This is a genomic window from Stenotrophomonas beteli, assembly GCF_001431665.1.
GTDB classification, from domain to species: domain Bacteria; phylum Pseudomonadota; class Gammaproteobacteria; order Xanthomonadales; family Xanthomonadaceae; genus Stenotrophomonas; species Stenotrophomonas beteli.
Window position 1 is genome coordinate 1 of the sequence record NZ_LLXV01000021.1, and the last position, 57,671, is coordinate 57,671.

A 57,671-nucleotide genomic window follows, 5' to 3' on the forward strand; every position below is an offset into this window, starting at 1 on the left:
GCTCGGCCCATCGATTCCGTGCCCCACCCGCCACTGGCCCCCGCGCAGGAGTCGAACCGAGGGCCGGCCGAGGCTGTTTCACCCTCCCGTCCTGGGAACTTGGAAGAGGCCAAGGCTGCGGTGAGCATGCGCCTCGCCATCGAGTCCGCCGCGCGGGTGCTGACGGCCGTGGGCTCCCCAAACCCTTCGACCCCTTACCCCCACCAACCCGACGTGGAAGACATTGAGCGCGCGCGCCCGGGCAACCTCGCTGCGGCGAAGCGTGCCGTGACCCAGCGCTTGGCCGTGAGTTCGCAAGGTGAGCTGGCCGAGCCCCTGGCCCAGCCCGCCACGAACGCAGGAGTTACCCCGGGTGCCCCTTTGACGGGCACCGGTGATGGGCGAGCACACCCGCCACCGAACATGAGGGCGCCAGAGCGCTCTGCGCCTCCCTTGACGATCAATGGACTCAACGACGCAAGTGCAATGACGACGCCGCCCCCACTTCCATCGCGTGCTTCGCCTGCCTCCCTGCCCGACGAGCTCCGGCAGGTGGCCATGGACTCCGAAGCGCCGGCCAAGCAATACGCGGTGCCCCGCCCTCCCGAGGGCTGGGACAAAACCCGCTGGCTTGGCCCCCACGATGAGATCGAGATCGCGGGCATCGTCATCCGGGGTGGTCTGTTCTACACAGGCCCGCGGCTGGCCACACCTGGCACGCGCGAGCAAGAGCCCAGCTTGGTCAACGGCGTTCTTGGTGTCGGTCGATACGGGGACTACCGATCCACGACGCGCTACTGGGGTGGTTACGCAGACTTTGAACCGGCGGAACGGCACGCCTACTTGAAGTGGCTTGCTTCGGACCGCACCGATCCCGGCTGCGCGATCCAATACGTCCGATTGTTCATGTTTGGGCTGGAGCGTCGCGTCTTGCTGGACTCGGTGAGCGATCCGGCTTCCAAACAAGACTGGCCCGCTATTGAGGCAATGCTTCGCCGCTTGTCCTCTGCCTATGCTGCCGTGCATCCGCACATCCACGGGCATGTCAACAGCCTGCTCGACTGGATGGCTTTGTCGGAGGCAGGCGACCAGATCTACAACGCCCCGCTCCCCACGTTCGAGCGAAGTTACGAACTGCCCTTCTACATCCGCTTGGCCTTGGGTCAGTGCTCATTGGATCGCGCTCCCGTGCCGGCCACCCTGGCCACGGCTTGGGTGCGCCTCAATCCCGAGATTCCGATGCGAACCGCCGCGAAGCGTTGCGCAGAAGAGTTTGATCGGCTTTTCGCGCTGCGATATCAGGAGACGTTCGGCCCAGGCCTTGTACTGCCAAAGAACCGCACCAAGCTTAAGTTCACGCACCGCCCCTTCAACCCGGTGCTCGATCGAACCGAGGCCGGGACCCGAACGTTTGGTGACATCCCCGATGTCACCGCGTTGCGGCGACCGTTGAAGGCGCTTCAAGAGCTTGTCGTGCAGTGCACCGAAGACCTTGCGTCGTTTAGCCGTCTGGTTGGCAAGACGCCGGAGGCCAGGGAATCTCTGGAAGGCCTCTTGCTTCTTCCACCGGAGATCTGGCCAATCTCCATGCAACAGGTGCTTGCCCAAATCGCTTCAGATGCCCAAGCAGGAAACCTGTCGCTTCGGCAGTCCGACCTCTTGGGCAAGTTTGGCCTCGTCGGCGGTCCATTGGCCAAAGACAGAATTCGGGATCTCGCCCGGGCATTGGAGCAATCCGGGGTTGGGATCGAACCCAACGTGCTGGAGGGAGCGCGCGTGCCTGGTGAAAACGATCCGATCGTTCTGTTCGCCATGCTCCCAGACCAAAGCCACAAGACCGACGCCCAGGCCTATCAGACCGCCCAGTTGACCCTGCAGCTGGGCTCAACGGTTGCCCAATCTGATGGCGCGTTCAGCACCCACGAGCTCGAGCACCTTTCACGCGAAATCGAGAACTGGACGCACCTCAGCGAGGGTGACCGGCGGCGGCTGCGCGCGCACCTTGATCTCTTGGCGATGGCACCGCTTTCCTTGCCTACGTTGCGCAAGAAGCTGGATCCGCTCAGCGAGGACATCAAGGACGCCATCGCCGGGTCCATGGCCACCCTCGCCCAGGTCGACGGAATGGTCTCTCCAGAGGAGGTCCGGTTCTTGGAGCGCGTCTACAAAGCGCTGGGCGTGGATCCCACTCGTGTGTTCAGCGACGTCCATGCCCCACGCCCGTCCAAAGCCCCAAGCGCATTGCCCAAGGCTGCGTCTGGCGCCTTCCAACTCGATCCCGACCGGATCGCTGCTCTTCAGCGGGACACAGCCCAAGTCTCCGCGTTGCTCGCCAACATTTTCACCGACGAGGAAGCGACTCCCCCTGATCACGCGCCGGCGGAAGCGGTGGGTGCCGAGGTGGAGAGTGCTGGTCAGTTGCTAGGGCTTGATCAAGCACACAGCGCGTTGTTGCGGCTGATGCTGTCGCGCCCGGTTTGGACCCGTGCCGAACTGGAAGATGGCGCGGCAGACATGGAGCTGATGCTCGACGGCGCGCTTGAACAAATCAACGACGCGTCGTTCGACGCTTACGACATCCCCTTCTCCGACGGCGACGACCCGTTGGAGATCAACCCCGAATTCATTGAGAAGATCGAGCAATGAGCAGCCCAATCCGTTCCAGGGACCGCGACACGGTGATCCAGTCGCTGCGCGCCGGCGTCGTTCCACGCGCCGGTCAGCATTTGATCCAAGTCGGGCGCGCCCGTGAAGTGCAAACCCTGGTCAGTGACATCGATCGGCTCGCCGATGGCGGCTCGTCCTTCCGCCTGGTGGTGGGTGAGTACGGCGCAGGCAAGACCTTTTTCTTGAACCTCGTTCGCGCCATTGCAATGGAGCGAAAGCTCGTCGTGGCCAGCGCGGATCTGAATCCCGACAGGCGGTTGCATGCTTCAGGGGGGCAGGCCCGGTCGCTCTACGCGGAGCTCATGCGGAACTTGGCCACTCGGACCAAGCCCGACGGAGGCGCCCTGCCCGGGGTGGTCGAGAAGTTCATTTCGACCGCAGTGGCCGAATCCAAGTCGCAAGGCGTATCCACCGAGGAGGTCATTCGCGCGAAGCTCGAGCAGCTGAGCGAACTGGTGAACGGCTATGACTTTGCCGACGTGATCGCCGCTTATTGGAGAGGGTTCGAGCAAGGCAACGAGCAGCTCAAGTCCGATGCCATTCGTTGGTTGCGTGGCGAATTTTCCACCCGTACGGATGCGCGTGCAGCGCTGGGCGTCCGAACCATCGTCGACGACGCATCGGTCTACGACCAGCTCAAGCTCATGGGCCGCTTTGTTCGACTGGCGGGCTATAGCGGCCTACTGGTCTGCCTGGACGAACTGGTCAACCTCTACAAATTGGCCAACGCCCAGGCCCGGAATGCAAACTACGAGCAGCTCCTGCGCATGCTAAACGACTCCCTGCAGGGCTCTGCGGTTGGCCTTGGCTTTGTTCTGGGCGGCACCCCGGACTTCCTGATGGATACCCGCCGCGGCGTCTACAGCTATGAAGCTCTTCAGAGCCGCCTGGCCCAGAATACCTTTGCCACCAACGGACTGGTGGATTTCAGCGGCCCTGTGGTTCGACTGTCGAGCCTGACGGCCGAAGATTTTTACGTCCTGCTCACCAAGATTCGCCATGTCTACGCTGCCGGCGACACGGGCAAGTATCTCTTGCCCGACGATGCCATTCACCAGTTCATGACCCACTGCGCCAATCGAATCGGCGATAGCTTCTTCCGCACCCCGCGCACGACGATCACCGCGTTTATCAACCTCTTGGCCGTCTTGGAGCAGAACCCGGGCGTGGGCTGGCAGGACCTGATTGGATCGGTCGAGGTGGCAGCTGACCACGGGGGCGACGGCGAATTGGTCGTTCAAGAGGACGACGAGCTGGCGTCGTTCAGGCTCTAACGATGACTGCCTCCAGCGCCTTCCAATCGCTGCACCCTCGAATCCAGCGCTACCTCTGGACCGAACAATGGGAGGCGCTGCGTGAGGTCCAGGAATTGGCGATTCCCCTCGTCCTGACCGCCGACCGTGACGTGATCATCGCCGCCAGCACCGCCTCGGGAAAAACCGAGGCCGCTTTTCTTCCTGCGCTCACGTACCTTCTGAACACCGACGAGGAGGGCCTGATTGTCTACATCAGCCCTCTAAAGGCGCTCATCAACGACCAATTTGAACGGCTGCAGCGGCTTTGCGAGGACCTTGAAGTCCCCGTGTGGCCTTGGCACGGAGACATATCGGGCTCGACCAAGCAGCGATTCTTTAAACACCCCCGTGGCGTGCTCCTGATCACGCCGGAGTCCTTGGAGGCGATGCTCTGCAACCGCGGAACCTCCATGGCCGCCGCGTTCTCAAAGCTCCTCTACGTTGTCGTGGACGAACTCCATGCGTTCATTGGAAGCGAGCGCGGAAAGCAGCTCCAATCGTTGATGCACCGGATCGACGTGCTATTACGGCGGCGGAATCCCCGCCTGGGCCTGTCGGCAACCTTGGGTGACTTTTCGAGCGCTGGGGCTTTCCTACGCCCGGGTGTTGGGGCTGCCCCCGCGCTGGTCAACGCCTCATCAGCCGGAAATGATCTCCAACTGATCATCAAGGGCTACGAACAACCCGCACCTGACGCCGGGTCCGACGAGAATCAGGCTGCTCCCGCTGCGCTGGCCGAGCACCTCTACCGAGTCCTTTCAGGGACGAACAATCTGATCTTCCCCAATAGCCGAAGGGAGGTTGAACGCTACACCCACCTCCTCAACCTGCTGAGCGAACAGGACGGCCGGCCGAGAGAGTTCTGGCCACATCATGGGAGTCTGTCCAAGGAAATACGCACGGACACGGAAGCCGCTCTGAAGCAAAAGGGTCGTCCAGCAAGCGCAATTTGCACGAACACCCTGGAACTAGGCATCGATATCGGAGCGGTGAAAAGCATCGCGCAAATTGGCCCACCACCTTCCGTGGCCAGCCTTCGCCAACGCCTTGGTCGCTCCGGGCGCCGCCCTGGAGAGCCAGCAGTGTTGCGCGGCTACGTTATCGAGGATGCAATCGACGCTGAGTCGACGTTGAAGACAAGGCTTCGACTGGACACAGTTCAGTCCACTGCGTGCGTCATGCTGCTGCTGGAGAGGTGGTTTGAACCGCCTTCGGTCAACGGCCTACACCTTTCGACGCTCGTTCAGCAGTTGCTTTCTTCCATTGCCCAATACGGCGGACTTAAGGCAGCTCAAGCGTATCAGCTGCTCTGCGCAGATCAAGGACCGTTCCACGGCCTGTCCCAAGACGCGTTCGCAGAGTTACTTCGCCACCTTGGCCAAGAACAGGTTCTGATTCAAGATGGCTCCGGCTTGCTGCTCCACGGCCCGGTCGGCGACAAGTTGGTCAACCACTACACCTTCTACGCCGCTTTCAGCGTCGACGAAGAGTTCCGGATCGTGGCCGCCGGCAAGGCACTAGGCACGCTCCCCGTGTCCCAACTGGTGACCGTCGGCCAGCGTATCTTGTTTGGCGGTCGCACTTGGCTCGTCGAGCAGATCGATGACGCCCAAAAAACGATCTACGTGGCTGCGGCGAAAGGCGGCACCCCGCCTCTTTTCAATGGAACGGGCGGGCAGGTCCACACCCAGGTCCGTCAAAAGATGCGTGGACTGTATCAGCAAGAGATAAAACCAGACTTCCTGGACCCCACTGCTTCTCGCTTCCTGCAGGAGGCGCAAAGCGCCTACCGTCAATTGCGCTTGGACGGCAAGGTTCTCCTCGACCAAGGTACCGATGCCTTGCTGCTCACATGGCTGGGGGACTCCGCAAATGAAGCCATCGCCTGCCTCCTGAACGCCCAGGGATTCACTTCTCAGGCCGGTAGGCTGGGCGTGGAAATCTCCAAGGGAGCTAGGAGTCTCGATGATGTCATCAAGGTGCTCGGGCGGGTGGCGAAGATGCCATTACCATCGCCAGAGACGCTTCTTCACTCTGCAAACAACTTGGTCACGCAGAAGTGGGACGGCGTACTTCCTCCACGCCTTCTGAGACGCTCGTATGCATCGTTGAAGCTGGACTTCGAAGAGGCGATTGCATGGCTCGCTTGCGAGTTCGGATAGTGCACCAGGTCGTCAATTGGTGCGAGCCGATAGTCCCAGTTGCCAATTACGCCCTCAGCCCCAGGCATTGCCACCCAAACCCCAAACGGGTTACTCAAGCCCATGGCCTAGTCTAGGTTGCAGATCCTCGTTCAGCATCACCATTGGAGCCATGACCAGGGCACCCTCTCGCCCCTCAGCCTGGTAACACCAAGTGCCTGACCACGAATCACAACCGCTCAGGCACGATCTTTCCAATTGCACGATAGACAATTGGAATTCCTCGGTATGACCGCGGCAAACCTTGCGGAACCCTCTTAAAGACATTCACCAAAAAAGCTCGACGCCCGAGACGCCAATGCCATGTTAGCCCGATCCCAGAAATTTGCGCCAACTTGGATACCCGGTCGTAGAGCTCCCCTATCGAGCCATCGATCGATTGAACCTCAGGATCAACATTCATAAGCCCCCCACTCCCTACAATAGCCTCAGCTTTAACTCAGAAAACACCGTTGTCAATGGCGTAGCATAAGTAACCTTCAAAACCCGCACACCAAAGCGCCTCCGCCATCCACCACAGAAAAGATGACCAAACGCCCCTCCCTTCAAATCACATATAACTGAACCGCTATCTCCGCCATTCGAGAACTTCCGCGGGAAAGCCCCAACCTCAATGCAATCATCAAAAAAAGCAACACCCCCGTCCCACGCAACACTCACGGCGCAAATTCCTTTACCCAGTATTCGGCCGTAGGTTAGACCGGTGGTTCTTCCAATCTTTGCGACCCCCGAAAATAATCCAGGAACATTAGAAACTTGAGTGATTGATCCAAGCCCAGGAATATTGTTGACATGCCCGGATTCGGGATCTCTTATCCTGGCAATTGCAGCATCGACCACATCTTTCCATAGGACAAGATCAGCAACTACATCAGCTGACTTAATTAGATCATTGCGACCAGGTTGAATAATCCTACACTCGCCCCGCCCGGCAGGATCCAGAAGGACATGATTGTTGGATAAAATGAATTGTCCGTCCATCTCTTCGGACTCGACAAACAATCCAAGGGTCCCTGCGGCTCCCTTTATGTTAGAGATACTTACACCCACACGCATGGGCCTGCTCTTCCCCCTCAACCAAGCAGCACCTTCCGGCCTAAGAATCTCCATAGGCTGGATATCAACCTCGCCTTTACATATCTCAGTAATCTCGCCAACGATTTGCGGAATCACAGACTGCTCGCCTTGCGGGCGCACAGCCAGATAAAAGTCGCCCTGCCGCGCTCCTGGCGCTATGCCGAGTGCGATCTGCGCACGCGGCGCCCTCCAACGAGACCTCGCACCACCTCGTGAGAAGCGCATTTCCGGGACAGGTCTCGGCCGCAACTCGAAACGATCCAACAGCTCATCTCTCAGACCTACGACACGCTCGTATTCCATTCAGATAGCTTCCTAATAAATCCTCATCCAAGCATGCCACCTGCAGGGCACTGGAGGGGAGCGCGAGCCGACTAGCCCTAGTGACCCGATAAGCCCTGCATCATACGTCTGTCCCGTCCTCGCCCACCTGCCACGGTAGGCCGGCCTCGGGCAGCAACGCTCGCCTTAGGCGAGCGATGTGCACCGCGTCGGCGGCACTGAGCACGCTCTCTTCGCCCTCTGTGGGCAGCCGAAGGTCCGGACCGCCTGATGATCTCGCCGCGAAGTCCTGGGTCAGTGGGCGTCCCACCAGTTGCACCTAGCGACGCGACGAGGATCGACCGAGTAGTTGCGCCACGGCTCCGCTTCCCAAGCAATTTCTCAGCCACGATTTCACGGCGTCGTTTACCATTCCTACAGAACTAAACCAAACAATCCAAAGGGCGCTGTTAGCTTACAGAAATTAAGCGGTATAGAATTGCGGCGGATCTGCTCTGCCGCGCATCAAGCCCCATTGCAGCGGGTGCTCTTGCCCTCGGACGCTACCGCCGCCAGGGGCTTTACCTCTCGGGGCAGCCTTCTGTCCACTCATCATGTTTCTCCGTGGTTTAAATTGCCTGAAGGCAATGCGCTGCTCCACGGGAGATGAGCTCACCTGCTGATGAGTGTGGCTATTGCTCGCGATCTTTTAACTCGCCTCATTGCTGATCATCGTCCGCCGTGCGAGGCCCGTGAGGCGGGTCCTTTGACCTAAACTTGTTAGGACTCTCAGTTCGCCTGACAGCCCTTAGCACTACGTCCTTAAGGTCTTCAGACAGGCTTGGAACCTTTTTCAGAGCTTCACGGAACATTGGCGACGCGAAAAACTCCGCATAAGGGCTTCCATGATCAGTCTCCGCCATGAAACGCAACGGCTCTTGGTCAAGGTGGCGGAGCGCCGACCCAAATAGGTCCTTTTCAAATTCCGGATCGATTCGTGAGGCTTCGCGACGGTAGCCCTCATAGGCCGTCGCAAGGGACGCTTTAAATGAGTAGTCTTCCGCTAGGCGAAAGCGCTGCGCTATTTGACGCGTAGCCAGCCAAGCCACCCACAGTGGCGCGGCAAGGGAAAGCGTCCCAAGGGCGACCTGAACCCAGATCAATGACATGAACTGCTGGCTTGTCGGGTCCTTTGTGAGTTCGGAGATTGCTTGGACTCTGAGGTAGCCAAGGTACGCGCCAGCGCCGAGTGCACCGATCAAAAGGCCGACCCACCACCTAACCGATACCCGAAGCGCGTTAGCCCTGCTATTGAAAGCCTCAGCGAGCGCATGACTGGTCGTGGCGCGATACACGGCCTCGATCCCGTCCAGTACCCTCTTGGCTTCAACCTCTAACGCCTCCATCCGGGTGAAAGACGACGCAGCACCATCTGCTGCGGCTTTCGACTTCGACGCTGCCTCAACTGCAGACTGATGTGCTGCTGCAACGTCCTTGCGTGCGTTAGCAATCATCTCAGCATCGACCGGAAGATCCCCGATCAGCTGAGCCCCCTGCCTGATCTCGTCCAACTGGTCTTGGAGAGCCTCTCGATCCACAACAATGGCATCCAATGCCTTCTTGGTCAGCTTCAGCTGACGCCGCAGCCGACCTGGCAGCGTCTCTGGATCGGGCTCGGCCCACACGCCAGTTGGAAAAAGAGTGCGCTCCCACTGATTGAACGTCTCAAAGTACGCCCAACCTGCCTGACCTATGTTACCGCCCGAAAGATTGCCCAGATTGCTAGTCAGTATGGTGAGCTGGGTGGGAAGGCTGGCGATCAAGTCCGCTTGATCTTGCTCGTCGGGGTCAGTCTCATCGAAAGCGAGATCCGCATCCCTGATACGCTGAGCCAACCGCGCCGGAACGGCGGCAATCTCCTGTGGCGTGAGTGCAGGCGCCATCCAACCGATCTGCTGCTGGAGCGGATTGGTCACGCCATTAAACGTCCGCTCCACCGCAGAAGTAAATTCATCCAGAGCAGTACACGCTGCTTCGACTTGCTGGTCCATGGATAGCCCCCCCATCCCTATTCAGCGCATTGTAGACGCAGATTATGCTGCCTGCGCAAGGCTCGGCCTGCGATCCGCACCTTCAAGAGCTCCTGCGGACCCGCAAATCTCGTTCGGTGGACGCGTCCGAAGCACTGGACCAGGGTAGCGACGTAGACCCACTCGAAAATGCCAGCAGCCTAGACCTCGATCGCAACGCAGTCCGTTTCGATGCGGCCCCAAAGATAGGCGTGATTTCATGTTCTGTCCTGCCCTCTGGCCACCAAGGGTTGCATGGCTTCCGCGACAGAGCGCTGGAAGGGCGGATCCTTGTCGGCATACTGGGCTACCAGCCAGGCCGCGTCCGCCCCGTCCTGGCCCACCTGCGCCACGGTCGGCCAGCCATGGGCCGCAGCGATCGCCTTCAGCCGAGCGGTGTGCGCCGCATCGACAGCACTGAGCACCCTCTCCTCACCCTCAGTGGTCAGCGGGAGGTCCCGCGCGCAGCTCGGGGTTAGTGGGCGCCCCACCGCTGGCTCCCAGCGGCGCGAAGAGGATCGCAATCACAAACAATGGACAGACTCGTTGCGCCACAGCTCCGCCTCCAAGGTGATTTCTCAGCCCTCAATTCTCCGCAACGTTTATCATCCGTACAGAACTAACATAACAATCCAAATGTCGCTGTTAGCTTATATAAATTAAACAGTACGGTAATGACTGCGATTGCATACCATACTTTTCCATGCAAGCCTTTGATTTCCAAGAACTGAAGTCATCCACTTCCTGCGTAATTTTCTTTTCCTGAAGAAGCAGTAATGGGGGCTGACAATAGATGCCTACGGTCGGTACGCGGCCGGCGCATTTCCATTGACGATTGCTGAGGCTGGTTTATCTGTACTTCCATCGAAACGATGGAAGCCCGCAATGCCGTTGACTCAACCCCCAAGCCCCCTCCAATCCTACCTGGACGATCCCAACGGCTCGCTGGAGATGTTTGACATCCGCGTCGGCAGGTTTCGGATAGGAAAGCTGGTGGTCACCGGCCGAGAGGCCGCGATCCAGGCCCAGGAGATTCTCAACGCCGCCTATGAGCGCACCCGCCGCGCACGCTCGACCAAGAACGGCACCCGGTATCCCGAACCGCTGCCCGTGGGCACACCTGGACGAACACTCTCCGTAGAGATTGACGACTACATCCGCAATCGCGGCGACTACAGCTGCCTGGCCAGAGAGACAGTCGAAGCAACCTCTCGCACCCTTCGGCTGCTTCTAATGACGTGCGGGGACATCCCTGTCACCCGCATCGACCACGCTCACATCTACAAGTTGTGGGACCTCATTCGCTGGGCCCCAGACCGCCTGCTCTCCGATCCTGAGTACCGCAGGTTCACCTACGACCAAGCGGTCGCGCGCGGAAAGCAACTCAACGTGTCCCCACCAGCCCCGGCCACGCTTGAGAAGCACAGGCGCTTCCTGTCGACCTTCTTCAAGAAGCTTGAGAAATCGAAGGCCATCGGTGCCTCTCCGATGGTCGCCTTCGACGAGATCAAGAAGGACCTGGTCGTGGATCCGAATAGGCCCGAGCGTCTGTTTGACGATGCAGAGCTCAAGCGCATTTTCGACCCGCAGACCTATGTTCCATGGGCCTGTAAATACCCCCACCGCTGGTGGCTCCCCATCCTCGGGCTCTGCACGGGGGCGCGCATCAACGAGATCGCCCAGCTCAAACTGGCAGACGTGGTGCAAGAGGCCGGCGTCTGGTGCATCCGGATCCAGAAGACCGTCGATCCCGACCTGGCGCACAAGACCCGCAACCGAAGCCGTCAGCGCCTGAAAGGGAAGGCAGCCATTCGCACCCTCCCCATCCCCACCCCAGTGCTCAATGCGGGCTTCCTCGATTTCGTGGCCGATATCCGGGCATGCGGTCATCCCCGGTTGTTCCCCCACCTGACCGCCGGCGTGAACCGCAAGACGGGTGAATCGAACCAACGCTACAGCCAAGCGGCGCTCAACCAGTTCAGCACCTACCTGAAGGGCCTGGGCTTCGGGAAAGGTATTGGGCTGCATGCGTTTCGGCACACCATCGCCACAGAGCTCCACCACAAGGGCGTGCCCGACGAAGACATTGCCTTGCTGACCGGCCACAGCATCAGCAAGAAGGTCCCGGTGTTGCATGAGGCCTACTTCCACAAGAAGCCCGAGCTCGCTCGCAGGAAACAGATCGACCTTCTGAGCCGCTACGCACCACCAGTGGAATTGCCGATCTACCAGAGGGGGCAGTTTGCAAAGCAGCTTAGCCACCCGGGCAAGTTCTATCCTTGAAAGCTCCACTCCTCATTGCGCATCGGGGATTGCGTCGGGTTGACAATCGACAAGGAACTGCCATAACCACCACAGTTCTTCCTGCGATCAAACCATGTCTCCCCACGAATGCACATTCATCGATATCCAGCCACACTTGGTGGATGCGCTCGTTCTCGGCGCCAATGCCATCCGGTTCACACCCACGCGTGACTGGAAAGAGGCTTGCGCTAATCTGGGCACCGAACTCACCCCGGCGCAACTGGAAGACCTAGTACGCTGGACTGCGACCTTCTTTAGTCAAACTGGCGATCTGTCCGCCGTTCATGAGTCAATCCTCGCCCATGGTGTTGGCATGCAATTGCGCCTCCAGACTGGCAAACCCATTCATTCGCCATGGCAAACCATCCATGCTTACCGATCCACAACACATCTGTATATCGCCAGCTTCAGAATAGAGACCGCCGGGTCGCTATTCCAAGTTGTTGCATCTGACGTCTACCGATGCATCACACCAGAAGCGCTCACTCCCCCTCCCGCACTGAACCAGGCTCAATCGGAGGACTTCATTGAGCTTGAGAGCATCCGAATGAGCAACGACCTCGAGGCCATGAGGCGCGCGGTCGAACTTGTTAGCAGTGCACAATCAAATGAACGGCTCTTCGGACGGCCACCTCGAGCTTGAGAGATGCTGAGGCCAACAGAGCAACGCTATTTCTTGGACGGAACCCCTTGGCTTTTAAAAGCCTGCTTGGCGTAATCCAACCCGATCCGCCCGCACTTTTGATAAAAAATATCCTCATCACCACTGCTCCCCACAACCCTACCCATACTGTAGAATTGACCGTCCTTAAGGTAGTGACTTGCAACAACTCTATTGACCGTACCCGAGCGCTCCATTTTGCTAGCGTAGTTGTTGCGCCCAGAAGCATGGTTCACGAAGTAGAAAACCACGATGTAGTTCAGCGCGGACAGACTCCTTAGATATTTCCAAGTCTCGAGGTCAGGCCAGTGATGATGCACGACCTCAATGATCACCCCGGGATTGCGAGCCGTCCGATTCATCCTTTTGGAATCAAAGCCGACGATGTCTGGCTGGATGAATAGGCCTGGAGCCATCAACATTCTGGTGCCCGGATCGCAGTGCCATACGTAATCGCTCGCGACGTGCTCCTCCCACAATTTAAAGTCGGCGCGCTTGTTGTTCGTGCCCCACGCTACTGCGTAGATCTCCGCCCTAGCACCAAGTTCAGTCAGAGAATCGTGGAGACTTTTGATCGCATCGTTGTGCGCAGGATCAGCGCTGTCTTTGTTGAGGATCGTCCGTGGCTGCCCCGCTTTAAGCTTGAAATGCGCGCGGGTGGCTTTTCGTCCCGCCCTAGCCTCCCCCTTGGGAAAGATGACCAGCTCGTTTAGGTCGTCATCCCATAACGGCTCGTTGGCGCGCATGGCGTCTAGTTTTTCAGGGTTTTCAATGTCATCTGGACTGAACGACTCACCTGCGCTGTTCCAAGCCCGCTTCGTCTTGAGATTCGCCCACTTCGACTCATTATCCTCTTCCATGCGCATTGGCCCCCAGATCCTTTAGGAAAACACAAGTCACTATAGCGGATTGCCATCACGTCGGCCGTGGCCTCAGTTGAGGCACACGCGCTTGAACCGGATTCCCTTCAGCCGGAGCCTAGACTCCCATGCTCCTTCGGTTTGATGCCCGTGCAGACGCTAACGCGCCCTTGGATGCCTTGGACCGGATCTCAGCTGCCAGCGAAGGCAGCTCGATCATGTCGTGCCCAGGGGGCCCAACCCAAAGGTGAATCAGACAAGGTAGCCCTGACAGCAAACCCAGCACCCAGGGGGTCCATGCATTCCAACTCGTGAGCTGGCTGAGGGTCGAACTGGGCAAGTACCCGTCGGCGATCACCAGTACCACCCCGACCCACCCTGCCTGGACAACAGACTGCCAGCGCTTCAGAGCTCTCCGCCGCTCAGTGATTTGGCGCTCCACCGGCTCCCGACGGGCTGCGTCGGGCTCCTGAGCCAGCCAGCGTTCTGCGTCGACTCGGGTCACATGGCGCTGTCGGCTGGGTTGGCGCGGCCTGGGAGACACGTGCAGCCAAGACTGTATGAGACCTGTGATCCAATTCAGCAGCTCCAGCGCGACAATCCAAGTGCTAGGACCAAGGACCTGCACCACTGCGCCGTAGACGAGGATCACCGCCAAGTACACGAACGGTTGATCGCCCGAGGCTGACCTCCCCTCCCAAATGCCACTGCCCAGCAACAGCGTGAAGATCACATCCGCTACCAGGACAAGTCCAAACAAGCGGAGCAGCCAACCGCCATTGTGCGCCTTGTCCGTGAGATCCCATGCAACCTTGTTCACGTCCAAATTCACTCTCCCCGCGGAACGCTACATGATCGATAACACCGGTCAAGCGCTCACCGGTCAATCATGCCCTCAGTTGCCATCCACGCCCATGTCGACGACAAGACCCAGCACTGCTTGTTTTCCTCTGTAGATACCAACATGGCATTTGCGACCAGGCCGCCACCATTCCAAGTGCAGTGAGGCGAAGCCAATCGCCCCCTGCGACCCTGCCAAACAACTAAAGGCATCGGACTTGATTACGGGCAAACAACGTCAAGCCAAGACCTGGGATGTACCGTCGCTGTAGATCATGTTGGAGGCGACGAATTTGATCTTCATGTCAAGGAGATCGGTGGTCAGCATCCATTGGTGCTCGGGCATGAACTGATTGAAGGTGAATCCAATGCCAGGGTTGGCAAGAGGCCGACCCGGATTCATGGGAGAGTTCACGGTCACATTCAGCCGGAACTTCACTTCACCGAACAAGTCCATGAACTCAATGGCTCCCTTGACTGCACGGGTGGGCTTGGACTCTTCGGAAAGCGTGTAAACGCAATCAAACCAAATGTGGTCCTCGTAGTCACCGTGGTCGTATCGCTTGTTCGAGACCGCAATCGACACCACGGATTCTTCTGCCTGACGCGTTCCGGAGGAATTGTCAGTGGCCCCTGCTGCCGGCACGGCATGTCTTGCCTCGAGCAAGGCCAAACGCCGTTCAATCTCTGCAAATCGCTCTTCCATGTCGCTCATGCGTCCCCTAGTTGTCATCCAGATATGAGCCGAGCCCAGTCCGGCCCCTCCATTTGCGAAGGCCACATGCAAGCGCCACCGACCACCGCGCCATCATATTAGGCACGCGGCGTTTCGGCAGCAAGACTGCAAAGTCCGGAGGTGCCCCTTTGCCTACTACGCTAGGCTACGCACTGGAAATTCGTTAAAAATCCCCTGTTCGCTTAAGGTCCCACAGTGAGAAAGAAGCAGCGCCAAGTTGCAGAAGGCCACCTCCGGCAACAAGGTCAGGCCTACAATGCGGCCAGGACGAACGAAACAGGGGCAGATAGCAAGCCACGCGCCGGTTCGGGTGCGGGCAGCGCCATTGCAGCTGCAGCCGGCAGCCTGCTCGCGATCGCCACAATTTTGGGATTTCTCCTCCATTTTGCGGGGGATGTATCCCAGACCAACTACCTGACCCAGCTGGGGCTTGAGCCAACCTCCTTCCCTCAGCCAGTCGATGCCAAGGTCATACATGGGGTCTACGTCGTGGCCTCGGAAGGCTCCGAGCTTTTCAAGGATGTGCCGTGGCCAAAGGTTGTCACCCTTCTCCTCCTCGCCACTGGCTTCCTTGTCATCACCGGGGCGCCAACAAAGCCTGATACAAGGCTGAGGGATTGGCTGATGCGGCGATCCTATTGGGTGCGACAGCCCATCGTTGTGTTTTTTACGCTCATCGGAGTGGCGGTCACGGGCGTCTGCGCAGCTGCTCTCCTTTCCATTGCCTCCACCATTCCTGGCATCGCTGGCGAGCGATTTGGCTCAGCGAAAGCGGCAAGGGTTTCTGACCAGCTCAGGACAGGCAGCCCCTCCAAGCTGACCGAGATCTGGAGAGGGGAGCACTTGCTTGGGAGGGGGGAGATCATCATCACCAGCAGCGAGGTAATCGCTTGGTATGACAGCGATCAAAAGGCACTGCGGACCATCAAGACTGAAGGGATCGAGCTACGGGCACCACTTGGACCGCCCAACGCTGTCCACTGACGCCCTGTCGCTCCTGTGGCAGATCCGGCGCTAGGGCGCGATTGGATATCCGGCCCCCTCCCTGCGCCCAATCTCACAGCCCCCGACTCCACGACCCAGTTGGATTCTGCGACGGGCACCATGCCCAACAATTCGCTTCCATCCGCCTTTACAACTACGCTAGGCCAGTCTAATCAAGGATCGCCCCGTGGTCATAAACGTCAACGGCCTCTCGGCCAAAGAACTCAAATCACTGATTGCCCAAGCGGAAAAGCAGCAGGCCAAAGTAATGACACGCCCCAAGGCTGCGGCCATGCGGGCAAAGATCAACAAGTACGTCAAAGACCACGGTTACACGATTGAGGAGCTCTACGGAGATCTTTCAAGTCCAGCTTCAGGAAGGACCAAGAAGCCATCAGGCCGGAAGCCGGCGAGGTCGGGCGGCAGCAAAGTAGCGCCCAAGTACCGAAACCCGGCCAACCCAAATGAGACTTGGTCGGGGCGAGGCCGGCAACCGAGATGGCTGGCGGCGTTGGTTGAAAAGGGCAAGTCAGCGAGCGATTTTCTGATCAAATGAGTGCCAAGTCGGTGGCCTGACTCAACGCGGTTTCCGCATACCGCTGGAACCGCGGCTTCCCAGCACGCTCGCTTGACTCATGGCACGACGGGACCTTCAGAGGGCTGGCGTTGCAGCCACGCCCTCTCAGGATCGGTAGCCCTCGGCTGGCTGCGCCAAGGGCTGGCGGAAAGCACCGCTTCGAGCTGCGCAACGTGGCTGCCTTTGCCAATCGGCTGATCCGCCTGGGCCCGCGTATTGGAGTCATTGGATGAACGTTGCGCGGGCGGCTGCTCGACGAACGGCCGAACCTTCGCTCGAACCACCAAGTCCATCAGCACCAGCGCAGCGCACATTCGGCATTTGCCCGAGCCACGCTGGTCCGGCCGGTGGAACCCTTCCTAGCGGCCGTCGATCAACTGATCCAAGCCGGCCATCGGCCACCCGCCACCGCCGGCAGCAAAGTGACGGAAGCAGCGACTCCCCCCCTCGATCGCTTCCAAGAGTTCCTCCAAGTACCCGCCTGCAAGCAAGGTGCTAAAGGAATGTCCAGATGAGCCAGACAAGAGAACCGCTCACCAGCTTTTGATATCCGGAATGATTGCGACCGCACCGCCCCGAACCTCTCGCGCCTTGGTGGATTTCGGCCGTGATACCGAGGAGCGGCCTTATCCATGAACTCAGCACAAGTGTGAGCAGCGGCATTCCCAGCACAGACAATTGACAAAACCTGCGCTCCAGCTAAATAGGCCAGACACCCCACAAGGAGTCAGGCAATGAGGTACAAAGAAGCAAATGCCCACCTGGGCCGGTATGGAATACGTCTGATTCGATGCAATGAAAGAAAGAGAGAGCGCTGGGAAACCGGACCTACCAACGAGACCTGCCCAAGAAAGTACTTTTCTTCGATTGACGCAGCCGTACAGTACTGGGATAGGAAGGCACGTGGCTTGGCATTTGATGCAGTCTTAGCAAGAGCCATCGTAGAGCGGGCTTTAACGTTGGGCGCAACCGACCTCTCAGCCTTCAATGCCTGGATCGACGGAAGAAGAAAGACATTGCCTGGCGTAATGTTTCGACAAACGGGCTCTCTTTGCTTCCCCCAGAACTGGAAAGAAGAGGCCATAGCATGGGCCGCCAGGGAGGGGTCCATCGCAGGATTTGAAATTCGTCACGCACTGAAGCATGCTCGCTTGCAGCACCCGACTCTTCTGCAAAAGCGAAAAAGGAATGCAAAGCGTGACCGAGGACTGTCCAGATGACAGCATTAGCGCCAGAGTTGAGCACCTTATTTCAGCGGTTATTGGACCAGTCCACCAACTTGTTCGACCGACACCGCTTGCCGCAGCATTACAGATAGCGGCTTTCCGCATCCTCCAAGCGCATGCACAACAGCCTCAGCAGGAAGAAGAGATCACATCAATGCTTCTGGGGGCTTTCATTAACTCCATCGACTGGGTAGCGCATTGCCTTGAGTCGACCCATGGGCCAGGGCTATCGTGGGCGCAACACAGCAAGTATGGCTCTGACGTTAGGAGCGAAGGCTCTACCGGCGCCGATTTTTCGTTAATGATCACGTTCGGTGAGAACTTCGCCCGTGCCGGCGTTTTCCAGGCCAAACTGGCCGCGTGTAACAACACGGTCAACATTCACAGGATTGCGCCTTATCGTGAAGACGTTAATTCTGATGAGCCGGTCATGCTTCCTGAACCTCAAGCCTTAAGACTTCTGGTTCACGCTGAGAACATTGCAGGATCGGTGGCGACGAGCGACATCGACTGGATTCACTACTGCGCGTATGGCCCCACCTCATTTTTCTGTATCCCGCTAAGCCAAGCAGAGGACATCATTATCGATTACAAAACAATGAAGCCGTCCGCCGACGCAGCGCTCCTCAAGCTTCTCAACGCCACTGGCAAGGGGCCTATTGCGGGGCCACTAAAAAGGAGCGCTGAAGTGCTTTATCGGAACCGACATCGCAGGCCGCTGGTTCGCAATGAAGCGACATGCGAGCTTATTCACGTCCTGGCAGTGGGCGCATCAACACCCCTGGGCGATGATGCCCCCGGTTGGCTCAACTTATACATGCTGTTGAAATTGAGAAGTTCAGGAAAACCTTTTCAAAGGACACCGAATTCATCGAGCTTGATGGGAACGCTCATCCATCACCCAACCCGTCGTCCAATCTCATTGAGCACCTCAATGAGCAAGCCCACGGCTACGCAATGGCCGCCACGGGAGAGCAGCCGGGGGGAAACACACCTCGCCGGAGCGCGCCAAGGCCTTGATGAATGCGGCATCGGTCCAGGAAGTTTCCCATATATCCTTAGTCCAACTGGCTGGCCGATCTAAAGCCGCAGGCTGCAATTCATAACTGCCGCTCGGTCTGTCGCTTAATCATCCAGACGCCATTCGTGTTCGACGCAGCGTGCGTGCCGGCCCCCGCCCTGTTGCACTCCGACTGCACAGGGCTACTCATACTGCAGCTCCCCAAACAGGCTGATCATGAGATCGCCCTTGAGTTCTTCAAAGGGAATCTCCACCACGTCGTCGGGGTGCCGGGGCTTGGCCTTCCCGTCATGCGCTGAATTCTTCGTATGACCGTTGACGTTCTCTCCATTGTCCTTCGTGTAAGGAAGAACCACGATCCGACCGTGGTTTTTTGAGACGATCTTCCCCTCTCTCCAAACAGCGTCGGTATCGCCTCCAGTGCCGTCCGCCGCACGCTCCTTCACCAGCCATCCAACGTTGTTGAAGCTCTCATACCAGAAAACAAACGAGCCCATGACCACAGCCCGCTGCCCCCTCGCAAGCGCATCGGCCAAGAGTCGTTTGACACCTTCCAACTGGAGGAGCTGAGCCGCTCTGGGCAACAAGATCTGGCGAATCTTGGCCTTGGTCTTTCCCCAGTGACTCAAGGAACTGAGATCAAACCCATTGGCGATTCTCGCGCGGTAGCATGCAACTAGGAGCTTACGATTGGCCCACATTGGATCGGACCAACTCCCGTCCTCTAGCCTTACAAAGATCAGATGACGGCTGTCTCTCCGCACGGAGATGATTTTCACGTAAGCGTGCTCACGCAACTTCTCTACAATCAGATCGCGATACTCCTCCGCCTTGGCGGATAGAACCAAATCAGCCTCATTGAAAACGGTTCTCGCTTTGCGCGCTTGTGCCTGAGCAAGCATCAAGCCCTCTTCTTCAGCCAGACGTCTGGCGGCCTGTAGCGCCTTCTCGGCCTTCAGTCGGAGTGACACCCGCTGCTCATCGGACGCCAGGGCGTCGATCTGAAGCGCGGCCTGTTCGTTCATCAGGCGACACGTGTCCTCAAGCTCTTCGCGGTCGCGCGAGGCAATCGCAAAGAAAGCGCCATCCCTCGCAACGGGTGGAGCCTTTCTCCAATTGACGGACTTCCCATCGCTGCAGGCCAAGACGTACACACGCCAGCATTCAAGCCAAGGATCAAAGACCGTCCGTGCTGCGATGATCATCCTATCGTCCCCCTACCGATGCGCCACACAGTGAACCACCCAAAGCACGCAGGTCGTTCCACTTCCGAATTGCTTCCACCACGTGGTGCTGTTCAACCCCATTGAGCCCATGGAAAGCGTGCAACGCCACAACCATTGCTTCCGTGGACCCGAGCAGCGTGGCGGGTGTTACTCGCAGCGCATGCGACAGTTCTGTAAGGCTATCACTGCCTGGCCGGCCCACGCAGCGGTTGGCCCCTTCCCCCAAATGATTCCCCATCATCCTTTCGCCCCTGTTGGTGATACCGAACATCTGCTCTTCCAGCCGATCCCCGCCGCAGCTGTGCGATCTCCGCATTCCGAGCGGGCCGCCGATCTTGCATTCTGGCTCAGTGAGCCCTTGCCTACTCTAGCGGCCCTTTGCTGGACTCGGAACCAAAGTGCTGGCGCACCTTTGCCTTCAGCCCGGCAAGGGTCATTTCCCCCACATGCATATCCACCATCCTGCCCTGACTGTCAAAGAAGAGGGTCGTCGGCATCACCCGCGCGCCGAAGCGGAGCATGGTCTCGGACGACGGGTCGGTATACGTGTGGTCAAACACGAGCTGGTTGTCCTGGACGAACGCCAGTGCGGTCGCGGGTTCGTCCCCCTGGTTCACCATGGCAAACACGACGCCGGGCAGCTGCGCTTCGGCTTCTGCAAAGGCGGGCATCTCGCGGCGACAGGGCGGGCACCACGCGGCCCACAGGTTAACCACCACTGGACGCCCGACCGCGGCCGACAGGGTCGGCACTGCCGGTCCCGAAGGATTCCCATGAACAGCCTCTAGCCCCGGCGCAGCGCGGCTCATCCAATCCAACGAGAAGCTCATGGCCAACCAAGCCACGCTGCCGAAGGCGAGGCCTGCGAGCGCTCTGTTCCTGACCCCGGCCTTGCCCCGCGCCAACCAAGCGGCCACCAACGCCCCCGCCAGTAATCCCCAGGCCCAAGAATAGCCGCCGTCACCCAATGTCACGATCGACCAAGGATGGGGCGCGTAGTCCTGCCAGTTCTGCACCACGAATCCGAGGCGAGCAGCCAGAAGTCCTGCCCCGATCGCATCCACCACGATCCCTGCCGCCCGTTTGGCCTCCTCGGGGTTTTGGCGCCTGCGCCACTTGCGCGCCACCCACCAAGCGGCCGTGGCGGAGAGCATCAAGGTCAACACGTCGATGGAGAAGGGGCCGAGGCTGTTCAACGATCAACTCCTTGCGGGGTGGTAAGCAGAGCTTGCCGGAGGTGACGCCACTGCCGTGGCTCAAGCCCCCTGGGGATCCGGTCGATAACGTTCCCGTGGCACACTCGCGGTGCATAGCTTGACTGCCGCTCATTAAGTGAGCATCGCAGCCAGATCCCCGCAGCATCCCAACCGCGGGCGTGCGTCGTCCTTCAATGCAATTGGCTTACATGGAGTTTCCATTGAACCCGCACTTCTCTGTCCACGCACCGGAGCACCCCCGCCCGAAAGGCCTTTACGCGCAAGTGGATTTCATCGAACCCTTGGGCGAAGGGCTGGCCTTGGTTGGCTTGGACGGGGTGGACGCGGAGTGGTTCGCTAAATTCAGCGAGGACCATGGGCTGAGCAAGAACGCCGCAAGCGTCGACGTATGCAAAGCATTCGCTCAGCGTGCACCGCTGTTCCACCTGCAGCTGACCATGTTCTTGGATGAGGCAAATCGCCGGTTTAGGGCAAGGACCAGGCACTGGCTGCGCATTGATCTTTCCGCTGAAGGCCCACTGCGCGGGGAACTGTATCCAACGCTCTTTTCCCCGGCCCAGACCGTCGCGTTTGACGCCGTGCGCCTTCCACTGATGAACCGCAGAAGTCAGCAGCTGAACAGCCTCACGCTTGTGCCAAACCAACCTCCGGTGCCGCACACACCGCCTACGCCCCTGCACATCGAGGAACTAGCGGTGCTCGACGTGGGCCAGGGATCGGCCAATGCATTGCTGTGCCGCGAAGGCGTTGCACGCATCTACTTTGACGTGGGCTGCGGCGTCTATCGCAATGCTCCGACGCGGCCACCGAACATCAGCTTCTGCCAGTGCGAGGACCCTGTTGTCGTCCTTTCCCATTGGGACGCAGACCATTGGGCCGGAGCCACCATTGATACAGGGCTTCTGACACGCACCTGGATTGCCCCCATCCCAGCAACCATCAAACACATTGTGTTCCTCATGAACATTTGGACTGCGGGAGGAAAAACGCATCTGCTCAGTACTTCGGCCACTGTCCAACTAGGCTCTGGAATCAAGCTCGTTCGTTGCAAAGGGCCTGCCAGTGACCGCAACGAGTCAGGACTGGCGCTGATCGCCGAGCACGAAGGCAAGCGCTGGCTGTTGCCGGGTGATGCCAGTTACCACAACGTTCCAGGGGCCCTGAAACGTCCCGTCACGGGTTTGGTGGCCACCCACCACGGGGCCCGCGTCCATGGCCCCGGCGCGCCGGTGCCCTCGCCGGCGCCCGACTATGCCCGACTGGCTTATTCCTTTGGTCCCGGTAATGCGCACGGAAAGTACGGGGTCTCCCACCCCCGCCCCGCGGGAGTGCACGCGTATGACGCCGCTGGCTGGACTCACACCGGCTGGGGCGTTCTCCCGCTTGGCAGCGCTATCGCCAGTCCTCCGGGTCTCGCCCGAGCAACGGCACACCATCCTACCGCCCATTTGAATGGCATCCGCATCGGCTGGACCGCGCCAGTCGGCGTGCTCCCGCACTTGGCCGTCTGCCCAAAGGCAATGCCCCTTACGCAAACGTAGGGCCATTGCGCCAGTTCGGTCAGCAACGCGCTGAAGCAGCCCCCGTCAAGGCGGGGAGCTGCTCGGAAGACGATCAAAGGCCGTCAAAAGCCTCTCGGCGTAGGCGTAGGCCGCGCTCTCGACGCGGTCATGACTGAAGCTGGTACACCACAGGAAGAGCAATACGCCCGAAACCAGCAACGTCGTGCCGCCCTCAAAGCCTGGGTGCAGCAGCGATGACCCAGCAAAGGCAAGCGGATTGAGGGTCAACGCCCCGGTCATGAGCAGGCCCACGAGCACGCCGGCGGCAGACGTCGCCACGCCAAACGGGCGCAGCGCCGACATGTTACGGAAGAAGCCGTAGGAGATGTTCTCCTTGAACACCAACGCTTCCGTACCTCTCGTTCTCTCGCGCAGCTTCGCAACAGCGTCCTCGTAAGCATGGTCGGCCTTGCCCGGACTGCCCCTTTCTTTGGCAGCCGACGGCAGCTCTGCTTTCAGCTTCTCCTGGATCGCCTTGTGATACCCAGCCTTCGTGACAGGGTTCAATCGCTCATTCCGGTGCCGAAGAAGGATGGTAGAGGGCATGCCTCCCCACTTCCTGACCAACTTCTCTTCAAGCTTCTTACCCTGAAAGCGCACCACGCTGGAGAGCAATAACGGCGCGCAGAAGGTCGCAATGACGGTCGCCACAACCTGCATAGCGTCGAGCTCGTCTCGAAACGCCGCGATGAAGGACACGGTCAAGGGCATCAGTACGATGAGGCCGGGGGCCAACCTAGCGTTGCGATCATAAGGATCCGACACTTGGGCAAGCAACTGACCTAGAGCAATGGGATTGGACATCTCAGTCACTGCTCCCTCAGTCCTTCTCATAGTCGGGCGGATACGGCGTCTGTTCGATGCCTCCCCAACCGTTGCGCGAGATGCCCGTGGACAGCAAGAGATCCCGACCTTCCGTGGCGGAAAAATGCGCCCCGCGGTGAATCATTGCCCGCACCACGACCTTCCGAGGGTGCGCCGTGTCTGCCTTCGCAGAGCTGCAAACGGCGATAAATTTGGTGCCCTCCTCCTGCGTCTTGAGCGGTTCGCCCAGCCAACGGTTGAGGACCTCCGTGTTGACGTTTCGACGCCCGCCATGATGCGGCACCTGGAAGCCCCAAACGCCTGGCAGTGCCCCACCCGTCGCCTCCAAGTAGTCGGCAGCCTCTTTGAGGCCGTCACGCCCGGTGTCACCGGTCAGGAGCACGCGCTTACCATTGATGAGGATGGTCTGGACCACGCTCATTTCGTTCTCTTCACTCGTACCGCCAACGGGGAAGAACTCCTGTCCCCACAGGCCCTGAACCAAAGTTTTGGCCGCCTTGGCCAACGCTGCCAAGCCCTCAAGAGACGCCTCGACCAGCGTGCGATCCTTGGCGGCCTCTGGTGTGCGATCGGATGCAACCACAAGGTCCAGGTAGCGGGCACGGGTGGGGGCCAGCACCAAGAAGTCGCCAATGAACGCCCCCTGGAACGGATCACGGATAGGGATGTTCTTCTCAAGCGCGAGCTCTTCCAGCGCCGCCGGCCCCGGATACAGCATACGCAGGCGATTACGCAGCGCGTCCACGGAGTTGTAAGTCTCAAACCGGGGGAGAAGCTCTTGCGCGTAGAGCCAAGGGCGATGCATCCAAAGCTCCCCCACTTCGCAACGCTCAAGGACCTTGCGCAGGCCGTTGGCGTGATCACTGTCCGGATGCGTCAGCACCACCGAATCAACCTTGCCGGTCCCGTAGTGCTTGGCGATGTGTTCAACCAAGCGATCACCGGTCTCCAGGTACCCACCATCAACCACATGGACTCGAGTGCGCCCATTCAGTTCGTAACGCACGCCAATGGCGTCACCGCTCTTGGAGGTTTCTACCCCCAGGAAATCCACTTCGATGCTGTCTGCCACGTTTAGCCCCCTGTTGGCTAAGGTTGCCCATCTGAGCAATGTTGAGACGTTAAGCTCCGGCCCGGTGGCGGTAACTGCCATCAGGGGAGGATCTTCTATTGAGGGTCTTGCATTAAAGACGGCCCATGCGCCTTGAAGCCGCCATTGGAAACCGGCCGCTTTGGCTTCTCCTCGCATGGAACCCAATGCTAGACGCGCCCACTACATTCAAACTAAAGCCAGCCCCGACTCGTCCTTTAGACCTTCATGCAATCCTAGACAGACCTGCGCGGGTCAATAGACCGACTTGCCAACGGCTACCAGGGCCGCACGCAGCCCATCGGACCCGATCTTCGCCAGGACCGCGGCGGCCGCTTTGCGGTCCAGCGGACAGTAGGACATGTATCCCTTGCCATTGAGGTATAGCGCGTAGAACCCGCTGAGTTTGGGCTGACCGAGTACCTCGTAGATGCCCTCTTCCAAGATAGGAATGTGGAGGTGCTTTGGCGTTCCGTCGGTGTGCCTGGACTGCACCTTCTCACTCATCCATTGCAGCCTGCCATCCGGGAAATACCTGCGGACGACAGACTTTTTCTCCGACTTGTTGCACTGGAGAAAGATTCCTCGCTGGCCTCCAACGGAACCCAACGTGAGCTTGTCTCTGTACGACACCCTTGACGCCTTCCACTTCTCTGTTAGAAAGCCACCACTCCACTGACCGGGCACAGCAACCAATGTACTGGCTTGAAATTTATTCACCGCACGTTGGCACAGCCCGCGTGGAAGGCTTAAGCAAGGCTCAACTTGACGCCATCGCCCCATTCCTCGGTGGAGCCGGCATCGCCAGCTCCTTCGGCATATACCACTCCGATGGAAGCGCGGAACTTTTGGGAGGTTGCCTGGCCGCATCGCTGGAGGAAGACGGCGTGCACTACCTACACATCGAAGTTCCGACTACTGCCCACTGAGAGGCTGCGCAACAGCCGCCTCTCAGTGGCAGCTCTGGACCCGCAATGGTGCGGTCAGAAGGTCGGCAAGTTTTCCAGGTTGTCTTTCGTTGACTCGTCGCGCACGGTCTTGAGGTAATCGGTCTTCACCGACGTGATCTCAAGATTGGCGCCTCGCCCCCAGCCCCCGTCAGTCTTCTTAACGATGGTAATGAACGTCTTTTTCCCCTCAATCATCTCGATGACTTCAGGGCGCGTCAGATCGCGGTAAGTGTCAGACTTGAATCGCCCAGTGATTTGGTCAACCACATGGACGCGCAGCTTCGCAATGTGCGAGCTATCGCTGTTGTACTTCACTGCAGAAACGTAGAAATCAGGATGAGCCATTTCGACATTGCCTCGACAAAAAAGTTCGGCGGCATTAGACGCCCACCACTACCTTTGTGCAATAGGAACTTTCCTACCCCCTACCAAAGGACAACGGCGTCAATCCAATGACATGCAATGCGACAAATGAGTGCATCGAACTGCACCGCTTGATTCGGTTGAGAAATTTGAGCGACTTAATTTTCAATTAAGTCACCCGACCCACCATAGGTGCCCACGCGCTTGGCAAGGGGCCGACTTGGCCGTCAGAATTCTGACCCGTCAAATCGCCTCCGGGAGCCCCCAGTTGTTGGACACGCCTGCAAGATGCGCACTGAGCTTGAGAAGTCGCGCGGTCCTCATCGCGGGACTGTCCCTGCTGCTGCTGTGGTCCCTGGCGGCCTTCTGGATGATCCGCTCGGTCAACCAGCGGGTCCAAGAAACACTCGACGGGCGCCTGGAGATGTCCGCACAAATGGTGAGCGGACTTCTCCAGCAATCTGACATCGAGTTGACGACTGAGCCCACCGACTTTTCCAAAGCGCTGGCCGATGCTGGACTTAAGGGAATCGCGTGTGAGATCCGTTCCTTGAGGCATCCGGAGCTTCCGGAGGTGTTCAATGGCTCCATCGCCCCACTGGAGCTGCCCCAAGGCTTGTCGACCAGAGCGGTGGACGGCCAGCAATGGCGCTTGTACGTGCTGCGAACGCCCGATTACCAGGTTACTACTGCAGATCGGGTAGAGCAGCGTATGGGGCTATCCAGAGAACTCCTGGCGGCTGCGGGGGTTCCTTTTCTTATCGCTGTTTTAGGCGGCCTTGCCATGCTGTGGCTGGCCATTGATCGGGGGCTGTCCCCCCTGAACGCGCTCTCTGACCAGCTCCGCTCCCGCACCGCAACGAGCCTGGCCCCGGTTGAGATCGTTCCGTGCCCTGGCGAGCTCACTCCGGTGCTCGATGCAATGAACGGGCTTCTACAGCGGCTCGCCACAACGGTGAGCGGGCAACGCGCGTTCACCGACGCCGCGGCCCATGAGCTGCGCACCCCGCTGACGGTAATCGACACACATCTGCAGGTTGCACGCGCCGCACAGGGCGCAGAGCGGGAGCGGTCGCTCGCCTTTGCAGATCAAGGGGTCAAGCAACTCTCTCGAACCCTCCAGCAATTGCTGGATCTGGCGCGATCAGAGACGGACCCGGCTGGCACAGAGCCCTGCACTTCCACGGCAGATGCATTGATGCTTGCGTGGGAGCAGCTGGATCAGAAGGCGTGGTCCCGCATTTCGCTCAACTACCCACTGGCCGATGCGAAAACGAACGTTCCCTTGGCTCTGCTCCAGACGGCGGTGCGCAATCTGCTGGACAACGCGCTGAAGTATTCGAAGGGCCCGATAGAAGTGTCGATGAGGGCAAGCGCAGAGGGTGGCTACTGCACCCTACACATTGCCGATCGCGGCCCCGGGCTGACCCCGACCCAGATGACGTCCATCGGCCGTCGGTTCTGGCGTGGGGATCAGGAACTGAGGGGCACTGCGGGCGCCGGTCTTGGCATTTCCATTGTCCGCGCGGTGCTTGAACCTTTCGGCGGACGGGTGTCCTTCCACGCCAGGCACCAGGGCGGTCTAAGGGTGGAAGTGTCCATTCCTACCCCGCCCTGACCCAGGTCCTCGAGCCGATCAGCGAGGGCCCAGCAACGCTTCGAGCGCGCCAGCGCGGGGCATGCCGTTCACCTTTTGCAGCTCACCGTTGGTCTGCTTGCCCACGATCCCCGGCGTCCCACTGAACCCAAGTGACTCCATGAGCGCGTGGTTTTCTTGAAGCTTCTTGGCCACCTCCGGTGGAATGGAGGCGAGCGCGGGTATTCCGCCTCGAGCCTGGTTCAGTTCGTTATGCAGCAAGGCTGCCGAAGGGTCTTTGGCTGTCATGATCGCAGCGGCCTTGGCCGGGCTGTCCGCTCGGATGACGCCCACCATCACGTGCCGGAGCTGAACCTTCCCCGAGTTTACCCACGGTCGGGCTGCCTCCCAGAACTGGTGGCAGTAGGGGCAATTGGCGTCGGTGAACACGTAGAGGATCTTGGGGGCGTCGGGCTTTCCGTCTTGAATCCAAGCGGCTTGGGCCAGGTCCGACCACGCCTTTGCCCCCATGGGACCAGTGACCAGCTTGGACAGTTGGGCCTCGTCTATTGCAGCCCCATCTGCCCCCACTCGGGTGCCAACGATTGCACTCCCATCCTTCAATACGTAGACCGCCACGGGGCGACCGCCCGCTGCTCCAGCAAACGCCTGCACGTCGGGTGCAGACTGAAACCCTCCAACGATGGTCAAGCCTTGGGCCTCGAGAGTCTTGAGGACGCCTGGTCGGGAAGGCGGGGCGGCTTCGGAGCATCCTGGAAGAAAGGAAAGGCTGGCGAGCAGCGTGGTGGCCAGAGCAAGCTTAACGGGTCGGGTCATTGCAATCCTCGTCGGCAATCTACATCAAGCACGGGCGTGCTCAATCGCCACGAGAGTGCATGTGCAAACTAAAGCCACGCTTAAGCCAGGGGCGCTAGGCTTGACTCAGCGCTGGCTCACGCCGGCTTCCACGCTTCTGGATAAGAACCATGCGAGTACTCTTGGTAGAAGACGACCAGCGGATTGGCGAGGGAATCGCCTCAGGGCTTGCCATGCATGGCATTTCTTCAAAGCACGTGATGACTGCGGTCAAAGCAGCCGAAGCCCATCGCGAGGAGACCTTTCACGCGATCGTGCTCGATCTTGGACTGCCGGATAAAGACGGCCTTGAGTTTCTGGATGAGGTCCGCGCCTTTGAACCGGAGCTTCCTGTGCTGGTTCTCTCTGCACGTGACTCCATCGAGGCGAGGGTAAACGCCCTTCACAATGGCGCTGACGACTACCTCACCAAGCCGTTTGACTTGCGCGAGCTGGCCGCGCGCATCCATGCGTTGGTGAGGCGTACGATGGGGCGAACGACGCAGGCGATCCACGCCGGCCCCCTTCGATTGGAACCTGCCAGCGGGTTGGCGTGGCTGGACGGGGCACCGGTCACCTTGTCTCGCCGGGAAGTGGACCTCCTCACCCACCTGTCGAGCAACGATGGGCGCTGGGTGTTGCCTGAGGTGCTGGCCGAGCGCGTGTTTGGGATGGGATCGAACGTGGGAAGCAACACCCTCAATGTTCACATTCACAACATTCGCCGCAAGCTGGGAACAGGCGTTATCGAAACCACCCGCGGCCTGGGCTACCGCCTGGGATGGCGTGATTCACCTGGCAACTAGCACGTTGCGCGCTTCCCCAGTGATCACCTTGTCCCCCTACCCGTTGTTCGCCCACAGCGAACGCGGTCGGCGCCAAGCGCCATAGGAGCCCCAAGATGCGCGCCTCAGGCAAGGTCAGGCACCAGCTTGCGCAGCTCATACTCCAGTTGTGCTGCCGGCATCGCTCCAGAGATCACGCCCGCCCGCTCACCGCCACGGAACACCACCATGGTGGGAATCGTACGGATCCCAAATGCGACTGCCAACGCCTGATTTTCGTCGATGTTCACTTTGACGACCTTCAATCGACCTTCATGCCTGCAACTGACTTGTTCGAGCACCGGCGCTAGCAACGTGCAGGGCCGGCACCACGGCGCCCAGAAGTCAACGAGGACCGTCTTTTTTTCGCGGGTAACGGCTTCCTCGAAGGTCGCTTCGCTCACACTTTCGATCGCCACAAACAGTCCTCGCTTTTGTTGAGAGCAGCCGCTGGAACAGCCACTGGTGGTCGTTGCACTGAGAACGCAATTGACTGCTATTGATTGCTTGGAAATCGCTCGAAATCCCTTGTTTTAAAGGACTTCACGGAGATAACTGATTTAGCGGGTTGGTGCGGGCACCCTCGCAGCCGGAGCAACGTCTAGGGGTGTTGAGTGGGGCGAAAATTTTTGTATCAACCCGGTTGACGAATTTGCGGCCTGTTTTATCCGTACTTCCATCCCCCAGATGGAAGTGAACCAATGACCGCTCTACCCTCCGCAGCCCTCACCGATTACATTGCCGCACCCTTTGGCACCCTTCATCTGGAGGGCATCCACATTGGTCGTTTCCGGATTGAACGAGCTACGATTCAAGGTCGAGAAGCTGCAATCAATCTTCAGGAATGCATCCTGACAGCGCTGGACGAAATCGGCCGCAAGAGCGCGCTGAAGAACGGAACCCGGTATCCCCAGCAACTGCCCATGGGTACACCGGCTCGTCCCTTGGCCAAAGAGATCGATGATCACCTCGCGGACATGCGCCGCCGGCAGCTGGATCCCAAGACAGTGCTCGCTACCGAGCGGACCCTGAAACTTCTCCTGCTGACCTGCGGCAACATTTCGGCCTGCCGCGTGGATTACAAGCATATCCAAGCATTATGGCAGCTGCTGCGCCGGGCTCCGAAGAACCTGTTGTCGGATCCCTTGCTGAAACGCCTCAGCTTCGATGACGCGATCACTTTGGGGAAGGAGCAGGACGTACCGCCCTTGGCTCCGGCCACCGAAGAGCGCCACCGCCGCTTCCTGGTAGCTTTCTTCAACCACCTGGTCAACGGGCAAGCCATCGCGTCCTCGCCCATGAAGGCCTTCCGCAAACCAAAAGAAGATCACGCCATCGATCCCGACAAGGCCATCCGCCTGTTCGAGGACGGAGACCTGCAGGCCATCTTCGACCCGGCCACCTTCATCCCTTGGGCGAGAAAGCCGCAGCACTGGTGGGCACCGATGATTGGCCTCTACACGGGCGCTCGCGTCAATGAGGTGTGCCAGCTGAAGCTGACCGACATCCTCCAGGAGCGCGGCATATGGTGCATCGCCTTCCAAAAGACCATCGATGAAGACCTCGCCTCGGATCCGAAGCGCCAACGGCGGAGCCGGCAAAGCATGAAGGGAGCCGGCTGCATGCGCATCGTCCCCATCGCCAAGCCCCTGTTGGACGCCGGTTTCCTCGAGTTCGTCGAAGACATGAGGGCGACTGGCCACCCGCGGCTGTTCCCCCTCCTCTCTGCCGGCGTGAACCGCAAGACCGGGGAGACCAACGCGCGCTACAGCCAGCAATTCGTGGTGGATTTCGGCCGCTACTTGAAGAGTCTTGGGTTCGCCAAAGGGATCGGCTTCCACGCCTTCCGGCACACCCTGGCGACAGAGCTTGATGTGAACGATGTTCCGGAGAGGGAGATTGCGCTGGTAACCGGCCACAGCACCGATCCACGGGATCGGGTCCAGGTGTTGCGCAAGCACTACCTCCACAAGAAACCGCAGGTGACCCGGAGCAAGCAGATCAGCGCCCTGCAGTTATATCAGCCCAACGTGGAACTGCCGCGCTACGAGTGCGGGCAGTTTGCGGAACAGTTGCGGGACCCGACCAAGTTCCATCCATAAGGCCGGAACGTGTGCCCAAGCCCCTCCAACGCGGGAAAGCAGGAAGTGAAGGACCCGAAGGGGGCACCGACGCAGCACCTGACCGTCGTTGTCGCCCAGCGATGTAAGCGTCCCCACAACCACCGGGGACCCGCTCATCGAGATTTGCCAACGATGCAGGCATTTGGAAGAGCAATGGACGTCCATCAGGTAGGTGTCGACGGCACTAAGACGCTCTGGGATGGCGCGGCAAGCGCCGTCCCGCCTCTCCCCAAAAAGGGCACGCGATTGAAACCAAGACACCGTTGCGAACGAGACGCCTGTGGAGCGTTCGGAAATGGGTAGGAGGGAGGCCATAAAGATGTGATAGGCCAACTGCCTTGTCGGTCAATTCGGGCCGGCAAGAAGTGGCGCCCGGCCACAGGCCTAGCTACCGGAGCAGCGCTTCCACACTGGCCCTCCTTGCTCCGCATTGTGCAACGCCTCGCGCTCAAGCTCACGCCCTAATCAAGGGAAACGCCCCTCCGGTTGACAGTGCGCAAATGCGTGGCATAAACCGTGTCGTTAACCGGCGCGCGTCCTATGCAAAACCCCACATGTGAGTTCATCGATCTGCCCCCTGACTTGGTGCCCGCACTCGTGTTGGGAGCCAAGGCTGGCCTCTCGGTTCACCGAGCAGACCGAGAGCGGGCGCTCGCTGAGATCGACGGCCATTTGAGTCCTTCCCAGTTGATGGACCTAGCCTCATGGTCGAAAAATTACATCGCGCAGCCAACCGATTCCTCAACGGCTCACCATGTGTTCTGGCAAGCCGGAGTGACTTTAGAGGCGAGAATTCATGACGAAGCGGAGTCTGAGGTCGACTGGAAATGGATCGAGGCAAACGTTGCTGGCGAATACGAGTATTACACTCGCATGGCACTCGCGAGGGTAGGCGCTTCCTTCGCCCTACTGACGACCGAGGTTTACCGGTGCACAGCATCTGATTTACACCCGAGCAGGATGAGTGAAAGCTGGAGCGAAACTGAGGAGATTGAAGTTAGCAATAATTTCAATGCAGCCCGTCGGGCGGCCGATCTGCTGTTTGAGCTAGGCGATCTCGAGGCCCTCATTTTGAAGAGGAACGGCCGCCACGCCAGCACGAACGGGGCGAGACCGCAGATCACTTGACGTTGCCGTTGGCCTGGGCCTCAGCCATTGCTTTGGCTTTGGCTTTAGCGTTGGCTTTGCCTTTCGCGTTGCCCTTGCCTTTCGCCGCCTGTTCATTGAACGACTTTTCAGCTGCCGCCCCTGCTAATTCTTTGAACTTAATGTAATCATCGTCTGAGTTGATCGAATCTTGCACCACCTCTCCTTCGTGCATAAAATTTCCTCCAACTAGAAAGGTGGCGGCGGTTAGCGTATTTTTCACCCCATCCAGCTTCAGTGCGTTCGCGAAACTGTTCTCACTAAGCCCTTTCTTGACAAAATAGAAGACGACGATGCAGTTCATTTTAGATAATGTCTTCAGATGCAAGAACGTCACCCTCTCAGGCCAGTGGTGATGGACGACTTCAATGATGACCATCGGATTGCGAGCGGTCCTATTCATCCGCGTGGTGTCGACGCCCACGATGTCCGGCTGAATAAAGTCGCCACATTCCATCAGTAGCCGCGTGCCTGGCTCTTTGTGCCACGTATATTTGCTCAAGGAATGCTGAGCCCAGAGTTGCGTGCGAATGTGCTTCCTATTGGCATCCCGCCCCTTGGACATGATCTGCAGTGAAGTGCCGTCGGCCGCTAGACGACTCTGAAGTTCGTTCACTGCATCATTGTGGGTCGGGTCGGCGCTGTCGCGGTGGATTGGCGTCCTGGGTTCCCCGGACCTTAGTTTGAAGTGAGCCCTAGCTGGCTTGCGAGTGCCGTTGCTCTGGCCCTCTGGAACGATGATGAGGTCATTAAGATCGTCGTCCCATAGCCCGCAGCTCAGCCGCATCTGGCGGCGCTTCTCGGAATCATTGATGTCCCTTGGTGAGAACGACTCTCCCTTATCTGTCCAAGCGCGCTTCGTCTTCAAACCGAGGATGCTCGCGTCGTCGAAATCTCCGCTATTCATGACATTTACCGAGGTGAGTGTGCTACCAGATGATACGCGCTGAGCATCACTCATGGTCACCGCGTGGCTTCGCATCGGATTCCATTTGGAATTACACTGAAGCCCTCGACGCTTGGATCAAACAGATGACCATCGATGTCAGCGGCCTGTCGGCCAAAGAACTCAAGGCCCTGATCGCTCAGGCAGAAAAGCAACAAACCAAGGTGCTGACCCGGCCTAAGGCTGCCGCCATGCGAGCCAAGATCAACCAATACGTCAAAGAGCATGGCTACACGATTGAGGAGCTTTACGGGGCGGTTTCAACGGCCTCTTCTGAGACCTCCAGGAAGCGCACCGGCCGCAAACCCGCGAAGTCCGCCGGCAGCAAGGTCGCCCCTAAGTACCGCAATCCGGCCAACCCTAGCGAAACGTGGTCCGGCCGTGGCCGCCAACCAAGGTGGCTTGCTGCGCTGGTCCAGAAGGGGAAAGAGCCCAGCGAGTTCTTGATCAAGTAGTCCAAAGCGCAGGTCAAAGATCAAAGGCGAATCAACGCCCAGGCCCTTTGTCGGCACGCACGCGGGCGCATGGGAAGGTCTGAGACCGGTTGCCACGGACGGCCAATGCGCTCTAGCTAAGGCGCTGATCGGTCCCACCCATCACCTTCAAGACAGGACACGCGCCCACTGGCACGTGTGCTGAAAGCAGAGTTCCTCGACAGGGTGACTCAGCGGTGGGCCAACTCCCCGCGGCGGCGGCGCTTGGAGGTGCTTCAGACGCTGTCAGCGCTGTATGACCAGTTCCACCGAATGGGCTTGGCCCGACGTCGCCCGAGAATGTTGCCCACTTTTCCTACCGGCTGCCAGCAGAGGTCGCCCGTGGCTGGCCCAGATCTCCTCGCAGTAACAGCCGCACCAACTCGATGACGTGCCGCCCCTTCCGCGTTGCCGTTTGTTCAAGCCGGTCTTTCAGCTCCCGTGGCACGCGAACGGCAATTTGCACGTAAGGTGGTCGCCTCCCGTGGACAGCCCCGCCAAGGTGAGCACCCAGGTCGATGCCAAACCGGCCAAGATTGGGCCCGCCAACGGTAACGCTCACGAAGGTCCCCGCTGGCGTGCCGGGCGTTGACCCAGGAGATGCCAGCCAAGCCCAGGACAGCAGCCAAGACCGCTGCATCCAGCACTGCGGCCAACACCGCGCCCAGGGTGGTCATGCCAGTGCTCCAGCCATGGTTGCCAGGGCGAACCTGGGCAACGATTAGGTCGTAGCCGACGAGAAATCCCTCCAAGCAGGTACGCGTAGCAGGCCAGCTCGGTGACCATAAGCTTGGCGTCGTCGATGGAGAGACCGAAGTGTATCTGAAGGGCAGCATTGAATCCCTATGACCCCAAACTCTCGTCAAGATATGCCGCAAATCGCGAGTCTCCTACGCTTCCGCCTGTTGGCGCAGGTCGCCTTCATTCCCAGATGCCCGGGCGCTCGCAAGGTAGAGTTGACGGTAGGGAAGTAAGCCTCGCCGGGCCCTAACGTCTGGCAGCATAGCGTCCACGGTAGTGCGCATCGCCGAAGCTCATCCTGAAGCGCGGCGAAGGCGCATCTTAAGGAGGCAGTAGCAACTTTGGGCAGAAAGAGGGAGAGACACCTACCGGTCGCTCTCAATGTCTAAGTCCGACTCGCTGCGCTAGCCCTCTATAGGCTCAGGCAAGGAGATCTCTTCATCAACTTTTACCGGAGCGCTGCGTCCGGGTAGCACGCCATCCTTCAGATAGAGGATGCGATCGGCGAAATTGATCGTTTCCAAGCGATGCGCCACAAGGATGATGGTCAGGCCAAGAGCGCGTAAATTGGTAAGCAGTCGCGCCTCCGTTTGAATATCCAGATGGCTTGTCGACTCATCCAACACCAGCACCTTGGGCCTGCGGTAGAGCGCCCTTGCTATCATGATTCGCTGACGCTGCCCGCCGGAGATGGACACCCTGCCACTTCCAAGCTGGGTCTGATACTGCATAGGCATCTTTATGATGTCTTCATGCACACATGCGATCTCGCAACAATCACGAACCAACTCTGTGTCCAGAGAGGGGTCAAAGAAGGATACATTCTCCTCAACACTGCCTTGCAGAAGCTCGTCATCCTGAACAACAAACGACACGATCTCCCGAACTCGGGCCTTTCCCAGTTGCTCGTACTTCAGCCCCCCTAAGAGAAGGCTGCCCTGAGTCGGGCTCACCGTTCCAGCAAGCAATTTGACGACCGTACTCTTACCCGAACCCGACTGCCCGGTTAGGGCCACACAGTCACCAGGGCGCACTGCAAAATCCACGTACTTAAGTATGGGATCGTCGGTCGGACTGTAAGCGAATCCTACATGCTCCAAACAAATTGTCGTATCAGCAGGGACGGGGAGACGGGTGCGCAGAACGTTCGTCTCCTGCGGAGAGTCCACAATTTCCCTAACGCGATCAGCGTGAACCTTGAGAATTCGCCAGTTGACGGCGTAATCGATCAGCCGTGCAGATCGACCCGTAAACTGATCGCAGTAAGCGAGAAATGCGATCAGCATGCCTGCGGTGAGTCCTCCGTTCATGATGAGCTTGGCGCCGAGGAAGATCGTGGCTATCCGTATACCGGAGGTTGTAAGTGTGCTGGCCGATGAAAAGACGAGCTGCACCGAAGCCAATCTTAGAGCGCTGCGCTGATAGTTCGACACCCGATCTACAAACCGTGCGGCCTGCATGGACTGGCGGTTGTTCAGCCGCAGTGTTCCTTGGGCAGCGATGGACTCAATGAACATTGTCTCCTTTCGCGCCTCTTGAGTAATCGCATCCACGTTCGCGTCTGCTAACACCCTGAAAGACAGAAGCTTGATCCCGAGGTAGATAGCGCAACCGGCACACACCACCAGTGCCATCTGTTTGCTATAAATGAACAACACCAGGAGAGTAAATATTGCCAACGCGCCATCCAATGATGCAGCAATGGCCTCGGTGGACACAGCGGACTGAAGGTAGCTCAAACCACCGAAGCGAGAACTGAGGTCACCCGTGCTGCGCCCCTCGAAGTAACGATCCGGCTGTTTTATCAACCGACGGAAAGTGTTGGTGATCCAGCCAACGCTCAACGAAGAGCCAAGGACCGAGATCGCCCAGCTGCGAAACGCAGTTGAAACTGTCTGAAAAACAGAAAGGAACAGGTAGCATCCACATACGATCAGCAGAAGATTGACATCTTCGCTAACCAAAACGGTGTCAACTACCATTTGCAAAAACAAAGGCCCGAACAGGGCGGTTATCTCCAGAACGGCCGAGAACGTCAAGACCGCGATGAAGCTTGTCTTGAACCCCTTGAGGCGCCCTAGTCTCCGCACCAGCGCAAGCGTTCCCTCGTTAGCCCTTGCCTTCGGTACGACGCGGTCGGATGCAAGAATCTCGATGGCAATCCCAGTGAATCGCTCATCAATCTCCCGGCGTCCCACTCTTCGTTTCCCCCTGGCAGGGTCATGAATCACCCAGCCTGAACGCGATACGCGCTCCAGAACCACGAAGTGGTCGCCATCCAGATGAATGATAGCCGGCAGTCGAAGCGATTTTGCTTCATCGCATTCCATCCTGATCGCACGAGCTTGGAGTCCGAACTGATCAGCCGCTTCGAGCAGAGATTTCAGCGCTGTTCCGCGAGACGAACTACGCATTGTCTCGCGAAGCTCTCTCAAGCTCGTTGCATGTCCATAGAACTCCAGGAGCATCGCCAGGCAGGCCGGGCCGCATTCGGAAGCCTCTGCCTGAAGAACCGTCCTAATACTCTTCGACCAACCAAAAACATACTTCTGGCTCATGCCTTTTCGTCCTTGTAGCCAGTCAGCCATCGCAGCAAGGATTTTCGCTCGGCTGGCACTGTCATTCGGAAACCAACTCCAGGCCGAATGAGCTTTCGCACTGGATGTTCAGACAGCACGCCCGAATCGAGGTCCACCAGAAACATAGGCTCTGGAGAGGTCGCCGCTCCAAAGGTTGCGGCAAGTTCGGCCGGGCCCAAGGGCGCTCTGGAAATGCTGCGCACACGTGTTTTGATCGCTTCCATGTCACTCGCTTGGACAGCATCGAATTTCAGATAGACTTCGCTGCCAACAGCCACTTCGGTGATGGAATGCGAGGGAACGAGGGCCTGAAGCCTTATTCCCTCTGAACTGCCCCTGAGCACCGCGATCGGTTGCGCAAACGAGGCCACCGCGCCGGGCCGCACCTGCAGACGATCCACAGCACCACGAAGTGTGCTGGACAGGACAAAGGTCTCCCCCTGCTTGTCCGCAGGGTCTTGGAGCGGGTAAACAAACGCATTGAACGACTCGGGCCGCTCACCAAGCGCCCTACCCGAACCAGAAAGAAGCGCAATCGGCTGCCCAGGCACGACCACGTCCCCCAAACTGACATAGACCTCGTCGACCCTCGCCCCCTGCGAAAAAGGGGACGACACCACGGCACGCTGAACGGATTCCGAAGCGTATCCGGTGAATCTGTCATATCGGGTGTATTTCACACTCGCGGCAGCGCAAACGGCTACGACAATCAGCGAGAGCATAACGAACGAGGCCAGCAACGCGGCTCGTTGTGGCTGGACGATAACGCTACCCAGACCGACCAGGCGTCGTGCGGCGAGAAAATTATCTCTGAACAGCATTGCCCCTTCCCTCATACCCTATCCAACCATCCACTTCCAGTTGTGTAAGGGACGCATCCCCTTGTTGGCTGGACTGGTCTAGCACTTTGAAAAGCGCCTCTTGAACCAGCTCGCGACGATAGCGCGCATTGCCTAAGCCCGACCGGCCCTGATTGAAACCGGCTGGGGTGACTACCCCGTGCATACCCCTAAGGCGCTCAACCAAGCACCGCCACCTGTCCTTGAAATCCTCCGAATGCGAACACTGGAAGGACCTGTAGAAGAACTCTACGGCAGAATGGGCGGCTTCGGATTCAACTGATCCGTCTGCCAGCGCACGCTCCAGCTCATCTAGAACCTGAGCCCTGTAGCTATGCATAAGCGCCTGAACCGACGCTTTCACCTCGACGTATCGGCCCGCGTAATGCCGAATGTGAGCACCAAGCGAACCGATGGTTGTTTGAGCGAAATCGAGTTCATCCCCAAAGCATGGCCCATAGGTTTCATAGGACCGGCGCTTCCAGTTGGAGAGCTTGCGGGATGACCCAAAGTCCACAAGACGCCCATCCATACCCATCACCGATGAGTACCACCCACCATGAAACCACCGCGCAACGTGCGCATGCGCGATTTGCACACCCGCCTTCCTGGCGAAGGAGTCAACGCAATCCTGAGATCCGAATTCAAGTTCCTTCATCCAATCTAAGACGCGGCCAATGTCCCTTAGATGAGCCGTGCTTTGATAGCGCTGGTTGCCTTGCCGGAAGCCCAAAGCGCGCTCCAAGTGGCATGCCCGCGCGACAAAGGGCCGGACCAACAGTGCTCCCCTGTGACGTACACCGTGGCGGTCGACAATGCCATCGCCGGTTTCGATCACAGCGACGGTACGCACGGCCCCCAGTGGAAACTCACGATGAGCCAACTCAGAGAAGATGGCCTCCCGCAGCGCTTCTTCCAAGAACATCCCGCCATGGGAGTGATGCCAGTCAGCGCTTTCGGCGACGAGTTCGGTAGGACCGATGCCTTTTACTTGCATCCCGTTCACGACACCTGCTCTACCACTCCCTCCGAAACGTGTCGTCCCGGAACTGCCGTAGAGATCGACCAGAACCTCATCCTCGCCAGACGGACAAAGCCGCCGTGCAAAACGACTCATAACGAACGAATCAACAGAAGAGTCTGATCGCATCGTCAGGCCGGCCTCAGCGAGTATCTCGGCCGCGTCTGGATTGATCCAAGCCAATGTTGCGCGATCATCCCGCGCCGCTTCTGCTCTCAAGAATCGCATGACTTTCCAAATGCCGTCGCCTTCGCGCCCAGATGGACAGTGCGGAACCGACGGATGCTGCCGTCAGAACGACGGACCAAATAGTTTAGCGCTCCGACATTCGGAAGAACCACCTTCCGAATGTACCCGGCGATAGCGCGCAGACTACCGTCGACGGCGGCAAAATCCATGATCCAAAAGTGCTCTCCGCTCGACCAGTCATGCCGGTCAAACAAGCAATGCGGATCCGTCAGCAGCCGTTCTCTTGCCTGATCGGATAGATAGGCCCAAGTAAAGTAGCCAACCGCGCGCCCGTGGCTATCGTAGAACACGCTGACTTGCGAGAGCTCTACTGCGGGAAAAATCCATACACGCAAAGAGAGAAGAGAGGCCCGCGCGTGCCAACGAGATCGGGAAGCCACATCGAATATCTCCCCAATTCGTTGCGAGTAGGAAAAGTAGTGGTCAGACGGAGCGTTTGTGAAAATCATCTTTCTTGATCAGCAGGAGACGTTCGGCTGGCAGCACCAGCCATCCACAAAAGACTACAAGAGCGACCCAGGTGAGCGACGAGGCTGGCAACAGAAGCATGCTTGCAAAGGAGACCGCGAAAGTAGCGACCTCGGCCCACGAAAAGCCGAGCTTACTTCCGTTGGAAACCTTGCTAGCTGGTGACCATAGAAGTCCCCCTCTATTCGTCACCCAAGCCATGATCGCGCGCCCCCAAGCTGCGCCGGTTACCAAGAATGTTCGCGGGGCTCTGCATACGCGGATTGCCGTTGCGAGTAACAGAAACATGCCACCCATTACCAACAACCGAAGCGTATGACTGATGCCGACATTGGGGGAGTTAGCCACCGCGCGCCAAACCAGGCGGATTGCGCCGGGAAAAAGAAGTATGGCGAGCAGACTCAGCTGACTCGTCGGGTCTGGTCGCCACAAGCTCACGAGTATCAGCGGGAATCCAAGAAAACCACCAAGCCAACCGAGCGTCTGCTGGCAGACCGTTATCGATGCAAGAAGCTTGCGATGCACCCGATCTGATTTTGCCAGGCGGGGAAAGCGCAGCAGATTGAGCATGTCGCCTCGGGCCCATCTTTCATCTCTGCGCGCCAAAGAAGCGGGCGACCGCGGGAATGACTCGAAAATTGCTGCATCGTCTACATAGGTCGGACGGAGCATGAAGGATTCAATCGTGTCGTGACTCAAAGCCTCACTGGCCACTTGCTCATCGCACAGCAGACGATAGGTGCGGGGATCGTAGAGCCCTTTTCCCGTGTAGAGGCACTGCCCGGTCGTATCGTTCTTGGGATCCCTCCAACGAGGCGCTGGCTTATGCGGATTGGCAGCATCCCCGACACAGACCTGAGGAAACCGCCACGGCGTCACGGATGCATCAGCTATATGACCAGAAGGCACCGCCATTCCGTGCCCCCCGCCCATTTCACGCGTTTCCCGGGAAATTTCATTCCAAGGATGGGCGAGGACCCCCGCAAGCCTTTGAATGCAGTCCCGACCTATCTGCGTGTCTTCATCGCAAACAAAGAGATATCGGCAGCGAGAAATATCCTCATAGAAACTCGGAGAAGTAGAACTGAACGGTTCTTCCCCATCGATGATCGCCCGATGCAGGAGGTGAATCTTGCCTAGCTTTCGCCCCTCCCCCATCCAGGCCCCCTCGCTCGAAACGAACATGCGGCGACGGTGGGCGAAGTAGACGGGGCGCCGGTACCGCGCTCCTGCAGCCTCGTTCACCCGCTCAACCATAGCGGCAATCCGCTCGACCGTTGCCGCGTCTTCCTCTCCAGACGGCTCCTCCGGCGAATCGGCCAAGTCAGTTAGCAAGACGAAGCGGACTCCGTCGTCATTTACACTTCTGACGTTCCACAACAGGGTTCGCTCAAGCTGGATCAACTGTTCCTCGCCATGCAGAAGCACCGGAACTGCAACCCACACGGGATCCTCCACACCGGAAAGTGAGTAGTCGTACCGGACAGCTGAGTAGGGCCCGATGCGCCAAGCCTGAAGTTGTTCAGCCAGCCAATAGCAAGTCTCCAGAATCAAAGGGAACGCAAAGATGACCCACAGCACCGAATCTTTCGCCACAGGGAGCGAAGCTGCAATGACGAGGACTGTCAGAAAGGAAAGCGCGAAGGCTCCGACACACACCCAACCTTCTCTGGCCTGTTGGTTGTGATCACCACAGGCTCGCCCAGGTACAACCCCTGTCCTTACCAGCTCCTCAAGTTCCGAGCTGGAGCGGGGCCGCATTTCTTCATCGAAAACAATAGAAATGCGGCTAACCCTTGAGCGCTCGGCCACGGCATCGACAGCAGCGTGACAGCGCACCTTCGACTCCATATCTAGGCACTGGTAGCGATCCCCCAAGCGCTCTCCGAGAGCTTGATCGACACAATCGTGCTTCAGGAAGGCGTCCTGAGCTTCAACGCCCGACGCGTCGGCGATCACTTCTAGGATGTACAGTTGACTGGTGGGGTCCAGGTTCTGTCGGCCGCTTTGGTTGAGCCGCCAATAAAGTACTGCTGCCACGAAGATGAGCGGCGCTCTTCTTGCATCCGCGTGGCGCATACCTCTGCCCACGGCCGATCCACAGAAGGTCGACAGGAATCCATCGAACGATGCGCCCTGCGAGGCACATTGGATTGCGGCGCTCCAAATTTCATCGATCGAACGCGATCTGTTGCGCCAAGCGCTTATCCATGTGCAGGGGAACGCGCGCGCAATAAAGCCTGCTGCTGCGTGGACACGCTCGGCTCCGTCAAATCCTGGCGCCACGTCCATCGCCATGCCACAAGCTTCCTCAATGACACGCAAGGCGGCATAAGCACGCCTCGCGCCAGCCATTTCCTCCATTTCAAAATCCTTCCTTGGAGCTTGACCTTATCGCCTGACAGTCGGCTCGCTTAGTCGCAGTTGCCCTTGGTACCCGCCCGGTAGCGGTCAAGGGCTTTCAGCCCATAAGTCTCCGCATCGGCCTCTTTGTCAAGCCCGACAAACAACTGCGGATACCGCGCCTGGTAAGCGTGCTGATACTCATGAGCCGCGACGAAGATCGCATTCTCCTCCGCGGTCAATGCACCCAGCGGCCGTCCCTGTTCCTGAAGTTCACCTGCGTCGTTGTAGTACCGATGGGAACGCGTCCCATCGGGCGTCGCCTTGAATGCATCAACAAACAGCATTGCGTTGGCACGGGTGTATGAGCCGTCGGGCTGGTAGGAGTTAGGATCTACGTATAAGGCGCCTCTGATCCGCTGGTAGCCATCAGGAACCTCAGGGCTGTCGCTTCTGAACTCATAGGTCTCCTGTCCGATCTGCTTGTTTGCGTGCGCATTAACGATTACCACGCGAACGTTCGCAGTGTCTGCATGACCCGGCTCCGCCACTGCGGCCACCTTGCACTCCATCTTGTCTGCACGCGGAAGCGTCGAGGGGTCAACGGCATGGTGAACAACGCCATATCCAGAGCCTGATGATCCGCCTGATTGCCCCCCGCTACTCTCAGAGTAGCCCGGGCCATAGCTGAAATAGCCGCCGACATTGAACGTGCTGAAGGTTGGACCATGCACGGTGACCCGATTCAGCGTGAGCCCCACGCTTGAATCACCTCCGAACACCTCGTCCAACTCTTGATCAGTAAGAATTCTCATCGTACTCCTCCATGAATGACAGTTTTGAGTTCACTTCATCAATGCTGCTAGTCGCACAACTTGGTGAATGAGGTAGATTCCGAGTAAGTTCCGTGGAACTGGGACTGAAACTTGCGTCCGGCGTCCTCATCCAGCCGCTTCAGAATGGCTGGATCGGAGATTTGAGCGCCGTAGCGGGCAGCATCGTAGCCAAACGTTTGCGACATTGCTGCGTCTTCGCTCCCCAACTGCATAAGCCTTGAGATTTCATAGGCTTTCTGCGCTCCCAGAGAGAGGCGCGAAGTCATGCCTGCCTCAGAGTTGAGCGCGGATGCGGCGGCGCGAACCATCGGCCAGCTCCCAAGCTCGATTCCGCTCTCCACGAGGGCGGGCGCGTTTGTAGAGTAGATTTCGGAAAGGCGCTGAAAGGCCGGCGAGCTTTCGTCCGGCACCGCCCAAGGGGCCACGACAAAGCAGGCGGCCGCCATTCTGTCGCCGGCCAGGGCATTTTCAAGCGCCGAGAGGTAGATCTGCTGCGAGGCCTGCTCCCGGGTAGCTTCCCGCTCCCAACCAGCACACTCCTCTCTCCGCTCCTCCAGCATGGCAACGCGCTCGAGGTACCTTGCTCGAACATCTGGGTCGAGCTGCATCAGCTTTTCTGGCTTTGACCGAACGGAATTCGGATCAATCCTCTGGTTCTCAAAAAAATCTTCGAACTGCCGACGCGCTTCGCACCGCCGTACGTACCTGTAAGTGGCCTCGTAAGACACCAACGCGCTCTGAGGAAGACCATTCCGAGGAAAACTGGAGTCCCCCGAAGGGCCAGACTTCCATCCCTTGCTGGAAGAAGCGGAGGGTAGACCCCCAACGTTCTCAGCACGCACCCGAGGGGCTTCATCAGTAGCGCTTCCGCCCTGTTCGGCGCTCGATACAGTCACCATCGTGATGCCGCCCAAGAGAACAACCGTGCCCAGCGCGGCAAACAGTGCAACCTTTTTTTGTCCCACCATACTCTCCCAACGATCCCTGTTCTTGATGGCGCTACTGATCAGCCATCATTGGCCGATCGTACATCAGTACTTCCATCTCGGTTGTTAATCATGCATTGCGATGCGCCGTGATGCGCCTGCAAAACAGCCAAACCTGCTTGGCGTTCCGCGCTGACAAATGCGGGCAAACACAGCCGCAGACACGACGTATCATGACGTGGTCGGCTTGTCACATTACTGTTGGATGATTGCAAGGGAATGGGCCGCGTCGTGGGTCGGCCGGCACGTAACGGGTTCGTCGGATTGGCGCTTGCGCTTGGAGGGCCTGGAGCTCGTCTTGGCGCTGGACGGTCGCACCCACGGCTCAACGTCGAAGACGAGGCCACTTACTACATCAATGCCGGCACCTTCTGGACTGACATCACATTTCATCCGGGGCGGCACGGGGAAGTGAAGGCCGACGGGTTGCCCAACGCCCAGGGCGCCGCCTTGGTTCAAGCGCTGAACGTGGTGTTGAGGGAGAAGCGCCTGCGGGAGGACGTGGCGTTCCTCCAAGGCGTGCAGCGCACGATAGACGCGTGGCTGGACCACAAGGCAGAACAAGAGCGAGCCTGCTTCGAGCAGCGCCGCTGGTTCACCCACGAGCAGCAGGAGGACTTTCTCGCTGCCCGCCCCACGGTTGATCCAGCCGCCCTCCGATCGCGCCTGAAGAAACCGGGCGTGGCGGTCCGGTTGGGACCAGCTGCCCAGGCGATCGCACGCTCGCTGGCCGCTTGGGAAGCCGACCACCGTCCGGCTTGGGCCGCGCTCAACGCCGCCCACATGGAACGCGAATTGGTGGCCTGCAAAGAATTGCTGGACAGGGTGGAGAGCAAACCGCTCACCCCAGAACAGGCAAGGGCCGACGCGTGCTTCGACAACCGCGTGCAGGTGGTGGCTTCGGCCGGCTCGGGCAAGACTTCCATGATGGTGGCCAAGGCGGCCTACGCCATCCACCGCGGGTTCGTGGATCCCAAGCGAATCGTCCTGCTGGCGTTCAACACGGTAATGACTGCGATTGGTCACCACCACTATTCACGCAAGCCTTCTCGATTGTTCCCCCACCTGACCGCCGGCTTGAACCGCAAGACGGGTGAATCGAACCAGCGCTACAGCCAAGCGACGCTCAACCACTTCAGCACCTACCTGAAGAGCCTAGGTTTCGGGAAGCCGACGCTATGCACTTCTGCGACCGCCTCGATGGTCACGCTGAAGCTGCGACATGGGCTGAACCTTCGCACCGCCCTCTGGCACTGCCCCGCTCAGTGGGCCCGGTCTCGGTTGATCGAGACCACCACCTCCAAGCCTCCCTCCATGCGATTCCGGACTGTCAGCACGCCACCGTGAGCAGCGCATATGGCGCCCGCAATGGAGAGGCCAAGTCCGGAGCCACCCGAGTGCCGGGCCCTGGACCGATCCGCCCTCCAAAAGCGGTCCTGGACACGCGGGAGGTCGGCCTCGTCGACCCCTGGGCCACGGTCGCCAACAATGAGCGTCACCCGCGTCCCCTCCTGCCTGAGCGATACGTCCATGACGCCGCCGCTGGATGCATACCGCAGCAGGTTGTCCACCACGATGGTCACCACTTGGCCCATCCGCAGCCGGTCGGCCTGGACCTCGATGCCGGCGTCCAGATCCAACTGGCATGCAACCCCAGCAGCTTGGAGTTCCAGTTCCACCCACTGAATGCGCTCGAGCACCAGATCTGCGAGCACAAACCGCTCTTCTTCCAAGCTCAGGGCCCCAGCCCGCGCCATCGACAGCAGATGGAGGTCGCCAACGATGCGATTGATCTGGTCCAGCTGCCGGTGAACCAGCAAGAGTTGATCATTGGAGTGCGGAAAAACATCGTCCACCATCCCTTGAATGCGCCCCATCGCAGCGTTCAACGGGGTCCTGAGCTCGTGGGCCAGCATCGCACTGGAGTCCCTGATCTCCCGCTCATACTGCTCCAGGCGAGATGACATCTCGTTGAAATCGTCGGCCAGGCCGGCCAGCTCCTGGGGGGCATGCGGACTCACCGCTGCCCGCGCCGAGAAGTCCCCCTCGGCCACCTGCCTCGCCGCTTTTGCCACTGAGCTGAATTGGCGCGATAGCGGGCGAGACATCATGAAGCCAAAGACGAAGATGAAAGGAACGGATGTCACCAGCAACGCGAGAAGGGTGAACCAATCGGGATTTCGCAGGCCCGGCAAGAAGTTCTCGATGGCGTAATTGGCTTGGAACAGCGCCCATAGCCGCGCTTCATCCAAATGCGGATCTGCCACAAGCCGCCGCACTTCTTGCTGAACCTGGGGCGGTAGCGTGCTGAGGATGCGCTCATCCTTCAGCTGGAAATGCAGCCACATCCCAAGCGCTACGCAGCTCACTGCCCCCACGGCCAGCCCGCTCATTCGAAGGCCGACCCAAGTCCATAGCGAGCTGGGCGCTCGGCGGTCAAGCTTCATTGGAACCGGTATCCCACGCCGCGCACCGTCACCAGAACACCGGTAATCCCGTGGTGCTCGAGCTTCTTGCGAATGTTGTGGACATGCGTGTCGACCACGCGATTCAGCGAATCGCTGGTGGCGGCAACCCCTTCCAGCAGCTCTGCGCGTGTGAAGGCCTTGAAGGGGGTGCGCAGGAGTGCATAAAGGATGTTGAATTCGGTGGGAGTCAGCTCGACGACGGACGGAGACCCCGAGGCTTCCGCTTCAACCAGCACCCTTACGGCCTCTCCGTCTACGGTGAGCCGCCCGTGCTGGAGGACCTTTTCCTTTCCTCGACCAGGCACCACCCGGCGCAGCACGGCATGAACCCGAGCCACAACCTCGCGAGGGCTGTAGGGCTTGACCACGTAGTCGTCTGCTCCGTATCGCAGGGCACCTAGCTTGTCCGGCTCGTCCCCGACGGCGGTCACCATGATCACGGGCGTGTCCCCCGCTTTGCGAATGGCCGACAGCACGTCAATGCCGCTCATCTTCGGCAGCATGATATCCAGTAGGACTAAGTGGGGACGCCACTGCGCGAAAAGCTCCAAGGCCTGCAGGCCATCGTGGGCCACCGCCACAAAAAAACCCTCCTTGCGAAGGTAGGCCTCCAGGATACTGGCGCCGTCCGCGTCGTCCTCAACGACCAGGACGCGCTTGTCGTTCGAGGGGATGGGAGCCGAATTCATAGAATCCGAAAAAGTCATTGATGAAATCTTGATATTTGGGCGGAAACCGTCGAAACGGCGCGCCATTCTTACCACTACACCGGCGCGTCTGCCACCAAGACGTTGCAGATCGTCACGATCTTCAGCATGTCGGTTCAGAAACGACGCTCGCAGCTGAGGAAGCTGCGCTTTTTTTTGAGGCTTGATCGAATCTCAACAAAGAGCACAAAGAACCTTGAGGAGAGGCCTTCAAGCTTCCCGCACTTCTCTGGCGAACGTTGGTTAATCCGTGATTACTTGCTCGGCCTTCCGCTGGTTCAGACCAGCTCTGGTGAGTTCGGCAGCTGTCTTAGGGATGGCTGCGTTGGCAGGGTGCTCTTTGTCCCCCCGATACGTCCGTCCCGCCGCCGTCGTTCCCGAACAGCTCAACTCTACGACTGTTTCGCCTACCAACGGAGCGCGTTGCTCGGAGCGGATGCGCGGGGAAGACATTGGTTTTGTCCGGGCGACGGTCAAGGGCGGCCAGTTGGACACCATGATCAATGCGGCGCTGTGTCGCAGCCCCGACTACCGGCTTGCAGAGCTCAACGTGCGACTCGCGCGAGCGCAGGCCGGTCAGAGCAACAGTGCACGATTGCCACGGCTGGATGGGCAAATCGTCAAAAGCAAACAGCGATTCGGCGATCCAGCGTTGGACGAGCGCTACCAGCAGGATCTGTCCATGGCGACCGTCGGACTGTCAGAGTTCGATCCTGACTTCTTTGGGCGCCTCAGGTCGCTTGCCGCTGCCGACGGGCTCCGGTGGGAAGCTTCTCAGCACGGCCGCGACGCGGCCCGGGGAGCGCTCATTGGCGAAACGCTTCGCGCCTACGTCCTCTACTCTGCGGCCAAAGAAGCCGAAGCCCAGGCCGGGGTAGTAGCCAGCAGCGCTCGAGAACAGCTCCGCCTTGCAGAGCGCCGACAAGCGCTTGGCATGATCGCCTCCGACGATCTTCGCGACGCGGAGAGCTTGGCTGCACAAGCGGATGCAAACGCGGCCAAGGCTGCAGAGGCATCAAAGGCCCAAGAGCGGGCCCTGCGATTTCTGGTTGGATTTGACTCAGCGCTGCCAAAACCAAACCTGTCGCTATTCGTCGACGGCTCGGGTGACGCGGTCCGTTACGGTGGTTTGGATTCTTCCGTGCTCTACCAGCGCCCCGAGGTGCTTGAGGCAGAAGCCCAGTTGCAAGCAGCTCACGCTGACATCGGCGCCGCACGCGCGGCCTTCTTCCCGTCCATCCAACTCACCACCTCCCTTGGCTCGGCCAGCGAGAGTTTGGGTGGCCTCTTCTCTGCCTCGAAAGCTTGGACGTTCACCCCCAGCCTGCGGCTTCCCATTTTCGACTTCGGTCGGAACAAGCAGGCGCTGGATCTCGCATGGATCCGTCAAAAGCAAGGGGTCGTGCAGTACGAGAAGGCCGTCCAACGCGCGTTTGTCGATGTCGCCGATGCCCTTGGCAGCCGAAGCCAGGCCGAGCAGGCCTACACCGCAGCTCGCAAGAAGGAGCTCGCTGCGGTCGGGAAGACGGGCCGACTGATCCAACGAATTGATGCAGGCCTGCAAGACGCCATGGACCGACCGCAGGCCGAGATTGACGCGGCCAATGCCACGGCCGACCGCGTCGCTGCTCAGCAGGACTTTGCCCTTTCCCGGATCGCTCTGTCGCACGCGTTCTATGCCACGGCTCCTGCCCGTCCCTCCCCTTCCGACTCCCACTGAGGTTTCCAATATGATCACCAAGACCAAATCAACCGTCCTGCTTGGATTGGCCGTGCTTCTGGCGGCACCGGCCGCTCACGCCGGCGGCCTGTGGGGCGACAAGATGGAGGCCACTTTTGGGGCCGGCGTGCTCTACGGCCCGCTCTACGCGGGCTCGGATGAGAGCCAAGCGATCCTTGTCCCCGTGCTGTCCGTTCAGCGGGGCATCCTCTTCGCCGACTCGACCCGCGGGGCGGGCCTGCAGTATCAGTTTGGCAATGGCCTCTATCTCTCCCAGTCGATCTACTACGACTTGGGCCGCTTGGAGAGGGACAGCTCATGGCGCCCTGGCTCAGATTCCTTGAAGGGCATGGGCCGCGTTCCAGGCTCGGTCACCACGAAGACCATGCTGGTTCAACCCTTGGGCGATCGCTTCAATGTCTCAGCGGAAGCGGAATACGCCCTGCGATCTTCGGCGCACCGTCTTCGCTACCGCGTGGGGGCGGAAGCAAAGCTCTTCAACGGCGATGCCAACGACGTGTTTCTCACAGCAGATGTGCACGGCGGCGATCGGGATTTCAACCAAGCCTACTACGGGGTCAGCATCGCTCAGGCGGACGCTACCGGACGCCGGGCGTTCTCTGCCGACTCGGGCATCAATGCCTACGCCGCCGGCGTTCGCTGGGAGCACAAGTTCGGCGACCGTTGGATGGGCATCGCGCAGATCAATGCGATGCGCTACGCGCACGACGTGAGCGGCAGCTCCATCATTGAGCGGCGCAACAGCGTCTTCGGGAACGTGGCCCTCACCTACACCTACTGAGACAGAAAATGGCCTTCCTCCCACCGCTATCGATGCGCGCCCTTCTCGCCCTCTCCCTCGCCGGGCTGTCCGCCTGCAGCCAAGAGCCCACGCCGCCCGCGCCGGTCCGAAGCGTGAAGGTTGAAACGGCAGAGCGAGGGTCACGCACCTCGGCTGAGTTCATCGGCACGGTTCGCCGGTCCTCCAGGGCGCAGCTCAGTTTTGAGCAGGCGGGACGGATCAAAGCAATCCATGTCGATATCGGCGACGCGATTGCCAAAGGCCAAGTTCTCGCAGTCTTGGACCCACTTCCCGTCCAGCAACAGTTCGCCCGGGCCAGCGCCCAACTGAACGCGGCCCGCGCAGCGCTGGCCGAACGCCAGCTTCAGTTCAACCAACAAGAAGCGATGTTCAAGGACGGTGCCGTTGCGCAGGTCAGCTTGACTCAGGCTCGCGCCGCCTTGGAAGCGTCCAAGGCGGAACTCAATAGTGCTCAGGCCGATGTGACCCTGGCTCAGCGCGCGGTCGATCACAGCGTCATCCGAGCGCCATTTGACGGGCAAGTCATCGCTCGCCACAGCGAACCGACCGTTGACGTCACCGCAGGCCAAGCGATTCTGGACGTGCAGGGCAGCGGGCAGACGGAAGTTGCAGCCGACGTACCGGCCCACCTCGCCAAGGCCCTCCAGGCGGGGGCCACAGCATCCGCACGGCAGGACGGCAACGTGCTGGTCCCACTGACTCTGCGTTCGGTTGCACAGCACGAATCGACCGCAGGAACTGTGCCGGTTCTCCTGGAAGCTGCGGACGGTGGCGCGCCCCTGCTTCCCGGCTCACTGATTCACGTATTGGTTCAGGTCGACAACGCGAACAAGGCCCTGACGGTGCCGCTCTCAAGCCTCGTCCCCAGCAGCACCGCCGGCGCGGCGGATGTCTTTGTTTTCTCCGCGGCTCATCAGACCGTGAAGAAAGTTCGCGTTCGCGTCGGCAGCTACCAGGGAAGCCAAGTCGAAATCCTCGGAGGGTTGGCCGAAGACGCTGTGATCGTCACGGCGGGGGCCAGCTACCTCACGGATGGTCAGAAGGTTCGGCCTTACAAAAGCCAGTCCCAGCTCGAACAAGGGGAAACCCGATGAACCTTACCCAGTCGGCGATAAAATCCAGCCGTCTGACGGTGTTCGCCTGCCTGCTGCTTCTGTTCGGCGGCATCTTCACCTTCTTTGGCTTTCCTTCTCAAGAAGAACCGTCCGTCACCATCCGTGAAGCGCTCGTGTCCGCTGCCCTGCCGGGCCTGCCCAGCGAGGAAGTGGAAGAGCGCATTGCCAAGCCGCTGGAGGAGCGGCTGCGAGAGGTGGCCGGCATCAAGCGAGTCGTGTCGACCATCCGTCCTGGCAGTGCCCTGATCCAATTGACGGCGCAGGACAGCGTCGATGATTTGCCCACCCTTTGGCAGCGTGTGCGCGCCAAGGCAGCTGAGGCCAGCGCCGAACTGCCGCCGGGCACTCAAGGGCCACTGGTGGACGACGACTTCGGACGCGTCGCCGTGGCCTCCATTGCGGTGACCGCCCCCGGATTCAGCACAAGCGAAATGATGGGACCGCTGCGCGCCATGCGGGAAGAGCTCTATCGTCTGCCGGGCGTCGAGCGGGTGACCATGTACGGACTGCAGGAAGACCGGGTTTACGTGGACTTCGACAGGTCCAAGCTGGCCTCGACCGGCGCCACCCCCAACGGGATCATCGATCAACTCAGGGACAAGAATGTTCTTTCGCCGGGCGGGGAAGCCATTGCCGCCGGTCTCTCGCTGACCCTTTCTGCCGACAGCCAGGTCCGCAGCGCCCACGATCTGGCCGACGTGTTGGTCAGCGTGCCCAATGCCAAGGAGAGCCAAGTCATCCGGCTGGGGGATCTGGCCGATGTTCGGATTCTGCCACCGGACCCGCCGGAGGGAGGCGCGCTCTACAAAGGGAAGCCTGCCATCGTCGTGGCCGTCTCTATGGCCAAGGGCTACAGCATAGAAACCTTCGGCAAGGACTTGCGTGCAGCGTTGGATCGCACCCAGTCGGCCCTGCCGGTCGGCTTCGAGCAGCACGTGGTGACGTTCCAGCCGGACGTGGTGGAACGCGAAATGGGCAAGATGCACCACGTCATGGGGGAGACCGTGGTCATCGTCATGGCGGTCGTCATGCTTTTCCTAGGCTGGAGGACCGGGCTCATCGTTGGAGCTATTGTCCCGCTGACCATCCTTGGCTCGTTGGTGGCAATGCGCGCGCTCGGCGTGGAACTCCAAACGGTGTCGATCGCCGCCATCATCCTGGCACTGGGACTGCTGGTCGACAACGGCATTGTCATTGCCGAAGACATTGAGCGCCGCCTTGCACATGGCCAGGAGCGGATAAGCGCCTGCGTGGACGCTGGAAGGACGCTGGCCATTCCGCTTCTCACGTCCTCGCTGGTGATCATCCTGGCGTTCTCCCCGTTCTTCTTTGGTCAGACCTCCACAAACGAATACCTGCGATCCCTGGCGATCGTCTTGGCCGTCACGCTGCTGGGCTCCTGGATCTTGAGCATCACAGTGACGCCCCTGCTGTGCATCCGATTCGCCAAGGTCCACGTCCACGCTGAGGATGACGGTCAGTATCAGAGCCGGCTTTACAAAGGCTACAGTCGCATCATCGCCAAGGTGTTGGACCACAAAGTGGTCTTCATGGGGACGATGGCAGCGCTGCTGGCCGGTGCACTGGTCATCCTGACGTCGCTGCCCTACGACTTCCTGCCGAAGTCGGATCGCCTACAGTTCCAGATGCCAGTCACGCTGGAGCCAGGCGCGGCATCGACTGAAACCAGAAAAGTGGTTACAGAACTCAGCGCTTGGTTTGCTGACAGAAAGCAGAACCCGGAAGTCACTGAGAGCATCGGCTACGTTGCCGACGGCGGACCGCGGATCGTGCTGGGCCTGACACCGCCGCTTCCTGCGTCCAACGTGGGCTACTTCACCGTGAGCGTTGCCCAGGGGACGGATATCGATGCTGTGATCCGCCGTGCCCGGGAGCACGTTCTGGCTGCCTATCCAACGGTGCGTGCCGATCCCAAACGGTTTTCCCTCGGCACAACGGAAGCCGGCGTGGCCGTCTATCGGATCTATGGGCCAGACGAGGATGAACTGCGCCGCATCGGTGAGGAAGTGAGCGCTAAACTCGCGACGCTCGGCGGCACGCAGGATGTCTACGACGATTGGGGAAAGCGCACCCCTAGCTACACCATCAAGGTAAACGCGGCCAATTCGAAAGCGGCGGGCGTGAGCAACAACGATATCGCCGAGTCGCTGCGCTACCGCTACAGCGGCGCCGAGGCCACCCGCCTCCACAGCGATGGCACGGCCACGCCCGTCATCCTGCGCTCCACTGCCAGCGAGCGAGCACCGACGGCTCGTCCCGAGGACACCTTGGTCTATTCCAGCGCGTCTGGAAAGGCATTGCCGTTGGGCGCGATTGCCACGGTCGAAGCGTCCAGTGAGCCGTCCACGATCGTGCGCCGCAACTTGATGCGGTCGCTGACAGTCACGGGCAAGAACCCCGGGATGACCACCAGCGAAATTGTTGCCGCCCTCAAGCCCGAGATCGCAGCCATCAAGCTGCCGCCCGGTTACCGAATTGAGCTGGGAGGCGAGATGGAGGATGCGGCGGAGGCCAACGACGCCTTGCTGGGCTTCATGCCGCACGCGCTCGGCGCCATCCTTCTGCTGTTCGTTTGGCAGTTCAACTCGTTCCGCAAGGCGTTCATCGTCATCGCCAGCATTCCGTTTGTCCTCATCGGCGCCTCGTTGGCACTGTTGGTCACCGGCTACCCGTTCGGCTTCATGGCCACGTTTGGGTTGCTTGCGTTGGCCGGCATCATCGTCAACAACGCAGTCCTGCTGCTGGAGCGCATTGAGGCTGAGCTTGAAGAGGGGCTGCCAAGGCGCGAGGCGGTCGTATCGGCGGCGGTGAAGCGGCTCCGCCCGATCCTCATGACCAAGCTCACCTGCATCGTCGGCCTGGTGCCCTTGATGCTGTTCGCCGGCCCGCTGTGGACTGGCATGGCGATCACCATGATCGGGGGCTTGGCACTGGGAACCCTCGTGACGTTGGGCCTCATTCCAGCCCTATACGACTGGCTGTTCAGCCTTCGTATCCGGCCGGAGGATGCGCGCTGATGGCGCAGAACACCATTCGCGTCGCCGCTGTGCTGTGCGCCGCACTTTTGAGCGGTTGCGCCATGGTCAAAATCAAGAACGTGTCCCCAGAGCGCTACTTCGAGCAACGTCGGGGCGACATCCTGAGCACCGGGGAACTCAGCCCCGCCACGCGGCAGGAGATGGGCCTGCTTTCCTTGGACACGAAGGCCTGCTTGTCGGCGCCCGAGCCCTGCTCTGGCACCCTCACCGGGTCGGAGGAAATCAAGTCCGCAGACTCGTTGGCCGCCGCGGCGGAGCTGTGGGTTGCCCACGCCGCCGAGCTGTCCCGAACGTCGCCGGACAGTGATCGGACGATGGACGCTTGGTTGAAGGCCGCCCGCTACTCCTACGCCTACTTCCTGGTCTTCCAGCAGAATGCCTCACGCTTGGCGCCCCGCGATCGCGATACCCAAATTCGGGACTATTACAACTACGCCGTGGAGAACGTCACAGCAAGCCTGTTCCGACGCTATCGGCGGGGAGAACACTCCAATCTGACGAGTGAGAGCCTCCCCACGCCAGCAGGTTGGAGCCTGAAGCTCGACATGTCGGGCCTGCGCGAGATTGGTGACGTTCCCATCCCCAGAGAACTTCTGGCTGCCTCCAGTATTGGGTTCGGCGGGATCCGGAATGCCTACCGCCGCGATGGCTTTGGAGCGGAAATGGTGGCCGCACTGCCCCCAGGTACGTCCAGTCCTCAACGGTCGCTCGTGTCGGACTTTCCGTTGGCCGGGGGCTATAGCGCGATGCCAACCCCCAACGTCACGTGCTTGTTGGACTTCCACGGCGATGACGTGCAGCAGGTGCTTGCGTCACGTTCGGCGACCCTCAGGGCGTTCGATCCACTGTTGGAGAGCGCGGCCGCCATCAAGGGAGAGAACGTGCCCCTGGCCGCCAACTTCACTGCCGGCTACGGCGTATGGTTGGCACGCTCCAACTTCGCCACCGAGGCCATCCGCACGCTCTTGGACATGGACAAGAGCTTGGACAAGCCGCACCTCTACATGCTGCAGCCGTTCGACCCAAACCGGCGAGTGGTTCTGATGTTGCATGGCTTGGCCAGCAGCCCTGAGGCGTGGGTCAATACTGCTAATGATGTGCTTGGCGACGATGATCTCAGGGCCCGTTACCAGGTCTGGCTGATGTATTACCCCACCAACCTGCCGCTTCCCTACAACCATCAAGCGATCCGGGAGACCGTCCTGAAGACACTGAAGGACATGGATCCTTCCGGTGCCGCAAAGGCCTCTCATGGAATGGTCGTGGTTGGGCACAGCATGGGCGGGCTGTTGACACGGCTAATGGTTTCTTCAAGCAATGGCACTCATCTGCTTGACCAGACCCTGCAGGAGCTCAGGAGCAAGGGTGACGACGCCAGTAAAGTGCGCGAGGAGCTGGCCCCACTCCTGGAGTTCGATCCGATGCCTGAAGTGCGACGGGCAGTCTTCATCGCCACCCCGCACTTGGGAACGCCATCTGCGGAAGGCGTGCTTGCCGCGATCGTCTCCCGGCTGTCCTCGATCCCTCAAGGGCTCTCCACACGTTACAGTGCCAGCGCGGCCGTCATGGCGGCCGTATCGGGCCGCCTCCCAGTGAGCATTGACAACCTCAAGGAAAGCGACCCCTTTGTAAAAGACATCGCCGAGCTTCCGATCTCCCCGGACGTGGTCTACCACTCCATCATTGCTGTGAAGAACCCAACGAACTTGGCCACCGCAACGGATGGCTTCGTTCCCTACCGAAGCGCACACCTGGCCAGCGCTGCTTCGGAAAAGGTCATCGTGAGTGGTCACAGCGTGCAGCAGACACCAGAGGCCGTTCTGGAACTGCGGCGTATCCTGCGCATGGACGCGGGGTTGGAAGCGCCACAATCCGAGCCAGCTCGCTCGGAGTAAGAAAGCTAGCGCTCTTGGCAAAGTGGCCCCATGTTGGGGCCACTGGTCTCAGTTCGTCTTGGAGAACGCCGCTCTGCTGACGATTTGACGCACGCCGCAGGCGGAGCACTTCAGTTCCAGCGCTCCACAGATGCCGAGCGTTGCACTCTTGGTGGCATCCAGGAACGTGAAGCATTTCAAGCACTGCATCTTCTCGGCCTGGATGGGAGGCGTGGCCGCATCCGGATGGTCACAGATGGCCAAGTTCTGAACTTTGAATACGCCGAACTGCTGCACAACTACCTCGTATAACGGCTCAAGAGGGTGACAAACCGCAGAGGGAGCCAAAGCGCCCTCCCCGCGCGGCTCCTCAACGAACCTAAGTGACTGGCACCTCGGCCAGCCCAACACACGCCGCTACACAGGCTCTTGTGGCTGAGGCTCGGACTCGTCCTCGTCCTCTTCGCTGCCGTAGGTCCGCTTGGCCAGCTTGGGCAGGACGTAGACGCCGAGCAGCAAGTGATCGATGACCTCAAGGGCCAATGTCAACTCCTCAACGCTGTGCGGTGCGACTTCATGTGCAGCGTTGTTGCCCAGGACGCGCAGGTTGTGAAGGATGGCGGCGCCAGCATCGGTCAATCCCCGACGATCCTTGAGATCGTTGATCTTGTGATAGAGGTCTCTGCCAACCGCACCTTGGTCTTTGCAGACCGTCTCCACGATTGCGCGGATACCAATGCCGCTGAGCACCGGGTTGGACGCATTGAGACAGGCCAGAGTCTCCGTGTAGATGCGCTCGACCTTGGTTGGCAACAGATGGGAGGACTCCAGCGCTGCCCTGCCCAAGTTGGGAGTGGGAAAGATCTCAACGTCTGGCACGTATTCCCACTCACCTTGGCGCACCTCCGCCACGTTTTCATTCGTGCCAGTGGCCATGCGGAAGGCAACAGTGCCGCAGCCCAGGCAGCGGACGGTCTGATACTCGTGCGTCCAGTTCAGTGCAATGTCGTCGGGGACTTCGCCCTGCTCGGTGTGTTCATGGATCACCTCATGATTGGTGACATGCCTGCAACGTCGGCAGGGGCAGCTTTCCAGCTTGGTGGTTTCTTTTAGGGTCATTTCGAGAATTAGATTGTGCTAGGCGAGGCGCTGCCTTACTCGGTCTCGAGCGACGGCTGCATCTGCTCACGCCAAAACTGGGGGTCGGCGACCAAGCACCTCGCATGGGTTGCGTAGGCGTGGTCGAGGGTCTGATTGAATCGGTTCCACCACCCTGCGGTGTAAGAACTCCACATAGAAAGGCGATCGATCGCATGATCGACTTCGTCGGCGCTGATCGCGTCCAGTTCCCCGAGAGCTTCCACGTATGCCCCCGTTTTCCCCTCGACAATCTGATAGTTGTTCAGCTGCCTATCAACGACCACATCGTTCCGGAACCGGCGTAGCACCATCGAGTGCGCTCGAGCTCTTCCCTCGGCGAGGTTGTCCCGAAGAATCCTCGCGATTGCTTCGCAGCGTTTCGATCGGACGTCGTATGCCTCGCGGTCCTGGCGCGCGTCGCTCAGCCTCTGGAGCTCGGACAGCCATGGGAAGGCCAGTAGGAACTGGAACCGCTGAATGCCCGTCTGATTAGGAATCGGGCCCGGGTCATACTCGCAGCAGCTCTCCAACGTCGAGACGGCGGAAAGGACGATGGTCGCCCAGCGATCAACGCGATCACACAAGGGCATGCCCTCGGCCGCCTTGTCATCGAAATCCCGCCTCAGCGCGTCAAGCTTCTTGTCGAGCTCGACGTAATCAATGGAGGACAGCCCATAGCCGAGCATGGCGGCCAGATCCTGTGCCCTGCGTACCTCGTCGGATTCGGGCGCCTCCTTCAGTTCCCGCTCGACGGCCCAAGCCGCCGTCA

At 59.6% G+C, this 57,671-nt stretch carries 46 protein-coding genes (1 of these 46 running past the window's edge); 20 read left to right on the forward strand and 26 right to left on the reverse strand.

Features of this window, described 5'->3' with window-relative positions; translation table 11 throughout:
• The 3 genes from ARC23_RS04345 to ARC23_RS04355 form a co-directional block, all read left to right on the forward strand.
• On the forward strand, positions 1-2,625 hold a 2,625-nt coding region (locus ARC23_RS04345; RefSeq protein ID WP_057496111.1), incomplete at its 5' end, for a tellurite resistance TerB family protein.
• Positions 2,622-3,920 carry an ATP-binding protein gene (locus ARC23_RS04350; RefSeq protein WP_057496112.1) on the forward strand — a complete coding sequence of 433 codons (1,299 nt, stop codon included), beginning with the start codon at positions 2,622-2,624 and terminating at the stop codon, positions 3,918-3,920. The genes ARC23_RS04345 and ARC23_RS04350, both read left to right, overlap by 4 nt.
• A 2-nt stretch (positions 3,921-3,922) precedes the next feature.
• On the forward strand, positions 3,923-6,103 hold the full coding sequence (locus tag ARC23_RS04355; protein ID WP_057496113.1) for a DEAD/DEAH box helicase: 2,181 nt from the start codon (positions 3,923-3,925) through the stop codon (positions 6,101-6,103).
• Positions 6,104-6,559: 456 nt separating this feature from the next.
• On the opposite strand, the gene ARC23_RS20695 is transcribed toward ARC23_RS04355, so the two are convergent.
• The 3 genes from ARC23_RS20695 to ARC23_RS04365 all read right to left on the reverse strand — a co-directional run bounded on the left by ARC23_RS20695 (position 6,560) and on the right by ARC23_RS04365 (position 9,974).
• Complete coding sequence (locus ARC23_RS20695) at positions 6,560-7,315, reverse strand: hypothetical protein (protein WP_152985193.1); 756 nt, start codon at positions 7,313-7,315, stop codon at positions 6,560-6,562.
• Between the two features lie 884 nt (positions 7,316-8,199).
• Positions 8,200-9,531, reverse strand: coding sequence for a hypothetical protein (locus ARC23_RS04360; protein WP_141057183.1), 1,332 nt, complete (start codon positions 9,529-9,531; stop codon positions 8,200-8,202).
• A 236-nt stretch (positions 9,532-9,767) separates the two neighbouring features.
• Positions 9,768-9,974: a hypothetical protein gene (locus ARC23_RS04365; protein ID WP_152985194.1), complete on the reverse strand. Its 207-nt coding sequence runs from the start codon at positions 9,972-9,974 to the stop codon at positions 9,768-9,770.
• Positions 9,975-10,434: 460 nt separating this feature from the next.
• Here ARC23_RS04365 and ARC23_RS04370 point away from each other — a divergent pair, with 460 nt between their 5' ends.
• Positions 10,435-11,832, forward strand: a complete 1,398-nt coding sequence (locus tag ARC23_RS04370; RefSeq protein ID WP_057496116.1) for a site-specific integrase — start codon at positions 10,435-10,437, stop codon at positions 11,830-11,832.
• Between the two features lie 94 nt (positions 11,833-11,926).
• Positions 11,927-12,496 carry a hypothetical protein gene (locus tag ARC23_RS20700; protein WP_151458200.1) on the forward strand — a complete coding sequence of 190 codons (570 nt, stop codon included), beginning with the start codon at positions 11,927-11,929 and terminating at the stop codon, positions 12,494-12,496.
• 26 nt (positions 12,497-12,522) lie between these two features.
• On the opposite strand, the gene ARC23_RS04375 is transcribed toward ARC23_RS20700, so the two are convergent.
• Both ARC23_RS04375 and ARC23_RS04385 read right to left on the reverse strand, forming a co-directional pair.
• Positions 12,523-13,380, reverse strand: coding sequence for a hypothetical protein (locus tag ARC23_RS04375; protein WP_057496117.1), 858 nt, complete (start codon positions 13,378-13,380; stop codon positions 12,523-12,525).
• A 1,072-nt stretch (positions 13,381-14,452) separates the two neighbouring features.
• The gene (locus ARC23_RS04385; RefSeq protein WP_057496119.1) at positions 14,453-14,929 is read right to left on the reverse strand and encodes a hypothetical protein; all 477 of its coding nucleotides are present in this window, start codon (positions 14,927-14,929) and stop codon (positions 14,453-14,455) included.
• Between the two features lie 216 nt (positions 14,930-15,145).
• Between ARC23_RS04385 and ARC23_RS04390 the strand changes: the two genes are divergently transcribed.
• From ARC23_RS04390 to ARC23_RS20705, 3 genes are all read left to right on the forward strand, one after another.
• Positions 15,146-15,934 (forward strand): hypothetical protein, encoded by a 789-nt coding sequence (locus ARC23_RS04390; protein WP_152985195.1) that lies wholly within the window; start codon positions 15,146-15,148, stop codon positions 15,932-15,934.
• Positions 15,935-16,121: 187 nt separating this feature from the next.
• Complete coding sequence (locus ARC23_RS20300) at positions 16,122-16,490, forward strand: H-NS histone family protein (RefSeq protein ID WP_080393013.1); 369 nt, start codon at positions 16,122-16,124, stop codon at positions 16,488-16,490.
• 1,209 nt (positions 16,491-17,699) lie between these two features.
• Positions 17,700-18,821, forward strand: a complete 1,122-nt coding sequence (locus tag ARC23_RS20705) for a hypothetical protein (RefSeq protein ID WP_152985172.1) — start codon at positions 17,700-17,702, stop codon at positions 18,819-18,821.
• Between the two features lie 119 nt (positions 18,822-18,940).
• Here the strand turns inward: ARC23_RS20705 and ARC23_RS04395 are convergent, their stop codons facing one another.
• Positions 18,941-19,963 carry a hypothetical protein gene (locus ARC23_RS04395; RefSeq protein WP_152985196.1) on the reverse strand — a complete coding sequence of 341 codons (1,023 nt, stop codon included), beginning with the start codon at positions 19,961-19,963 and terminating at the stop codon, positions 18,941-18,943.
• Positions 19,964-20,346: 383 nt separating this feature from the next.
• Positions 20,347-21,180: a TlpA disulfide reductase family protein gene (locus ARC23_RS04400; RefSeq protein WP_057496122.1), complete on the reverse strand. Its 834-nt coding sequence runs from the start codon at positions 21,178-21,180 to the stop codon at positions 20,347-20,349.
• A gap of 221 nt (positions 21,181-21,401) precedes the next feature.
• Between ARC23_RS04400 and ARC23_RS04405 the strand changes: the two genes are divergently transcribed.
• Positions 21,402-22,742 carry a ComEC/Rec2 family competence protein gene (locus ARC23_RS04405; RefSeq protein WP_152985197.1) on the forward strand — a complete coding sequence of 447 codons (1,341 nt, stop codon included), beginning with the start codon at positions 21,402-21,404 and terminating at the stop codon, positions 22,740-22,742.
• Positions 22,743-22,787: 45 nt separating this feature from the next.
• Here the strand turns inward: ARC23_RS04405 and ARC23_RS04410 are convergent, their stop codons facing one another.
• The 4 genes from ARC23_RS04410 to ARC23_RS04425 form a co-directional block, all read right to left on the reverse strand.
• Positions 22,788-23,567 carry a hypothetical protein gene (locus tag ARC23_RS04410; protein ID WP_057496124.1) on the reverse strand — a complete coding sequence of 260 codons (780 nt, stop codon included), beginning with the start codon at positions 23,565-23,567 and terminating at the stop codon, positions 22,788-22,790.
• 16 nt (positions 23,568-23,583) lie between these two features.
• On the reverse strand, positions 23,584-24,660 hold the full coding sequence (locus tag ARC23_RS04415; protein ID WP_057496310.1) for an MBL fold metallo-hydrolase: 1,077 nt from the start codon (positions 24,658-24,660) through the stop codon (positions 23,584-23,586).
• Positions 24,661-24,933: 273 nt separating this feature from the next.
• Complete coding sequence (locus ARC23_RS04420; RefSeq protein ID WP_152985198.1) at positions 24,934-25,185, reverse strand: hypothetical protein; 252 nt, start codon at positions 25,183-25,185, stop codon at positions 24,934-24,936.
• Between the two features lie 476 nt (positions 25,186-25,661).
• Positions 25,662-25,973 carry a DUF3892 domain-containing protein gene (locus tag ARC23_RS04425; RefSeq protein ID WP_057496126.1) on the reverse strand — a complete coding sequence of 104 codons (312 nt, stop codon included), beginning with the start codon at positions 25,971-25,973 and terminating at the stop codon, positions 25,662-25,664.
• 388 nt (positions 25,974-26,361) lie between these two features.
• Here ARC23_RS04425 and ARC23_RS04430 point away from each other — a divergent pair, with 388 nt between their 5' ends.
• Positions 26,362-27,609: an ATP-binding protein gene (locus ARC23_RS04430; RefSeq protein ID WP_238985191.1), complete on the forward strand. Its 1,248-nt coding sequence runs from the start codon at positions 26,362-26,364 to the stop codon at positions 27,607-27,609.
• An 18-nt stretch (positions 27,610-27,627) separates the two neighbouring features.
• Here ARC23_RS04430 and dsbG read toward each other — a convergent pair whose 3' ends face one another.
• Positions 27,628-28,404, reverse strand: a complete 777-nt coding sequence (gene dsbG, locus ARC23_RS04435) for a thiol:disulfide interchange protein DsbG (RefSeq protein ID WP_057496127.1) — start codon at positions 28,402-28,404, stop codon at positions 27,628-27,630.
• 149 nt (positions 28,405-28,553) lie between these two features.
• Here dsbG and ARC23_RS04440 point away from each other — a divergent pair, with 149 nt between their 5' ends.
• Positions 28,554-29,228 carry a response regulator transcription factor gene (locus ARC23_RS04440; protein ID WP_057496128.1) on the forward strand — a complete coding sequence of 225 codons (675 nt, stop codon included), beginning with the start codon at positions 28,554-28,556 and terminating at the stop codon, positions 29,226-29,228.
• A gap of 104 nt (positions 29,229-29,332) precedes the next feature.
• On the opposite strand, the gene trxA is transcribed toward ARC23_RS04440, so the two are convergent.
• Positions 29,333-29,665: a thioredoxin gene (trxA, locus tag ARC23_RS20305; protein ID WP_080393014.1), complete on the reverse strand. Its 333-nt coding sequence runs from the start codon at positions 29,663-29,665 to the stop codon at positions 29,333-29,335.
• Between the two features lie 282 nt (positions 29,666-29,947).
• Here trxA and ARC23_RS04450 point away from each other — a divergent pair, with 282 nt between their 5' ends.
• Both ARC23_RS04450 and ARC23_RS04455 read left to right on the forward strand, forming a co-directional pair.
• Positions 29,948-31,348, forward strand: coding sequence for a site-specific integrase (locus tag ARC23_RS04450; RefSeq protein WP_057496130.1), 1,401 nt, complete (start codon positions 29,948-29,950; stop codon positions 31,346-31,348).
• A 561-nt stretch (positions 31,349-31,909) separates the two neighbouring features.
• Complete coding sequence (locus ARC23_RS04455; protein ID WP_057496131.1) at positions 31,910-32,497, forward strand: hypothetical protein; 588 nt, start codon at positions 31,910-31,912, stop codon at positions 32,495-32,497.
• Here the strand turns inward: ARC23_RS04455 and ARC23_RS04460 are convergent.
• A complete protein-coding gene (locus ARC23_RS04460; RefSeq protein WP_152985199.1) occupies positions 32,490-33,476 on the reverse strand; it encodes a hypothetical protein in 987 nt (328 codons plus the stop codon). The genes ARC23_RS04455 and ARC23_RS04460 overlap by 8 nt on opposite strands.
• 71 nt (positions 33,477-33,547) lie before the next feature.
• Here ARC23_RS04460 and ARC23_RS04465 point away from each other — a divergent pair, with 71 nt between their 5' ends.
• Positions 33,548-33,916 carry an H-NS histone family protein gene (locus ARC23_RS04465; protein WP_057496133.1) on the forward strand — a complete coding sequence of 123 codons (369 nt, stop codon included), beginning with the start codon at positions 33,548-33,550 and terminating at the stop codon, positions 33,914-33,916.
• A 1,163-nt stretch (positions 33,917-35,079) separates the two neighbouring features.
• Here the strand turns inward: ARC23_RS04465 and ARC23_RS04470 are convergent.
• From ARC23_RS04470 to ARC23_RS04495, 7 genes are read right to left on the reverse strand one after another with little or no spacing between them, the layout of a single operon-like run.
• On the reverse strand, positions 35,080-37,233 hold the full coding sequence (locus ARC23_RS04470) for a peptidase domain-containing ABC transporter (RefSeq protein ID WP_057496134.1): 2,154 nt from the start codon (positions 37,231-37,233) through the stop codon (positions 35,080-35,082).
• The gene (locus ARC23_RS04475; RefSeq protein ID WP_057496135.1) at positions 37,230-38,075 is read right to left on the reverse strand and encodes an HlyD family efflux transporter periplasmic adaptor subunit; all 846 of its coding nucleotides are present in this window, start codon (positions 38,073-38,075) and stop codon (positions 37,230-37,232) included. Before ARC23_RS04475 ends, ARC23_RS04470 begins: the two co-directional genes overlap by 4 nt.
• The gene (locus ARC23_RS04480; protein ID WP_152985201.1) at positions 38,059-39,342 is read right to left on the reverse strand and encodes a hypothetical protein; all 1,284 of its coding nucleotides are present in this window, start codon (positions 39,340-39,342) and stop codon (positions 38,059-38,061) included. The genes ARC23_RS04475 and ARC23_RS04480 overlap by 17 nt, the downstream gene beginning before the upstream one ends.
• Entirely contained in the window at positions 39,330-39,812 is a 483-nt protein-coding gene (locus ARC23_RS21370; RefSeq protein WP_080393016.1) for a toxin-activating lysine-acyltransferase, read from the reverse strand. The genes ARC23_RS04480 and ARC23_RS21370 overlap by 13 nt, the downstream gene beginning before the upstream one ends.
• A complete protein-coding gene (locus tag ARC23_RS20710) occupies positions 39,787-42,195 on the reverse strand; it encodes a hypothetical protein (protein ID WP_057496137.1) in 2,409 nt (802 codons plus the stop codon). The genes ARC23_RS21370 and ARC23_RS20710 overlap by 26 nt, the downstream gene beginning before the upstream one ends.
• Positions 42,196-42,245: 50 nt before the next feature.
• Positions 42,246-42,989, reverse strand: a complete 744-nt coding sequence (locus ARC23_RS04490; RefSeq protein ID WP_152985202.1) for a hypothetical protein — start codon at positions 42,987-42,989, stop codon at positions 42,246-42,248.
• A 47-nt stretch (positions 42,990-43,036) separates the two neighbouring features.
• Positions 43,037-43,618, reverse strand: a complete 582-nt coding sequence (locus tag ARC23_RS04495) for a hypothetical protein (protein ID WP_057496139.1) — start codon at positions 43,616-43,618, stop codon at positions 43,037-43,039.
• Between the two features lie 597 nt (positions 43,619-44,215).
• Here ARC23_RS04495 and ARC23_RS20315 point away from each other — a divergent pair.
• Positions 44,216-45,343 carry a UvrD-helicase domain-containing protein gene (locus ARC23_RS20315; RefSeq protein ID WP_203226338.1) on the forward strand — a complete coding sequence of 376 codons (1,128 nt, stop codon included), beginning with the start codon at positions 44,216-44,218 and terminating at the stop codon, positions 45,341-45,343.
• Here ARC23_RS20315 and ARC23_RS04505 read toward each other — a convergent pair.
• Positions 45,259-46,443, reverse strand: coding sequence for a sensor histidine kinase (locus tag ARC23_RS04505; RefSeq protein WP_057496141.1), 1,185 nt, complete (start codon positions 46,441-46,443; stop codon positions 45,259-45,261). The two genes, ARC23_RS20315 and ARC23_RS04505, sit on opposite strands and share 85 nt — an antisense overlap.
• Positions 46,440-47,171, reverse strand: a complete 732-nt coding sequence (locus ARC23_RS04510) for a response regulator transcription factor (RefSeq protein ID WP_203226340.1) — start codon at positions 47,169-47,171, stop codon at positions 46,440-46,442. The genes ARC23_RS04505 and ARC23_RS04510 overlap by 4 nt, the downstream gene beginning before the upstream one ends.
• Positions 47,172-47,487: 316 nt before the next feature.
• Between ARC23_RS04510 and ARC23_RS04515 the strand changes: the two genes are divergently transcribed.
• The 5 genes from ARC23_RS04515 (at position 47,488) to ARC23_RS04535 (ending at position 55,783) form a co-directional block, all read left to right on the forward strand.
• On the forward strand, positions 47,488-48,891 hold the full coding sequence (locus ARC23_RS04515) for an efflux transporter outer membrane subunit (protein WP_080393017.1): 1,404 nt from the start codon (positions 47,488-47,490) through the stop codon (positions 48,889-48,891).
• Between the two features lie 10 nt (positions 48,892-48,901).
• Positions 48,902-49,693: a MipA/OmpV family protein gene (locus ARC23_RS04520; protein ID WP_080393018.1), complete on the forward strand. Its 792-nt coding sequence runs from the start codon at positions 48,902-48,904 to the stop codon at positions 49,691-49,693.
• 113 nt (positions 49,694-49,806) lie between these two features.
• Positions 49,807-50,808, forward strand: coding sequence for an efflux RND transporter periplasmic adaptor subunit (locus ARC23_RS04525; RefSeq protein ID WP_160321651.1), 1,002 nt, complete (start codon positions 49,807-49,809; stop codon positions 50,806-50,808).
• A complete protein-coding gene (locus tag ARC23_RS04530) occupies positions 50,805-53,867 on the forward strand; it encodes an efflux RND transporter permease subunit (protein ID WP_057496144.1) in 3,063 nt (1,020 codons plus the stop codon). Before ARC23_RS04525 ends, ARC23_RS04530 begins: the two co-directional genes overlap by 4 nt.
• On the forward strand, positions 53,867-55,783 hold the full coding sequence (locus ARC23_RS04535; protein WP_057496145.1) for an esterase/lipase family protein: 1,917 nt from the start codon (positions 53,867-53,869) through the stop codon (positions 55,781-55,783). Before ARC23_RS04530 ends, ARC23_RS04535 begins: the two co-directional genes overlap by 1 nt.
• 48 nt (positions 55,784-55,831) lie before the next feature.
• On the opposite strand, the gene ARC23_RS04540 is transcribed toward ARC23_RS04535, so the two are convergent.
• The 3 genes from ARC23_RS04540 to ARC23_RS04550 all read right to left on the reverse strand — a co-directional run.
• Complete coding sequence (locus ARC23_RS04540; RefSeq protein WP_057496146.1) at positions 55,832-56,059, reverse strand: hypothetical protein; 228 nt, start codon at positions 56,057-56,059, stop codon at positions 55,832-55,834.
• A 120-nt stretch (positions 56,060-56,179) separates the two neighbouring features.
• Positions 56,180-56,881: a DUF4145 domain-containing protein gene (locus ARC23_RS04545; RefSeq protein WP_080393019.1), complete on the reverse strand. Its 702-nt coding sequence runs from the start codon at positions 56,879-56,881 to the stop codon at positions 56,180-56,182.
• A 35-nt stretch (positions 56,882-56,916) separates the two neighbouring features.
• Positions 56,917-57,671, reverse strand: the 3' portion of a protein-coding gene (locus tag ARC23_RS04550; protein ID WP_057496147.1) for a hypothetical protein. Its footprint extends 100 nt past the window's final position; only the last 755 of its 855 coding nucleotides appear in the window; the start codon falls outside the window, past its right edge — the gene reads right to left on this strand; its stop codon occupies positions 56,917-56,919.

What these genes read in the sequence shown, in the direction of transcription:
- ARC23_RS04470 (WP_057496134.1), bottom strand. Translation starts at nt 37,233, where the DNA reads ATGAGCCAGAAGTATGTTTTTGGTTGGTCGAAGAGTATTAGGACGGTT.
- ARC23_RS04375 (WP_057496117.1), bottom strand. Translation starts at nt 13,380, where the DNA reads ATGCGCATGGAAGAGGATAATGAGTCGAAGTGGGCGAATCTCAAGACG.
- ARC23_RS04510 (WP_203226340.1), bottom strand. Translation starts at nt 47,171, where the DNA reads ATGACTTTTTCGGATTCTATGAATTCGGCTCCCATCCCCTCGAACGAC.
- ARC23_RS04355 (WP_057496113.1), top strand. Translation starts at nt 3,923, where the DNA reads ATGACTGCCTCCAGCGCCTTCCAATCGCTGCACCCTCGAATCCAGCGC.
- ARC23_RS04515 (WP_080393017.1), top strand. Translation starts at nt 47,488, where the DNA reads ATGGCTGCGTTGGCAGGGTGCTCTTTGTCCCCCCGATACGTCCGTCCC.
- ARC23_RS04520 (WP_080393018.1), top strand. Translation starts at nt 48,902, where the DNA reads ATGATCACCAAGACCAAATCAACCGTCCTGCTTGGATTGGCCGTGCTT.
- ARC23_RS20710 (WP_057496137.1), bottom strand. Translation starts at nt 42,195, where the DNA reads ATGGAGGAAATGGCTGGCGCGAGGCGTGCTTATGCCGCCTTGCGTGTC.
- ARC23_RS04455 (WP_057496131.1), top strand. Translation starts at nt 31,910, where the DNA reads ATGCAAAACCCCACATGTGAGTTCATCGATCTGCCCCCTGACTTGGTG.
- ARC23_RS04420 (WP_152985198.1), bottom strand. Translation starts at nt 25,185, where the DNA reads ATGAGTGAGAAGGTGCAGTCCAGGCACACCGACGGAACGCCAAAGCAC.
- ARC23_RS04480 (WP_152985201.1), bottom strand. Translation starts at nt 39,342, where the DNA reads ATGCGATTCTTGAGAGCAGAAGCGGCGCGGGATGATCGCGCAACATTG.
- ARC23_RS20315 (WP_203226338.1), top strand. Translation starts at nt 44,216, where the DNA reads ATGGGCCGCGTCGTGGGTCGGCCGGCACGTAACGGGTTCGTCGGATTG.
- ARC23_RS20705 (WP_152985172.1), top strand. Translation starts at nt 17,700, where the DNA reads ATGCAAAGCGTGACCGAGGACTGTCCAGATGACAGCATTAGCGCCAGA.
- ARC23_RS04450 (WP_057496130.1), top strand. Translation starts at nt 29,948, where the DNA reads ATGACCGCTCTACCCTCCGCAGCCCTCACCGATTACATTGCCGCACCC.
- ARC23_RS04350 (WP_057496112.1), top strand. Translation starts at nt 2,622, where the DNA reads ATGAGCAGCCCAATCCGTTCCAGGGACCGCGACACGGTGATCCAGTCG.
- ARC23_RS04535 (WP_057496145.1), top strand. Translation starts at nt 53,867, where the DNA reads ATGGCGCAGAACACCATTCGCGTCGCCGCTGTGCTGTGCGCCGCACTT.
- ARC23_RS21370 (WP_080393016.1), bottom strand. Translation starts at nt 39,812, where the DNA reads ATGATTTTCACAAACGCTCCGTCTGACCACTACTTTTCCTACTCGCAA.
- ARC23_RS04460 (WP_152985199.1), bottom strand. Translation starts at nt 33,476, where the DNA reads ATGAGTGATGCTCAGCGCGTATCATCTGGTAGCACACTCACCTCGGTA.
- ARC23_RS04530 (WP_057496144.1), top strand. Translation starts at nt 50,805, where the DNA reads ATGAACCTTACCCAGTCGGCGATAAAATCCAGCCGTCTGACGGTGTTC.
- ARC23_RS04425 (WP_057496126.1), bottom strand. Translation starts at nt 25,973, where the DNA reads ATGGCTCATCCTGATTTCTACGTTTCTGCAGTGAAGTACAACAGCGAT.
- dsbG (WP_057496127.1), bottom strand. Translation starts at nt 28,404, where the DNA reads ATGACCCGACCCGTTAAGCTTGCTCTGGCCACCACGCTGCTCGCCAGC.
- ARC23_RS04490 (WP_152985202.1), bottom strand. Translation starts at nt 42,989, where the DNA reads ATGAGAATTCTTACTGATCAAGAGTTGGACGAGGTGTTCGGAGGTGAT.
- ARC23_RS04495 (WP_057496139.1), bottom strand. Translation starts at nt 43,618, where the DNA reads ATGCAGCTCGACCCAGATGTTCGAGCAAGGTACCTCGAGCGCGTTGCC.
- ARC23_RS04505 (WP_057496141.1), bottom strand. Translation starts at nt 46,443, where the DNA reads ATGAAGCTTGACCGCCGAGCGCCCAGCTCGCTATGGACTTGGGTCGGC.
- ARC23_RS04465 (WP_057496133.1), top strand. Translation starts at nt 33,548, where the DNA reads ATGACCATCGATGTCAGCGGCCTGTCGGCCAAAGAACTCAAGGCCCTG.
- ARC23_RS04410 (WP_057496124.1), bottom strand. Translation starts at nt 23,567, where the DNA reads ATGTCCAATCCCATTGCTCTAGGTCAGTTGCTTGCCCAAGTGTCGGAT.
- ARC23_RS04370 (WP_057496116.1), top strand. Translation starts at nt 10,435, where the DNA reads ATGCCGTTGACTCAACCCCCAAGCCCCCTCCAATCCTACCTGGACGAT.
- ARC23_RS20700 (WP_151458200.1), top strand. Translation starts at nt 11,927, where the DNA reads ATGTCTCCCCACGAATGCACATTCATCGATATCCAGCCACACTTGGTG.
- ARC23_RS04475 (WP_057496135.1), bottom strand. Translation starts at nt 38,075, where the DNA reads ATGCTGTTCAGAGATAATTTTCTCGCCGCACGACGCCTGGTCGGTCTG.
- ARC23_RS04545 (WP_080393019.1), bottom strand. Translation starts at nt 56,881, where the DNA reads ATGACCCTAAAAGAAACCACCAAGCTGGAAAGCTGCCCCTGCCGACGT.
- ARC23_RS04360 (WP_141057183.1), bottom strand. Translation starts at nt 9,531, where the DNA reads ATGGACCAGCAAGTCGAAGCAGCGTGTACTGCTCTGGATGAATTTACT.
- ARC23_RS04385 (WP_057496119.1), bottom strand. Translation starts at nt 14,929, where the DNA reads ATGAGCGACATGGAAGAGCGATTTGCAGAGATTGAACGGCGTTTGGCC.
- ARC23_RS04430 (WP_238985191.1), top strand. Translation starts at nt 26,362, where the DNA reads ATGATCCGCTCGGTCAACCAGCGGGTCCAAGAAACACTCGACGGGCGC.
- ARC23_RS04440 (WP_057496128.1), top strand. Translation starts at nt 28,554, where the DNA reads ATGCGAGTACTCTTGGTAGAAGACGACCAGCGGATTGGCGAGGGAATC.
- ARC23_RS04395 (WP_152985196.1), bottom strand. Translation starts at nt 19,963, where the DNA reads ATGATCATCGCAGCACGGACGGTCTTTGATCCTTGGCTTGAATGCTGG.